This is a genomic window from Moellerella wisconsensis, assembly GCF_022592395.1.
GTDB lineage: Bacteria > Pseudomonadota > Gammaproteobacteria > Enterobacterales > Enterobacteriaceae > Moellerella > Moellerella wisconsensis.
Genome location: NZ_CP093242.1, coordinates 1,441,785 through 1,499,455 on the forward strand (window position 1 = coordinate 1,441,785; position 57,671 = coordinate 1,499,455).

The 57,671-nt window shown below is 38.6% G+C and carries 45 protein-coding genes and 6 tRNA genes (2 of these 51 cut by a window edge); 32 read left to right on the forward strand and 19 right to left on the reverse strand.

The genetic code is table 11. From position 1 onward, the window contains the following. Positions 1-1,946 carry the 5' portion of a choline transporter gene (locus MNY66_RS06455; RefSeq protein WP_047256623.1) on the reverse strand. The gene continues 97 nt to the left of window position 1, outside the view, so 1,946 of the gene's 2,043 nt are visible here — the first part of the coding sequence; the start codon lies at positions 1,944-1,946; the stop codon falls past the left edge of the window. A gap of 210 nt (positions 1,947-2,156) precedes the next feature. On the opposite strand from MNY66_RS06455, the gene betI reads away from it, so the two are divergent. The 8 genes from betI to MNY66_RS06495 all read left to right on the forward strand — a co-directional run bounded on the left by betI (position 2,157) and on the right by MNY66_RS06495 (position 11,481). Further along, entirely contained in the window at positions 2,157-2,753 is a 597-nt protein-coding gene (gene betI / locus MNY66_RS06460; protein WP_047256624.1) for a transcriptional regulator BetI, read from the forward strand. A gap of 10 nt (positions 2,754-2,763) precedes the next feature. Beyond that, a complete protein-coding gene (gene betB, locus MNY66_RS06465; protein ID WP_241501735.1) occupies positions 2,764-4,242 on the forward strand; it encodes a betaine-aldehyde dehydrogenase in 1,479 nt (492 codons plus the stop codon). 42 nt (positions 4,243-4,284) lie between these two features. Beyond that, positions 4,285-5,934 carry a choline dehydrogenase gene (gene betA / locus MNY66_RS06470; RefSeq protein WP_047256626.1) on the forward strand — a complete coding sequence of 550 codons (1,650 nt, stop codon included), beginning with the start codon at positions 4,285-4,287 and terminating at the stop codon, positions 5,932-5,934. A 381-nt stretch (positions 5,935-6,315) separates the two neighbouring features. Beyond that, on the forward strand, positions 6,316-6,762 hold the full coding sequence (locus MNY66_RS06475; RefSeq protein ID WP_047256627.1) for a DUF6122 family protein: 447 nt from the start codon (positions 6,316-6,318) through the stop codon (positions 6,760-6,762). A gap of 383 nt (positions 6,763-7,145) precedes the next feature. Then, the gene (locus MNY66_RS06480) at positions 7,146-8,048 is read left to right on the forward strand and encodes an SAM hydrolase/SAM-dependent halogenase family protein (protein ID WP_047256628.1); all 903 of its coding nucleotides are present in this window, start codon (positions 7,146-7,148) and stop codon (positions 8,046-8,048) included. Between the two features lie 243 nt (positions 8,049-8,291). After that, on the forward strand, positions 8,292-9,764 hold the full coding sequence (locus MNY66_RS06485; protein WP_047256629.1) for a DASS family sodium-coupled anion symporter: 1,473 nt from the start codon (positions 8,292-8,294) through the stop codon (positions 9,762-9,764). 349 nt (positions 9,765-10,113) lie between these two features. Continuing rightward, positions 10,114-10,983 (forward strand): DMT family transporter, encoded by an 870-nt coding sequence (locus MNY66_RS06490; protein ID WP_047256630.1) that lies wholly within the window; start codon positions 10,114-10,116, stop codon positions 10,981-10,983. A gap of 177 nt (positions 10,984-11,160) precedes the next feature. Further along, positions 11,161-11,481: a hypothetical protein gene (locus tag MNY66_RS06495; RefSeq protein ID WP_047256631.1), complete on the forward strand. Its 321-nt coding sequence runs from the start codon at positions 11,161-11,163 to the stop codon at positions 11,479-11,481. 141 nt (positions 11,482-11,622) lie between these two features. Here MNY66_RS06495 and MNY66_RS06500 read toward each other — a convergent pair whose 3' ends face one another. After that, complete coding sequence (locus tag MNY66_RS06500; protein ID WP_047256632.1) at positions 11,623-12,714, reverse strand: NADH:flavin oxidoreductase/NADH oxidase; 1,092 nt, start codon at positions 12,712-12,714, stop codon at positions 11,623-11,625. Positions 12,715-13,424: 710 nt separating this feature from the next. Between MNY66_RS06500 and MNY66_RS06505 the strand changes: the two genes are divergently transcribed. After that, positions 13,425-14,738 (forward strand): CitMHS family transporter, encoded by a 1,314-nt coding sequence (locus MNY66_RS06505; protein ID WP_047257372.1) that lies wholly within the window; start codon positions 13,425-13,427, stop codon positions 14,736-14,738. A 127-nt stretch (positions 14,739-14,865) separates the two neighbouring features. On the opposite strand, the gene MNY66_RS06510 is transcribed toward MNY66_RS06505, so the two are convergent. From MNY66_RS06510 to citC, 8 genes are all read right to left on the reverse strand, one after another. After that, complete coding sequence (locus tag MNY66_RS06510) at positions 14,866-15,924, reverse strand: 4-oxalomesaconate tautomerase (RefSeq protein ID WP_047257371.1); 1,059 nt, start codon at positions 15,922-15,924, stop codon at positions 14,866-14,868. Between the two features lie 214 nt (positions 15,925-16,138). Next, positions 16,139-17,572, reverse strand: coding sequence for an anion permease (locus tag MNY66_RS06515; protein WP_047257370.1), 1,434 nt, complete (start codon positions 17,570-17,572; stop codon positions 16,139-16,141). 274 nt (positions 17,573-17,846) lie between these two features. Next, positions 17,847-18,746, reverse strand: coding sequence for a triphosphoribosyl-dephospho-CoA synthase CitG (gene citG, locus MNY66_RS06520; protein ID WP_241501736.1), 900 nt, complete (start codon positions 18,744-18,746; stop codon positions 17,847-17,849). Then, positions 18,727-19,272 carry a citrate lyase holo-[acyl-carrier protein] synthase gene (gene citX, locus MNY66_RS06525; protein WP_047257368.1) on the reverse strand — a complete coding sequence of 182 codons (546 nt, stop codon included), beginning with the start codon at positions 19,270-19,272 and terminating at the stop codon, positions 18,727-18,729. The genes citG and citX overlap by 20 nt, the downstream gene beginning before the upstream one ends. A gap of 3 nt (positions 19,273-19,275) precedes the next feature. Continuing rightward, on the reverse strand, positions 19,276-20,793 hold the full coding sequence (gene citF / locus MNY66_RS06530) for a citrate lyase subunit alpha (protein WP_241501737.1): 1,518 nt from the start codon (positions 20,791-20,793) through the stop codon (positions 19,276-19,278). Between the two features lie 9 nt (positions 20,794-20,802). After that, entirely contained in the window at positions 20,803-21,699 is an 897-nt protein-coding gene (gene citE, locus MNY66_RS06535) for a citrate (pro-3S)-lyase subunit beta (protein WP_047257366.1), read from the reverse strand. Beyond that, positions 21,696-21,995 (reverse strand): citrate lyase acyl carrier protein, encoded by a 300-nt coding sequence (citD, locus tag MNY66_RS06540; protein ID WP_241501738.1) that lies wholly within the window; start codon positions 21,993-21,995, stop codon positions 21,696-21,698. Before citD ends, citE begins: the two co-directional genes overlap by 4 nt. Then, positions 21,992-23,068 (reverse strand): [citrate (pro-3S)-lyase] ligase, encoded by a 1,077-nt coding sequence (gene citC / locus MNY66_RS06545; RefSeq protein WP_241501739.1) that lies wholly within the window; start codon positions 23,066-23,068, stop codon positions 21,992-21,994. The genes citD and citC overlap by 4 nt, the downstream gene beginning before the upstream one ends. Before the next feature lie 439 nt (positions 23,069-23,507). On the opposite strand from citC, the gene dpiB reads away from it, so the two are divergent. Next, positions 23,508-25,151, forward strand: a complete 1,644-nt coding sequence (dpiB, locus tag MNY66_RS06550) for a sensor histidine kinase DpiB (RefSeq protein WP_047257363.1) — start codon at positions 23,508-23,510, stop codon at positions 25,149-25,151. Then, the gene (gene dpiA, locus MNY66_RS06555; RefSeq protein WP_047257362.1) at positions 25,138-25,827 is read left to right on the forward strand and encodes a two-component response regulator DpiA; all 690 of its coding nucleotides are present in this window, start codon (positions 25,138-25,140) and stop codon (positions 25,825-25,827) included. The genes dpiB and dpiA overlap by 14 nt, the downstream gene beginning before the upstream one ends. Before the next feature lie 110 nt (positions 25,828-25,937). On the opposite strand, the gene MNY66_RS06560 is transcribed toward dpiA, so the two are convergent. Further along, positions 25,938-26,873, reverse strand: a complete 936-nt coding sequence (locus MNY66_RS06560; RefSeq protein ID WP_241501740.1) for an SEL1-like repeat protein — start codon at positions 26,871-26,873, stop codon at positions 25,938-25,940. A 1,414-nt stretch (positions 26,874-28,287) separates the two neighbouring features. On the opposite strand from MNY66_RS06560, the gene dtpA reads away from it, so the two are divergent. Continuing rightward, on the forward strand, positions 28,288-29,754 hold the full coding sequence (gene dtpA, locus MNY66_RS06565) for a dipeptide/tripeptide permease DtpA (protein WP_047257156.1): 1,467 nt from the start codon (positions 28,288-28,290) through the stop codon (positions 29,752-29,754). A gap of 152 nt (positions 29,755-29,906) precedes the next feature. On the opposite strand, the gene MNY66_RS06570 is transcribed toward dtpA, so the two are convergent. The 3 genes from MNY66_RS06570 to MNY66_RS06580 form a co-directional block, all read right to left on the reverse strand. Further along, positions 29,907-30,692, reverse strand: a complete 786-nt coding sequence (locus MNY66_RS06570) for a glucose-1-dehydrogenase (protein WP_241501741.1) — start codon at positions 30,690-30,692, stop codon at positions 29,907-29,909. 415 nt (positions 30,693-31,107) lie between these two features. After that, positions 31,108-32,091: a class II fructose-bisphosphatase gene (gene glpX, locus MNY66_RS06575; protein ID WP_241501742.1), complete on the reverse strand. Its 984-nt coding sequence runs from the start codon at positions 32,089-32,091 to the stop codon at positions 31,108-31,110. A 245-nt stretch (positions 32,092-32,336) separates the two neighbouring features. Next, positions 32,337-33,260 carry an AEC family transporter gene (locus tag MNY66_RS06580; RefSeq protein WP_337252091.1) on the reverse strand — a complete coding sequence of 308 codons (924 nt, stop codon included), beginning with the start codon at positions 33,258-33,260 and terminating at the stop codon, positions 32,337-32,339. 675 nt (positions 33,261-33,935) lie between these two features. Here MNY66_RS06580 and MNY66_RS06585 point away from each other — a divergent pair. The 14 genes from MNY66_RS06585 (at position 33,936) to MNY66_RS06650 (ending at position 44,589) form a co-directional block, all read left to right on the forward strand. After that, positions 33,936-36,683: a DUF2339 domain-containing protein gene (locus MNY66_RS06585; RefSeq protein WP_241501744.1), complete on the forward strand. Its 2,748-nt coding sequence runs from the start codon at positions 33,936-33,938 to the stop codon at positions 36,681-36,683. Continuing rightward, complete coding sequence (locus tag MNY66_RS06590) at positions 36,670-38,193, forward strand: DUF3999 family protein (RefSeq protein ID WP_241501745.1); 1,524 nt, start codon at positions 36,670-36,672, stop codon at positions 38,191-38,193. Before MNY66_RS06585 ends, MNY66_RS06590 begins: the two co-directional genes overlap by 14 nt. Positions 38,194-38,281: 88 nt before the next feature. Then, positions 38,282-38,887 carry a nitroreductase family protein gene (locus MNY66_RS06595; RefSeq protein WP_241501746.1) on the forward strand — a complete coding sequence of 202 codons (606 nt, stop codon included), beginning with the start codon at positions 38,282-38,284 and terminating at the stop codon, positions 38,885-38,887. A 197-nt stretch (positions 38,888-39,084) separates the two neighbouring features. Further along, positions 39,085-39,351 (forward strand): hypothetical protein, encoded by a 267-nt coding sequence (locus MNY66_RS06600; protein ID WP_047257150.1) that lies wholly within the window; start codon positions 39,085-39,087, stop codon positions 39,349-39,351. A 302-nt stretch (positions 39,352-39,653) separates the two neighbouring features. After that, positions 39,654-40,079 (forward strand): phosphate-starvation-inducible protein PsiE, encoded by a 426-nt coding sequence (gene psiE, locus MNY66_RS06605; RefSeq protein ID WP_047257149.1) that lies wholly within the window; start codon positions 39,654-39,656, stop codon positions 40,077-40,079. A gap of 434 nt (positions 40,080-40,513) precedes the next feature. Next, positions 40,514-41,182, forward strand: a complete 669-nt coding sequence (locus MNY66_RS06610; RefSeq protein WP_047257148.1) for a LuxR C-terminal-related transcriptional regulator — start codon at positions 40,514-40,516, stop codon at positions 41,180-41,182. Next, on the forward strand, positions 41,166-42,998 hold the full coding sequence (uvrC, locus tag MNY66_RS06615) for an excinuclease ABC subunit UvrC (protein ID WP_241501747.1): 1,833 nt from the start codon (positions 41,166-41,168) through the stop codon (positions 42,996-42,998). Before MNY66_RS06610 ends, uvrC begins: the two co-directional genes overlap by 17 nt. Positions 42,999-43,055: 57 nt before the next feature. After that, positions 43,056-43,604, forward strand: a complete 549-nt coding sequence (gene pgsA, locus MNY66_RS06620; RefSeq protein ID WP_047257146.1) for a CDP-diacylglycerol--glycerol-3-phosphate 3-phosphatidyltransferase — start codon at positions 43,056-43,058, stop codon at positions 43,602-43,604. 147 nt (positions 43,605-43,751) lie between these two features. Then, a tRNA-Gly gene (locus MNY66_RS06625) sits at positions 43,752-43,827 on the forward strand. 33 nt (positions 43,828-43,860) lie between these two features. Beyond that, positions 43,861-43,934, forward strand: a tRNA-Cys gene (locus MNY66_RS06630). A gap of 8 nt (positions 43,935-43,942) precedes the next feature. Continuing rightward, positions 43,943-44,029 (forward strand) — tRNA-Leu (locus MNY66_RS06635). A gap of 281 nt (positions 44,030-44,310) precedes the next feature. Further along, a tRNA-Gly gene (locus MNY66_RS06640) sits at positions 44,311-44,386 on the forward strand. 34 nt (positions 44,387-44,420) lie between these two features. Next, positions 44,421-44,494 (forward strand) — tRNA-Cys (locus MNY66_RS06645). A gap of 8 nt (positions 44,495-44,502) precedes the next feature. Continuing rightward, a tRNA-Leu gene (locus MNY66_RS06650) sits at positions 44,503-44,589 on the forward strand. A gap of 176 nt (positions 44,590-44,765) precedes the next feature. Here the strand turns inward: MNY66_RS06650 and dbpA are convergent. Beyond that, the gene (gene dbpA / locus MNY66_RS06655) at positions 44,766-46,139 is read right to left on the reverse strand and encodes an ATP-dependent RNA helicase DbpA (RefSeq protein WP_047257157.1); all 1,374 of its coding nucleotides are present in this window, start codon (positions 46,137-46,139) and stop codon (positions 44,766-44,768) included. A gap of 248 nt (positions 46,140-46,387) precedes the next feature. Between dbpA and MNY66_RS06660 the strand changes: the two genes are divergently transcribed. Next, positions 46,388-46,789, forward strand: a complete 402-nt coding sequence (locus MNY66_RS06660; RefSeq protein WP_047257145.1) for a DUF4354 family protein — start codon at positions 46,388-46,390, stop codon at positions 46,787-46,789. A 165-nt stretch (positions 46,790-46,954) separates the two neighbouring features. On the opposite strand, the gene MNY66_RS06665 is transcribed toward MNY66_RS06660, so the two are convergent. Further along, positions 46,955-47,521, reverse strand: coding sequence for a cytochrome b/b6 domain-containing protein (locus MNY66_RS06665; RefSeq protein ID WP_241501748.1), 567 nt, complete (start codon positions 47,519-47,521; stop codon positions 46,955-46,957). Positions 47,522-48,367: 846 nt separating this feature from the next. Between MNY66_RS06665 and MNY66_RS06670 the strand changes: the two genes are divergently transcribed. Both MNY66_RS06670 and MNY66_RS06675 read left to right on the forward strand, forming a co-directional pair. Further along, positions 48,368-48,700, forward strand: a complete 333-nt coding sequence (locus MNY66_RS06670) for a hypothetical protein (RefSeq protein ID WP_047257376.1) — start codon at positions 48,368-48,370, stop codon at positions 48,698-48,700. A gap of 176 nt (positions 48,701-48,876) precedes the next feature. Beyond that, positions 48,877-49,020, forward strand: a complete 144-nt coding sequence (locus tag MNY66_RS06675; RefSeq protein ID WP_047257377.1) for a hypothetical protein — start codon at positions 48,877-48,879, stop codon at positions 49,018-49,020. 862 nt (positions 49,021-49,882) lie between these two features. On the opposite strand, the gene MNY66_RS06680 is transcribed toward MNY66_RS06675, so the two are convergent. From MNY66_RS06680 to MNY66_RS06690, 3 genes are all read right to left on the reverse strand, one after another. Further along, complete coding sequence (locus MNY66_RS06680; protein WP_047254728.1) at positions 49,883-50,434, reverse strand: YfbU family protein; 552 nt, start codon at positions 50,432-50,434, stop codon at positions 49,883-49,885. A 281-nt stretch (positions 50,435-50,715) separates the two neighbouring features. After that, on the reverse strand, positions 50,716-51,954 hold the full coding sequence (locus tag MNY66_RS06685; protein WP_241501749.1) for an ArsB/NhaD family transporter: 1,239 nt from the start codon (positions 51,952-51,954) through the stop codon (positions 50,716-50,718). 374 nt (positions 51,955-52,328) lie between these two features. Continuing rightward, the gene (locus MNY66_RS06690; protein WP_241501750.1) at positions 52,329-53,282 is read right to left on the reverse strand and encodes a sugar-binding transcriptional regulator; all 954 of its coding nucleotides are present in this window, start codon (positions 53,280-53,282) and stop codon (positions 52,329-52,331) included. A gap of 177 nt (positions 53,283-53,459) precedes the next feature. Here MNY66_RS06690 and dalD point away from each other — a divergent pair, with 177 nt between their 5' ends. The 3 genes from dalD to MNY66_RS06705 form a co-directional block, all read left to right on the forward strand. Beyond that, positions 53,460-54,878: a D-arabinitol 4-dehydrogenase gene (gene dalD / locus MNY66_RS06695; RefSeq protein WP_241501751.1), complete on the forward strand. Its 1,419-nt coding sequence runs from the start codon at positions 53,460-53,462 to the stop codon at positions 54,876-54,878. 10 nt (positions 54,879-54,888) lie between these two features. Further along, complete coding sequence (gene xylB, locus MNY66_RS06700) at positions 54,889-56,358, forward strand: xylulokinase (protein ID WP_047254724.1); 1,470 nt, start codon at positions 54,889-54,891, stop codon at positions 56,356-56,358. A 409-nt stretch (positions 56,359-56,767) separates the two neighbouring features. After that, positions 56,768-57,671, forward strand: the 5' portion of a protein-coding gene (locus MNY66_RS06705) for an MFS transporter (RefSeq protein WP_241501752.1). It continues 377 nt past the right edge of the window; the window shows 904 of its 1,281 coding nt (coding positions 1-904); it begins with the start codon at positions 56,768-56,770; the stop codon falls past the right edge of the window.

Sequence of the window (57,671 nt, forward strand, 5' to 3'; positions counted from 1 at the left end):
ATCACTTGCTCTTTTGTATAGTCCATCAAATCATTACCTTGTGTGCCTTCCATTAAGAAAGTCTCTAACCGGTAATAATGCGATTTACCGGAGCGTGCGCGATAAGTGAAACCGGGCACAGAATAGTGCTGTGGCCAGATTTGATAGACAAAGTTTTGCTCTTCTCCTAAAGAGACAATTAGCTCTAGGCGATAAAGTCTTTCGCCGTTTTCTGCTGGTAATTCAGAGAATTGTACATCCGCACCGCGCAGTGACAACTCTTTAGCAACGTCTTGCATTGCTGGGCGACAGACTAAATCTAGCATCCGTTGGGTATATTTTGTACCGGGGAAATTCATCACTCGGCTAATGCGCTGTTTCCAATTCAGCGTACCATTGCCATACGTTGGCGTAGGGGCGGTGGTATTTAGCGAGCTTACACGGCGGAAATCTTCGACCCGTAGCGATTTATACAATCCGGCCATCACGAAGAAAATCACGAAACTGAACGGTAAGCCCATAATCACGGTGGTATTTTGTAACGCAGAAATACCGTCGGTCATCAGCATACCGAGCGTCAGAATACCAATCGCTAGCGACCAGAAAATTCTTAGCCAATTAGGGGCTTCGCTATTAATATCACTCAGCTCCGAAGTGAAGTTACCCAAGACTAGAGAACCCGAGTCGGCGGAGGTTACATAGAATAATAAGCCGGTAATAGTGGCGACTGAGGCACTTAATCCAAAGCCGGGATACAGCTCTAACAATGAATAGAATCCACGTTCAGGATAGGCTAATACGGTTTCTGCAAGTTCTTTGTTACCGTGCATAATTTCATATAGCGCACTGTTACCAAATATGGATAACCATAACAGGGTAAAAACGAACGGAATAATTAAGGTACCCATCACAAATTGACGAATAGTCCGTCCGCGCGAAATGCGCGCTAAAAATAGCCCAACAAACGGTGACCAAGCGACCCACCATGCCCAGAAAAACAGCGTCCAGCTATTCATCCATTCGGTTGGTCTGTCAAAGGCAAAGCTGTTTAATGTCATCCCCATAAAGCGATTAGTATAATCGCCGACATTCTGCACTAATCCATTGAGTAAAAACTCAGTATCGCCGACATATAAAACAAAGATGATTAATCCTAAGGCGAGCAATACATTCACTTCGGACAGAACACGGATCCCTTTGTTAACGCCTGACGTTACCGAAATAATCGCCATGATCACCGATAACAAAATTAAACCACTTTGTACGGCTAATCCTTCAGGAAAGTCGAATAAGACTTTTAGCCCATAATTGAGCTGTACTACGCCGATACCTAAAGTGGTGGCGATACCGAAAATAGTTCCGATAACTGCTGCAATATCAACGGTATGCCCTATAGGGCCATAAATACGCTGTCCAAAAATAGGATACAAAGCAGAACGAATAGTTAAGGGTAAATTATAACGATAACTAAAGTAACCAAGTGCGATGCCCATGAGTGCGTACATAGACCAGCCCGTCAGGCCATAGTGGAAGAGTGTCCACACCATCGCCTGACGAGCTGCTTCTACGGTTTCACCTTCGCCTGTGGGCGGCAGCATATATTGAGTAACTGGTTCTGCTACAGAGAAAAACATTAAATCTATGCCAATCCCAGCAGCAAACAACATCGCCGCCCAGCTGATCATACTGAATTCGGGTTTTGATTGCTCGGGGCCCAATTTGATATTACCGAAACGTGATGTCGCGATAAAGATAACAAAAACAATATATAAGGTTGCAGCGAGCAGATAGTACCAGCCAAATGTTTTTGATACCCAGCCCAGTGTCTTAACGATCCATACATTTGCTGTATCTGTAGCCAATATTGTAAATAATGCGAACAAAAGGATCAGTCCGGCAGAAGTAAAAAACACCACGCAATTTAATTTATCCTTTTGTGGTTTTTTTGAACTGTTCTGTGTGTTCATTTTGCAGTTCCTGAATTTGTTGGTAAAAGAATGAAAAGATAAAAAATTCAATTAACTTATTGAATATTAATCAAAACATTTAAATTTCCAGATGCAAAACAGCCTATCTTTGTAAACCATTTGTAATAAAAGATATGTAATATTGATTGAACATTCAATAAAAAAAAAGTTTAATGGAGTAAGACAAAATGATTTTTCGGGTTAAAAAGCATGCCAAAAGTTGGAATTCAGTCGATTCGTAAACAGCAATTAATCCAGGCAACTTTAGAAGTTATTAATGAAGTCGGTATGCAGGAAGCCAGTATTGCGTTGATTGCGCGTAAAGCTGGCGTATCCAATGGCATTATTAGCCATTACTTCAAGGATAAGAACGGCTTACTTGAAGCCAGTATGCGGTATATCCAGTATCAATTAGGTTTTGCTGTTGCTATCCGCTTACGTTTGCTGGAAGACAGTTCGCCAGCGATGCGATTAAGGGCGATTGTCGCGGCTAACTTTGATCCTAGCCAAACCAGTGGTCCAGCGGTGAAAACTTGGTTAGCGTTTTGGGCCAGCAGTATGCATCAGCCCAATCTTTATCGTTTACAACAAGTGAATGATAGGCGGCTTTACTCGAATTTATGCGCTGAATTTGCGCGTGTGATGGACAAACCCCACGCCAGACAGGCTGCCAAAGGATTAGCTGCACTTATCGATGGCTTATGGCTACGGAGTGCATTGAACAAAAAACCGTTTCAGCCGGATGAGGCGATAACTATCGCTAATCATTATATCGACACGCAATTGGCTAAATACGGCAAGTCTTAAAGGAGAAATAATGCAGGTTACTGAATTAAAAAAACTTTATATCCATGGTGCTTATGTTGATAGTATCTGTCCGGAACATAACACATTTGAAGCGATTAACCCTGCCAATGGTCAGGTAATTGCGACTCTGCAATCCGCTGCGCCTGAAGATGTTGAACATGCGGTGGAAAGTGCGCACAGTGGGCAAAAAGTTTGGGCGGCGATGAGCGCGATGGAACGCTCGCGTATTTTGCGCCGTGCGGTTGATATTCTACGCCAACGTAATGAAGAACTAGCCCAATTAGAAACATTAGATACTGGGAAAGCAATTTCTGAAACTGAAGCGGTTGATATTGTTACTGGCGCTGATGTGCTGGAATATTATGCTGGCTTGATCCCGATGCTCGAAGGCCAGCAGATCCCGTTAGGGGAAAACACCTTGGCTTATACCCGTCGTGAACCTTTAGGCGTGGTAGCTGGTATTGGCGCATGGAATTATCCTATTCAGATAGCTTTATGGAAATCGGCTCCGGCATTAGCCGCGGGAAATGCGATGATCTTTAAGCCCAGTGAAGTCACCTCGTTGACGGCACTTAAGTTAGCTGAAATTTATACCGAGGCAGGAGTTCCTGATGGCGTATTTAATGTTTTAACAGGGACCGGCGCTCAAGTGGGACAATGGCTAACTGAGCATCCTAATATCGCCAAAGTGTCATTTACCGGGGGGGTTGTTACCGGTAAAAAAGTGATGGCAAGTGCATCTGCTTCTAGCTTAAAAGATGTCACTATGGAACTGGGCGGTAAATCGCCGCTGATTATTTTTGAGGACGCTGATCTCGATAAAGCCGCAGATATCGCCATGATGGCTAATTTTTATAGCTCAGGACAGGTATGCACCAATGGTACTCGGGTATTTATTCCTGACGCATTAAAATCGCGTTTTGAACAAAAAATCATTGAGCGTGTACAGCGTATTCGTATAGGCGAGCCGACGGATCCAGAGACTAATTTTGGTCCATTAGTCAGCTTTCAACATATGGAACGTGTGCTGCAATATATTGATAGCGGTAAACAGCAGGGCGCAAAATTGCTGTGCGGTGGTCATCGTTTAACAGAAGGCGCATTGGCGCATGGAGCGTATGTTGCACCGACTGTTTTTACTGATTGCACCGATGAGATGAAAATTACCCAAGAAGAAATTTTTGGCCCTGTGATGAGTATTTTAAGCTATCAAAGTGAATCAGAAGTAATCAGCCGCGCAAATAATACGTTGTATGGTTTAGCCGCAGGAATTGTAACTCCAGATTTAGCCCAAGCCCATCGTGTTATCCATCAATTGGAGGCTGGAATTTGTTGGATTAATACTTGGGGGGGATCACCCGCTGAAGTTCCGGTGGGTGGATATAAACACTCCGGTGTTGGCCGCGAAAATGGCATTGTCACTTTACAAAATTATACCCAAATAAAATCTATCCAAGTTGAATTAGGAGATTTTGAATCGGTTTTTTAAATTATCTATTAACTCATAATGACTGAAACAGAGGAGATAACAATGGACTATGATTACATTATTATCGGTGCTGGTTCAGCCGGTAACGTTCTTGCTACCCGCTTGACAGAAGATCCTAATGTTACTGTGCTGCTACTGGAAGCGGGAGGCCCGGATTATCGTGTTGATTTCCGGACTCAAATGCCTGCGGCTTTAGCTTACCCTTTGCAGGGAACACGATATAACTGGGCTTATGAAACAGATCCTGAGCCTCATATGAACAACCGTCGTATGGAGTGTGGGCGAGGAAAAGGTCTCGGAGGTTCCTCATTAATCAATGGCATGTGTTATATCCGCGGTAATGCCATGGATTTTGACAATTGGGCGAAAACGCCGGGCCTTGAAGATTGGCGCTATGCCGAATGTTTACCTTATTTCCGCAAAGCAGAAACCCGTGATATTGGCCCTAACGACTATCATGGCGGCGAAGGTCCCGTGAGTGTGACCACACCAAAAAATGGCAATAATGTATTATTTCATGCCATGGTTGAGGCCGGAGTTCAAGCCGGTTATCCGCAAACGGATGATCTTAATGGCTATCAACAAGAAGGCTTTGGTCCGATGGACAGAACGGTAACCCCGAAAGGTCGCCGTGCTAGCACTGCCAGAGGATATCTTGATCAAGCGCGTAAACGCAGTAATTTAACCATAGTTACTCACGCTACCACTGATATTATTGAATTTGAAGGCAAAACAGCCAAAGGCGTGCGTTATTTTATTGGTGAAAGTAATACACCAGTGCAGGCTCAAGCGAGAAAAGAAGTGTTGCTATGTGCGGGAGCGATTGCCTCGCCACAAATATTACAACGTTCAGGTATTGGTCCGCAGCAAGTATTGCAACAATTTAATATTCCTGAGGTACAGGTATTACCGGGAGTCGGGCAGAATTTACAAGATCATCTGGAAATGTATCTCCAGTATGAATGTAAACAGCCCGTATCTTTGTATCCAGCATTAAAATGGTACAATCAGCCGATGATTGGCGCTGAATGGTTATTCAAAGGCACGGGCATTGGTGCGAGCAATCAATTTGAAGCCGGGGGATTTATTCGCTCTAGCGATAAATTTGATTGGCCAAATATTCAGTTCCACTTTTTGCCTGTAGCGGTGAACTATAATGGCAGTAATGCAATTAATCAGCATAGTTTTCAAGCACATGTTGGTTCAATGCGTTCGCCTAGTCGCGGTCGTGTAACTTTAAAATCACGCGACCCACGTCAACATCCGAGTATTTTGTTCAATTACATGTCGACGGAGCAAGATTGGGAAGAGTTCAGAGCGGCTATTCGTATTACTCGTGAAATTATGTCACAACCGGCGCTGGATGCGTATCGCGGTGAAGAAATTAAGCCGGGTAAACATATTCAGAGCGATGAAGAATTGGATGCCTTTGTCCGAGAATGTGCGGAAACCGCCTTCCATCCGTGTGGTAGTTGTAAAATGGGCACTGACGAAATGGCGGTTGTTGATGGTTCTGGTAAGGTTTATGGTGTTGAAAACCTCCGGGTTGTTGACGCATCAATTATGCCACAAATTATAACCGGTAATTTAAATGCCACGACAATTATGATCGCTGAAAAAATGGCCGATAAAATTCGTGGTCATCAACCATTAGCCGCCAGTACGGCGGACTATTTTGTGGCTAATTCATGATAGGTTGTAACGCTAGCTAATCGTATTAGTATTGATGTGGTTTGATAACTGGGCATAATAATGCTGTTTGATAATTTTGCTAGCGTTAACTGAATGCCTCATAAAAGACTGCAAGTTACCTGTGTTATTCTGATGCAAAAGAGTATCATTTTTGAGTAGCTTGCAGTTCTTCTTCTGTCTATTTAACCTATCAACTTCGGCTCCTATCTATCATCTCTCTCGTATTTTGTCATTTTCCATTATGCTTTTAATCGCGCGAAGAGTTATCTCTCAAGTTTTATTTCTCAGATAATAATGAATTTCGATGTTATTTAATATTTTACGTTATAATCATATTCAATAAAGGCACAAAACTATTCACCAGTTAGAGATTTTATCGCGATGTCTGAGTTGATTAAAAATATTGAATTTATTAAAAATATTGAATTGATTGGAAATTTTGAGTTAATTAGAAATATAGTCCATTACAGTTTCCATTTTTTGGTTCCTCTATTATTAGCCTATTTATTTTGGGGGAAGCATTGGAAAATGGCAGCATTTTTAATGATAGCGACTATAGCAATAGATTTAGACCATTTATTAGCTACGCCGATTTTTGATCCCAATCGTTGTAGTATTGGCTTTCACCCACTCCATACTCTTTGGGCAGCTAGCGTTTATGGATTATTATTAGTTATTCCTTCATGGAAAATAAGAGCGATAGCCGTAGGATGCTTATTCCATCTATTGACTGATTCTCTAGATTGTTATTTAGGCCATATTCAGGCCGAGATAATACATTCTGAGGTGGTGAAAATATATTTTCCATTCTCTATAACGGCTGATTAATAGATTTCATTTAGGCTACGCAGTAATTTTTAATTGGAATAATTATTCTTCAAAATCATCGAGTAATTTAATTCTATTGATTTTATCATTAGAATTTATTATTTAATAATTGAGTTTGCTATCTCCAGCCTAATTATCTATTTCTTACACTATTTAAAGATTTTTTTTTGCGAGTTATTTCACATTTTCAAATATAGAGCCGTTCAGATATGGATAGTTTTTTAAAAATAATAACGGATTAATTGTTTTAATTTGACTAATAAATATAAATTAACTTACATTTAAAAAATAGTATATCGTCATTAATTAATGCATACTAATAGAATAATATCACTATTTGATTGTAAATAATCATGTTTAAACTATATTCGAGGTTAGTTTATATGAAAAAAAGATTACTTTCGCTAGTTATCCTTGGCTCGTTATTCTCTTTTTCCTCGATGGCTAATCATGCTTTAGTATTACAGAGCGATTTTGGTCTCGGTGATGGCGCAGTATCTGCAATGCAAGGGGTAGCGTTTACCGTTGATGATCAGATTCAATTATTCAATTTAACCCATGACATTCCCGCGTATGATGTTTGGCAGGCCGCTTATCGATTATATCAAACCGCAGAGTACTGGCCAGCAGGAACTGTATTTGTTAGCGTTGTTGACCCCGGAGTTGGAACAGAGCGTAAATCAGTCGTATTGAAAACAAAAAATAAGCAATATTTTGTTTCTCCAGATAATGGAACTTTGACTCTAGTAGCGGAAAAATTCGGCATTGCTGAAGTCAGAGAAATTAATGAAGTGACGAATAGATTAAAGAACTCCAACCAATCTTATACCTTTCATGGCCGAGATGTTTACGCTTATGTCGGTGCTAAATTAGCCTCCGGATTAATGCGTTTCGATGATGTGGGACCGAAACTACCTCAAGAAATAACTTCCATTCCTTATCAAACAGCAGAAATAACGGGTGAACAGCAGATTAATGGTAATATTCCTATATTGGATATACGCTATGGCAATATTTGGACGAATATTCCTGCTGATATGCTGAAGAAAGCCAATATTAATAAACATGACAAATTATGCATCACAATATTTGAGCATAAAGCGATCAAGTACCAAGGTAAGGCACCTTTTGTGTCAACCTTTGGTGATGTAAATAAGGGAAAACCATTAGTGTATATTAATAGCTTAATGAATGTTTCTGTCGCTTTGAATATGATGAATTTTGCGGAAAAATACCAAATATCTTCAGGGGGAGACTGGAGTATTAATTTTAAAGCTTGTAATTAACGGTTATTTATAATAGTCATATCCCTACGAATATTCGTTTATAGATATATTAATTATTATTTATAGATAAACCGATCAAAATACAGATACTACAATTTACATTTAATTAACAATGGGTGGGTTGATAATTTTTTTATTACTTAGTGATAACGATCAAAGTATATTTTTCATAAGATAATAACATAATAACTGAATTTTTATTCTTATAACTAATAATAATCTCTGACCTCTACGGATATCCTGATGAATAAACTCACGCCGTTAAAAGTTATTCCAAGTCTTATCTCGCTAGCTATTACCTTAATTATTTGGTTTGTTATTCCTGTCCCCGAAGGTGTTACGCCAGAAGCTTGGCACTTATTAGCATTATTCGTCGGTACTATTGCTGCAATTATTGGTAAAGCAATGCCAATAGGTGCAGTATCTATTGTTGCATTAGCATTAGTCGCCGTTACTGGAGTTACCAATCCTACTTCGACCAAAGGCGCAATTACTGATGCTCTGAGTGGCTTTTCTAATGACTTAATTTGGCTAATTGGTATTTCTATTATGGTATCAATGAGTTTAAATAAAACCGGATTAGGGGCGAGAATAGGGTACTATTTTATTTCTCTATTTGGTAAACACACTTTAGGTATCGCTTATTCTCTGGCGATAGCTGAAACTGTACTTGCACCGGTAACACCAAGTAATACTGCAAGAGGCGGCGGGATTATCCATCCTATTATGCGTTCTATTTCAGATAGTTTTGGTTCAAAAGCTGATGATGGAACCACCAAGAAAATTGGCCGTTATTTGTCCTTGGTGAATTATAATATTAATCCAATTACCTCGGCGATGTTTATTACAGCCACGGCACCAAATCCATTAATTGTCAGTCTGATTGCTGCGGGTACTGTATCTGCATTTGAATTAACTTGGAGTATGTGGGCAATTGCTGCATTTGTTCCGGCGTTAGTTTCTTTAATTGTGATGCCGTTGGTTATTTATTTTATTTATCCACCAGAAATAAAAGTCACTCCGAATGCCCCTAATTTTGCTAAACAACGTTTACAAGAATTAGGCTCAATCTCGTTACCTGAATTTATAACGCTTGGCGTTTTTGCACTGTTACTGATGATGTGGGCCGGTGTACCAGCCATGATCTTTGGTAATACCTTTGCAATTAATCCGACCACTGCGGCATTTATTGGTTTGGCCATTTTATTATCGACCGGCGTATTAAGCTGGGATGATGTATTAAAAAATAAAGGCGCTTGGGATACCGTCGTGTGGTTTGCTGCATTAGTAATGATGGCGACGTATTTGGGCAAACTTGGATTAATAAAATGGTTATCAATGACTGTCGGTGGCTCGATTGAACAAATGGGCATGAGCTGGGTCGGCGGAATGCTGATATTAGTGCTTGTGTATGTTTATTCCCATTATTTTTTCGCCAGTACTACAGCACATATTACTGCCATGTTTGCTGCGTTCTTTGCCGCTGGACTAGCCTTAGGTGTACCACCAATGTTACTCGGTTTAACGTTAGCGTTCTCTTCTTCGTTGATGATGTCACTGACACATTATGGTACTGGTACCGCACCGATTATTTTTGGCTCGGGTTATGCCACACTAGGCGAATGGTGGAAAGCAGGATTTATCATGAGCGTTGTTAATTTAATTATTTGGATCACTTTAGGTAGTATGTGGTGGAAATACTTGGGTTATTGGTGATTGATTTAGCATTAATATAAGATTTTACAGGCTATTTGGCTTATTTTAGTGAATAGCCTGTTTTTTATTGAGGCATATTTGCTATTAACATTTGCAATTAATTTAATAAAATTTCACTATTAAAATCCTATTTTATTTCTGGAATTTTAATTACTCTCTGTCAAAATGGTTTTTTTTTATGTCTATAATGCTCGTAATATATGCCAATGCAGTGACATAACGATGAAATTTAATTCGACTCGGTTTAATATTAATTATATTAGCGCGAATTAAATTATCATTGGTTTAATACACAAACGATCTATTATAGATAATAATATAGCGTTTCAGTTAGCAGGCAGGAGAAAAAATGCAACCACAGCGTAAAGCCGAGTTATTTTTGGTTTTGACCACATTTATCGCAGCTTGGGGATGGATTTTTTCTCGTGAAGCGGTGCAGGGAATGCCTATCTTTGGCTTCTTAGGGACTCGTTTTTTGCTTGCAGCAATTATTTTATTACCTTTTTGCGGCGGTAAAAAGAACCGTTTTCCTCTTCGTCAGCTGCCCAAGGTTATTATGACAGGAGGCTGGATGGCCCTAAATTTAGTGCTGTGGATTTATGCAGTCGCTACCACCGATTCAATCGGTGAAGGGGCTTTTATTATGAGTTTATCAATGTTGTTTGTTCCATTAATTGCTTGGGTTATTTTGAAAATTAGGCCCGCCCGTTATTTTTGGCAAGCTTTACCGGTAGCAATTATGGGGCTAGCATGCTTGACTTTATTTAAAGCACAGGTTGAATTTAAATCTAGCCAATTATGGTTTTTAGCTGCGGCGTTAGCACAAGCAATCTATTTTTGTTACACCAGTCTATATGCACGTAGTATTCCGATATTTCCACTTACAGCTATTCAATTAACCTGCACTGGTACGATTGGATTAATATTATCTGTCTTGTTCGAAAATTGGACGGCTGAATTCTCGTCAGTAACGTTATTATGGTTTTTAGCCAGTGTGGTTATTGCAACCTGCCTACGTTTTGTCTTACAGTTAATTGGACAAAAAAGTACCACAACGGCAAATGCCGCTATTATTATGATTTTAGAACCGGTAATGACGGTATTTGTTGCCGCTTTTTGGTATGGCGAAAGGATGCCATTAATTCAAATCATTGGTTGTATTCTTATTTTGATGGCTTTATTTTATTATCGCTGGCGTTCATTCAACTCGGCCGGATAAAATAAAATAGAATGAAAAATTTAAGTTAAATTGAGTAAATGCACCAGATTTTTTTTAAATTAGGCGTTATTATATAATCTATATATTCTTTATCTGGCCGCTTAGTCTAAAAATGAAAAGTCCAAAATGAATTTTTAATATGATTGAGCGATTAAAAACAGAATGGTAAGGTTTAACATGAAAAAAATCGTATTAGTATTAGGAATTGCCAGCGTTATGACATTACTGGCTGGCTGCTCTGATGATAAAGCCGAAATTGAACAGTACAAAGCTACTTTTATTGATAGTTGTATCAAAGCTTCTGGCGATCCTGATGGTGAAACTAAAGCTGCTGTGAGTGCAATTTGTGGCTGTGCTTATGATAAAACTATCGAAAAATACGGTATTAAAGAATTTAAACGTATTGACGAAGAATTAACTAAAACCGGCAAAGCAAGCAGTGGTTTTGAACAAGATATGCTTGGCTTCGTTCAGCAGTGTACTATTTCTACTCGTTAAGATAGTAACAGCAAAATAGTTGATTTGAAATTTATAAACCCGCCTCGTAAGTTAAATATTACAGGCGGGTTTATGGTAGTTATTAGCTAAATATTAACCAAATAAATTTTGCTGTTATTAACTAAATAAATTTTGCTGTTATTAACTAAATAAATTTTTATATAGATGCGGTGCACAGCGTAAATATTGCGGTGCAGGGTGAATTGTAGCCCCTAATTTCGCCGCCGCATGCCATGGCCATCTCGGGTTGTAGAGAATACCTCGCGCCAGTGCGATAAAGTCCGCTTGTTCGGTAGCGATAATTGCTTCTGCTTGTTCTGGCTCAGTAATTAATCCTACGGCAATCACCGGAATATCCGTTGTCTCGCGGATCGCTTGTGCTAAAGGAACTTGATAATTAGGCCCTACAGGGATCTGCTGCTTTTCTGATAATCCACCTGAAGAAACATGAATATAATCACAGCCTAATTCTTCAAGCCGTTCAGTTAGCTCAATAGATTCGGCTAAACTCCATCCGCCGTCTACCCAATCGGTGGCTGAAATTCGTACTCCAATCACTGTCTTTTCTGCAACGGCGGCACGTACAGCAGTAAACGTTTCAATTAATAGTCGCAGGCGATATTCAAAGTTACCGCCATATTGGTCTTGGCGTTGATTCGATAGCGGAGATAGGAATTGATGCAACAAATAGCCATGTGCTGCATGCAACTCAATAACCTCGAATCCTGCGGATTCTGCTCGGAGAGCCGCATCGACAAATTGTTGTTTAATCTGCTGAATAGCTTCTTGAGTTAAAGCTTCAGGCTTTGGGTAATCGCCAAATGCAATGGCAGAAGGCGCTACCGTTCTCCAACCTCGTGGCTGCTGCTCATCGATTCCATGTCCACCAAGCCAAGGTACCTCAGTTGAGGCTTTTCTGCCTGCATGGGCAATTTGAATACCTAACTTGGCTGAAGAATAGCTGCGGATATCTGAGACTATTTTTTTCAATTCAGTGGCTTGTTGGTCATCCCACAGCCCAAGATCGTGATCAGAAATCCGACCAATAGGGCTGACTGCTGCAGCTTCAAAAATAACCAGCGATGCGCCTGAAAGTGCTAAATTTGCATAGTGGTGGGCATGCCAACTATTGGCCAAACCATTATCGGCTGCATATTGACACATGGGGGCAACAACGATGCGGTTATCCAGTGAATATTGACCTAATCGGCTCGGGGAAAATAATTTACTCATCTAGCCCTTCCTTATCGTTATTAAATGGTATGTACTTTGATAAGTATAGACGGGCAAATTATAAATTGTTGTGCGATTTATGTGGCAAGAGATCAAATAATCAGTCAATTCGTAATGTGATTTTTTAATGGCAGGTTATATTCCATACGTAATTTAATGAGGTCGATAAAGAGAGTAAAAATTATTTGAGACTAACCTAAAAAGATGAGCTGTTAATTACAGGTTAAAAAAATAATTAAAATTTAAAATAAAATGATAATTAAAAAATATATAGTTAATATTATTCAGTTGTTTTTTTTAGATAATTTAAATTTCCTATTATTGGTTTAAATATATATTAATGGTTTTTATGTTGTTAATGGATAATAAAACCAGTATTTTATTTATTATTATAGTTATTTTTTTATTGAAATGTGTACTAGCCGGCAAAAATTAAAAAATTACCTTGCATAACATAAGATTGATTTATATAAGGTTCAGACTATATAGTCATATTAAACAATGAAAAGCAGATGTTTTTAGTGAACGATTAAATAAGGGTTATATTTAACCACTGCAAGTTTTATTTAAATGCAAATAGGATTTATTCATTGTAGATATTTATTGAAAATAATATTTGGCTTTAATTTGGCGAGGCTAGACTTATGGTTTCATGCTGAAATTAAAATTTTCTATGATACAGAAGTAATTATATTGAGAAGGAAATAACCTTGCTAACGATAATCGGTATTTTAATTATTGTCTCGATAGTCACATTGCTTATGATGGGGAAAATGAGCCCGATTATAGCAATGTCTTGTATTCCTTTTATTGGTGCTCTGATTGCAGGTTATTCAATATCTGAAATATCAGTTTTTTTTGAGAGTGGAATAAATAAGGTTTCAAAAGTTGCAGCTATGTTTTTGTTTGCAATTCTATTCTTCAGTTTGATGAAAGATTTGCATATTTTTGACCCGCTAATCCGTGCGATGGTTAAAATGACACGAGGTAATGTAATTATTGTGTGTATTATGACCACGTTAATTGCAGCGGCAGTCCACCTTGACGGTTCTGGTGCGGCGACATTTTTGATTATTATTCCTGCATTATTACCGCTTTATCGCCAGTTAGGCATGAGTCCTTATTTAATGCTGTTGCTGATGAGTGCCAGTATGGGGGTGATGAATATGGTGCCATGGGGCGGGCCTCTTGGGCGAGCATCGGCAGTCACGGGCATTGATGCATCGACGTTATGGCAAGGATTGATCCCTGTACAAATTGCCGGTGTAGCGGGAGCCGCAGTATTTGCGATTTTTATGGGAATGCGCGAAAAACGTCGTATTGCCGCAGCACAATTACAGGGCACTACGCCGTATAAATTGGATTCTCTGCTAGAAGATGAAGATGATCTGGCGACCCAAAGTGAGATCCAAAAACCAGTAAGACCGATTTTTAATGGTTTACTGATTGTGGGGTCAGTTATTTGTTTAGCATTAGGATTATTATCTGCGCCTTATGTTTTTATGATTGCTTTGTCTTTGGCATTATTGGTGAACTTTCCTAATCCGAAAGATCAGATGAAAATTATTTCTAAACATGCACCGCAGGCGTTAGGTATGGTGGCGATTATTTTAGCTGCGGGGGCCTTCTTGGGAATACTCGGTGATGGTGGCATGCTACGCGCTATTGCTGAAGATTTAACCGCTATATTACCGACCCATTGGGTGTCTAAATTACATATTTTTGTTGGGATGTTAGGCGTTCCACTCGATATCTTTACCAGTACTGACGCGTATTACTTTGCGCTATTACCAATTATTCAGCAAATTACCGAAACGGCAGGTATTGATCCTTCTTCGGTAGTATATGCGATGGCGATCGGTAACAATGCCGGAACATTTGTTAGCCCATTTTCTCCGGCGGCTTGGTTAGCCATGGGATTAGCGGGTACCGATATGGGGCGTCATTTACGTTACTCTTTCGGTTGGATATGGTTATTCAGCTTCTTTACCTTAGGGGTTGGGGCATTGTTAGGTCTGTATTAAACAATTGTTTATTTCTTTAATTTGGCCTGAGATCTTCAGGCCATTTTTCGTTGTTTATCAGAAAGTATCGAATAGTTAGCCAGATCTAATTTTTGATAAGGCTGATCTAATTTTCGATAAATAGTGGCTAGGGAATAAAAACCTCACCGGCAAACAGTTTTCTGGCTGTTCTAATAATTGAGGCTTGTAATCCTTGCGGAAAATCGCCTTGTAAGTTTAATGTAACCTCAAAATCGCCACTGATATGCTCAATGGTGATATGCAGCAGGTCGTGGTTCTTCGCTAAAAATGGCTGCAAAACGCTATTAGGTAACATTACTCCTGCTGCGATAGCTATCGCACCAGTGACCGCAAGCGCTCCGTGGCATTTATGCGGCATAAAGTAACGGGCATTAATTGTACCGCCATGTCTTGCCGGTGAGATCAAAATCGGTTTAGGGATCACTTTATGGCTGACATCTCCTAATCCCATAGCTTGTCCGGCTTGGCATCTAATCGCTTCTAATTTTTGCATAAATACCTTATCAGACTCTAATTCTTGAGCGCTTTCATAACCGGTTTTGTTCAATTGCTGTGCCGCGATAATTACGACCGGAGTCGCCATATCCAAGCAGGTGGTCTCAATACCGCCATCAAAAATATCAATATTATTACCGGTGGGTAAAAACTTTCCCGTTTTAGCGCCACAGGCGTCTAAGAAGGTGAGAGCGATAGGCGCAGAGGTGCCCGGTACACTGGCAATCGAGGTTTCACCTTGGTAAGTAACTTGCCTATTGGGGGTTTGTACGGTCGCGTTAATCAATGTTTGGGTATTTACATTTCTGATCCGTACTGTGGTTGTGGCACCCGTTATGGGTATAAGGCCTTTTTCTAATGCAAATGGAGCTACAGCACACAAGATATTACCGCAGTTGGGCGCAGTATCGACAATTTTTTCGGTAATTGACACTTGGGCAAATAAATAATCGATATCGGCCTCAGGATGTGTTGAGCGACTTATAATTGCGACTTTACTGGTTTGAGGGCTGCTGCCGCCAATACCGTCAATTTGCAGATCATGACCAGAACCCATTAGCGCTAAAATTTCTTTATCGCGTTGTTCAATGTGTTGTGGTAAATCATCAGCCAGTAGAAAAACGCCTTTAGATGTGCCGCCACGCATTAATACACAGGGTATTTTTTTCATCAGTATTGCTCTTTTTATTTGGGCTTCTTAGCTGGAATAATTCATGTTGCAGAACAGAAGTCGATCCCGAAATTTGCAGCGTGAAGTATGGCAACCAAGAATAATAAAGTTAAAAAAAGGGACTCAATCTCACAATAGAGTCCCTTTTTTGATCTATGGCTAGGTAATGATTATTCCGCCATTATTGTTTTTTGATAAATTAAACATAGCGGTATTAGATTAGACCCATATTGATGAGGATCTCCCACCAACCGAGACCAATGGTCATGTGAACCAGTAAACTTAAGAACGCAATAATTCCACCAATAATCCACCATGAACGAATATCGTTGTAGCCTGCACCGAAGATGATAGGGGCTGCAGCGCCTCCGTAATGGGTTAAGCTACCGCCATAGGCGTTAGAGAACAGTAGGCCAAGTGCTAATAGCATTGGAGGTGCGCCGGCAACCATACCGACGGTCGCGAACACCGGTACCATAGCTGCAACGTAAGCGCCGCCCGAAGCAAATAGATAGCGAATTGCTACGCTGATGAACATAATGACGAAGAAGGCCAACATGGTTTGGTCACCAAAGGATAAGTGCTGCCCCATGACATCGGCTAACCATTTGAAGAATCCTGCTTTGGTGAGGACGCCAGACATCCCGATGATCCCGCCGTACCAGATAAGCGTATTCCAGCCGCCCTTATTTTTTAATACGTCATCCCAGGTAACTACCCCGAGAATTAAAGCCAGTGCCATAACACATAATGCGACAGATGAAGCATCAACCCCGAAATTACCGGCAAATATCCAGCCTAAAAGTGCCAGAATAAAGATAACGCCAAGCAGTTTTTCTCTGAGGCTCATCGGACCTAATTCTTTTAAGCCTTGTGCGGCTATCTCCTTATTGTTGACCTTTTTTAGCTCTGGTGGGTAAAGTTTATAAATAATCAACGGAGTTAAAATTAACATGATCAGCCCAGGAACTGCTGCCGCTAATGCCCATCCACCCCAGCTTAAATGGATCCCCATAATGTCCGACATCATGGCTAATGCTAAGGCATTTGGCGCCATTGCAGTAAGGAACATATAGCTAGTGGTTTTGGTCACCATATAAACGTTAATTAATAGATAATGCCCAGCTTTGCGCGGACTTTTAACTGGATCAGAGCCTAATGCGACCGCCACACTATTAATGATAGGGAATACAATTCCGCCAGCACGTGCAGTATTTGATGGCGTTGCAGGTGCAATAATTAAATCAAGAATTGCCGTAACATAACCCAGCCCTAAGGTGGTGCCACCCAGTTTGCCAATTAAAATATATGACAGTCGTTTCCCTAAACCAGTAATTACAAAGGCTGCACTTAGCGTGAAGGCTGCAAAGACTAACCAAGTTGTGCCTGAAGCATATCCGCCTAAAACTGCCGAGACTTTAATATCTTTAGTGCCGGTAATACCAATAACCACGGCACTAGCTGCAATAGTAGCAATTAAAATTACCGGCTCAGAATAGGGTTTTAATACCAACCCAACAATGGCTGCAAGATATAATCCAAATAATAACCACGCTATATGAGGTAACCCCGAGGGCGTGGGTATGAGGGCAATAATAATGGGAATAGCTATTAATAATAATAGCTTCCACATTTTACTCTTGTTCATAGGCCAATTTCCTTTAATAGAAAACTAAACTTGATTAATATTATATATAATAAATATTAATATTATGGATTTGTTAATATCCGTATTTAATTAAAATAGATATAAGTTATAATTTGGTTAAATCAATATCGAGCAAAAATAAATTCAATTGCATCTCAAATGTTTATTCAAGGATTTATTTGAATTCTTTATTTCAATGCTTAATTTAAATAATTTCATTTTCAATAAAACATATTGATGATTTAAATAAAATGATATTGGGAGTTAATTAATATCAATTCTGTAACTTAACTCCGGAATAAGGTAGTCGAGCCAAAAACCAGGTAAGGATTAGCAAGTCGGCGCTTCCTCCCGGGCTGAAATTTCTATTAATACAGTGCTTATCAAAGGTACTTATTTTATGAAAATCTGCCTCGCTGGTTAATCCCCCAGCAGAAAGTAAGGTGAGCGCAGTTTTTTTAATCCAAGAAAGTCCCTGCATACCTCCGCGATTCACAATATTGGTATCGTCATTATGTGCCATGAGTAGGATCAGTGTTTCTAATAATGCAACTGACTGTGTTTTTCCTTCTGATAATTGCTGCAAATAGTGCGGCAGCGCTAATTGAGTGACTAAGGGATAACCTCTTTCAGCCTCGCCACGCGCACCGGTTAAACCATATTCTTGATATAAACGCTGCCCAGCGGTAGGAGAAATGTCACTTTTTTTGAGTTCGTGAGTAATTCCCTGACAAAATTCAGCCACTAACTGATGGATAGCAAATGGTGAGACTATTGATTTTAGTGCGATTAATCGACCTACAGCAGTGAGCACTAATCCGAGCGAAAAAATGGTTCCTTTATGGGTGTTTACCCCCGAGGTTGCTTGATACATCGATTTTTCACACGCCAAACCAATCGGTCTGATTAATGATAAAATTTGCTGGCTAGGGCACTGAGCAGTGGTAGCCCCTGCAGTTAAAAAAGCCGGAAAATGCTGAGCGATAGCCTGAGCACTGCGATGAAAATCTAACAGCGACATATCTTTATGTGCACCGCTATTAAATTGATCGACTAAACCCGGTTTAGGTGTCAAATTGACTTCTGCTAACATCGCTTGCCAGCCGAGTTGACTAAAATAATTCACCGTTTCTGCGCTTAGCAATCCAGCTTGATTAATGGTTGATTGACGCATTAGCCAATACCTCAATTTGATTAAGAATTTCAGACAATGAGTGGGTCCGTTGGCGAGCACAGACTTTTGCTGGTTGGTCACAGACTAAACAGCGTCTTTCAGTTACCCCTAATTGCTGGCGAGAAAGTAGCTGTCCTTGGGCAGTGAAAACATCAAAATCCCATAATCGACCTACTGCAAACTGTTGCTCTGCTTCGATCATCCGTTGTTTAACTTCTTTTGCGGGAGCATTGACAGCAACCAAGCATTCAGGGCCACTGGTTAATGCCAGTGATTGCTGAGCGATGATCACCCACTGCCGTTCACTAACAACTTGTTTTAGCGCGCATAATCCCTGATTGAAGATATCCCTGACCCGTTGATTATCTTTAACTGGACCGGGGATAACGACAGTAAACGAAATCAGAGTTACCTGATGGCTCTGTAACCAAGTTTGCTGACGAGCTTGACGGGCATCACGACTTGCCAGCAATTCAGATAGTGTTATTGCAAATTGTTGTGGTGAGTTAGGCAGTGGGTGAAACATGGTTTACTCCTTCACTTGATGAACAACATCAATGATAGAGCCGTCTCTATAGCGCACGACAGCAACTACATTATCCGTAAATTCAATCGGATCCGGTTTTCCGGTTAGTAATTCTGCGCGTTCTCGTAGAGACTGAATTGACACGATTTGAATACCCGCGGATTCTAATTGCTGTTTCAATTCTGGACGAGCCGGATTGACGGCGATGCCGTGATCGGTCACCAGAATATCGATGCTAGAGCCGGGAGTAACACAGGTAATGACTTCGTCGACTAATGTCGGAATACGCCCACGAACCAGTGGTGCGACAATAATCGATAATTTTGAGGCCACCGCGGTATCACTGTGACCACCCGATGCGCCACGGATCACACCATCAGACCCGGTAAGTACGTTGACGTTAAATTGTGTATCGATTTCTAAAGCGCTAAGCACCACGATATCTAAACGATCAACGGAGGCACCTTTTGAATCAAAACAAGCGTATTGGTTGGCACTAATTTCAATATGATTTGGATTGCGAGCTAAGGATTCAGCCGCTGCACGGTCAAAACTCTGTACATCAAGTAATTTACGAATGTAGCCTTTTTCATGCAGATCAACGATGGTTGATGTAATTCCACCTAAGGCAAAATCAGCATGAATATTATGGCGGCGCATTTTCTCTTCAAGGAACCGAGTCACTGCTAATGAGGCGCCACCGGTACCGGTTTGTAGAGAGAAACCCTCTTTAAATAAACCTGATTTTTCAATCACATCAGCGGCACGACGTGCGATTAATAATTCGCGCGGATTTGAAGTCATACGAGTAGCATCAGCCCCGATTTTATCGGCATCCCCGACGCGCTTAATCTGTACGATATAATCCACTTCATCTTGTTTCAAACTGGCAGGATTATGTGGATAAGGCTTTAATTCTTCGGTCAACATAATCACGCTATTCGCCGTTTCTGCATCCACTTTGGCGTAGCCTAATGAACCACAGCAAGCATTGCCGCTATACCCATTGGCATTACCGAACTCATCGCAAGAAGGCACACCGAGGAAAGCCACATCGATAGATAATTCACCGCTATGAATTAAATTAGCGCGACCACCATGAGAATGAATTTGTACTGGTTCTTTCAGTAACCCGCGTGAAATTTCTTCGGCTAGCGTGCCACGCAGCCCAGAGGTATAAATTTTGCTAATCACCCCATGGCGGATATGTTCTACCAGCGGTGAGTGGCAAGAGCTAAGCGAGCTAGAGGCGAGGGTCAGATTACGGAATCCCATATCTGCAATAATTTTTAAAACTTGATTGACCACTAAGTCACCACCGCGAAATGCGTGATGAAATGAAATAGTCATTCCGTCTTTAAGGCCTGAGCGGCGAATAGCCTCTTCGAGATCGGTACACAGTTTACGGTTTCTTGGTTTTTGAGTTTGTTGTTGAACTTTACCAATATCATTAAACAGACGCGACGCATCATCATGAGCAAATGCGGATACGCGGGCCTGACGTTGAGTTTGTTGTGTCATAATTCTACCTTACTCTTCCCGGAGTCCTGATAATGCAGCGCGAGAAAGAACCAAACGCGCACGTTCGATGACTGGGCCATCAACCATTTTGCCGTTGAGAGAAACGACACCGCGGCCTTCACGCTCAGAAGCTTCAGCTGCATCGACAACACGTTGGGCATAATCGACTTCTTTCTGGGTCGGCGCGTACAGATTGTGTAATAACTCAATTTGGCGTGGATTGATTAGTGATTTACCATCAAAGCCCAATTGCTTGATATGAGATGCTTCTTTGAGAAAGCCTTCTTCATTATTGGCATCAGAGTAGACGGTATCAAAAGCTTGAATACCGGCAGAACGTGCAGCTTGCAATATGGCACAGCGTGCATATAACAGCTCAACACCTTCGGGAGAACGCTCAGTACGTAAATTGCGTACATAGTCTTCTGCGCCTAATGCAATCCCCATCAACCGTGGTGATGAGTGAGCAATATTAACGGCTTGCGTAATTCCCATTGGCGATTCTATAGCAGCGAGTAGGCCGGTGCTGCCCGGTTCACGGCCACATTCATTCTCAATACGTAAAATTTCGCTTTCAATATCAATCACATCTTGTGCATTATCGGTTTTTGGCAAACGAACAATGTCTGCACCGCCACGGACGACAGCTTCCAGATCAGCCACACCATAAGCGGAATCGAGAGCATTAACGCGAACAACGGTTTCAATATCCTGATATAGCGGATGACGCAATGTATGATAAACTAAACGACGAGCGGTATCTTTTTCGCGCAGTGTCACCGAGTCTTCAAGGTCAAACATCAGTGCATCGGCTTTATAGATGAACGAATTACTAAGCATGGCCGCGTTAGAACCTGGGACGAATAACATGCTTCTGCGGGTACGTTTTTTTCTTTCAGGGCTCATTTTTGACCCTCCCACGGCAGATAATCAATATCACAAGCACGTGCTATCAAGGCTTCGATTCGGGCTTTTAATACGCAATCTAATGCGCCTTTATCATCGACGATGATCTGGGCTCCGCAGATGCCATGTTGTTCTAGAATCTCTAACACGGTTTTACGAATAGCGGCGCCAAATTGTTTTTCAACGCTGCTGGTGATTTGCAGATCGAGTTCCTCAGGATCATCCAGCGGTTCGATGCGTACCATCACATCACTGGATTCAAGAGTGCCGGCAACCGCGGCGTGGAGTATTTTCATAATTCACCTGTGACTAAAGTGGAATTTTCGGAGCAGCTCGGTGCCGATACTGGGCGAGAAGCTACCAGCTTCTGTAAATACTGATAAGTAGCTTCAGGAACAATAGGCTTGATTGCCGCAAGATCTTTTTTAGCGAGCAGTCTACGAACTTGCGATGCTGAAATTGCAGTGCCGTTGTAAACCATTCGCTGAAGTTCAACCAGCTCGATAGCAGGGAAAGGCATCTCTTTAGTTTCTAACCAGTAGCGCATATCTTCGTTATATTGATGAGTGACGGCGCAAAATGGTTCGGTGCCAACAAAGCGATGGGTGATCCCTAGCGCGGGCGCGATATATTGACGAAAGATTTTGATATCAATTTCGGTATAGCAGTGATCGATTACCGCTTGTTCTTTAATAAAGTAACAAGGGAAGGTTGCCCGAGAAATAATATATTCGGAACCTTTATGTATAATTAAATTGGGGATATCTTGGGTGCTGGCTTCGATCAAGTTTAAGCGATCAGCATACGGAAAGCGTGAGGTATCTTCTTTAACTACAAACAAATGCAGCCAGTCACACTGTTTCGCCGCTTGTTGGATTAGATAACGGTGTCCCAAGGTAAATGGATTGGCATTCATCACTATAGAGCCAATTTTAGTGCCTGGTTTACGCTGTGCGCTTAAGCTTTTAATATAGCGTTTAATATAACAGCAGCTATTTTCCATTAAAACCATAATACCGGGTACAATAGTTAGCGTGTGAAAACCACATTGTTTAAATAAAATTTCGTTTTCGGTTTTAGTATAAATAAATAGATGCGTTATATTATTTTCATAAGCTAGGTTAATAAGTTCAGTCGCCAGTTTTAATGCCAGACCTTCGCCTCGGACATCATCACTAATTGCAACGCATTTAATAATATTTTTTGCCAATCCACCGCACGCAATTAATTTATCATTTTTGGTGACGGTAATAAAAACATCAACACTGGAATCTATATCTAAATTATTTTCTTGTAAAAACTTACTGATTTCAATGATTTTTCTGTTCTCGTGACGCTTCACCTGATGGAAGGCAATTTGTTCGAACATATAGGTTATCCTGCATCTCATTTAGAGATGTATGCTAAATGTTGCTAATGTTAAAGTTAATTAAATAAGATTATTCAAATAATAAATGTTTAGAATGTAAATATGCTTATTTAATTATCTTTGCTAATTACTAATTATAGTAGGTAGTTAATGGCAAAATATATTTGACCTATTTCAAGTTTTGAACTTTGTTTTGTATTTATTTAATGGTTTTTATTAACTTAATTAAATTATATGTATTTTATTGGTTGGTTTTTAATAGTTTAATTATTATTATGTATGCAATACATAATAGGTTAACAAAATGTTATTGTTAACATTAATGAAATTTGTCGCATTTTTTATGGTTGATTATATTGATTATCACTCAGTGAGCTTATTATGTGTTATCACTGGATAAATGTATAATCAGTCATTACAAACATATATTAGGATTACGATGAAAATTTTGGACAATAAAATATTCGCCCATCAGATCCGCTCTATATCGTTTCCGATCCGTGTGTTTATCTTATTACTGTTGGCTTCTGTCGTGCTGATAGCGGTGCTAGGTAAATATTTTACTGACAGTTTTCAGAATAATTTAATCAATAATGTCCGTACGCTCGCTATGAATCAGGCAAAAATCATTGCTTCAATGGACAGTATTGTGAGCGCGGTTGAAAATAAAGATACACACCGCTTACAAACTATTGCTGATAAATTAAACTCCCGTTCTGATTTTGATTATATTGTGATTGGAGATGAAAACTCGATTCGACTTTATCACCCCAATAGTGAAAAAATTGGGTTTATGATGCAGTGGAATAAGCCAGGCGCAATGGCACGAGGTGAAAGCTATTTCATTGACGGCGAGGGCTCTATCGGCGGGGCGATACGTGCAAAAACGCCTATTTTTGACGCCAATAATAAGGTCATTGGGGTTGTTTCAATTGGTTATTTAACTAAAACGATCAATGTGTCACGGGCAGAGTTTTTAGTGCAAACCGCCGGTGCGTTTTTGGCTATTTTAGTGATTTTATTGTTTCTTTCTTGGGGTTTCTCTCGGCATATTCGGCGTCAAATGTTGGGAATGGAACCGCAACAAATCGTACAGGTCGTGATGCTACAAAAAGCAATTTTTGATGCGGTTTTTGAAGGTATTATTGCTATCGATTGTGATGGTAATATTATCGCAATTAATCATAATGCGCGCCAAATGTTAGCGATTATTGAGCCAGAAAAAAGCTTAATTGGACGGCATATTTCCAGTGTAATCACTCCGGTTACTTTTTTCCTCTCTGACACCTCCGAGGTTAAGTATGACCAGCTCTCAACTTTCAATGGATTGAATGTGATCTCCAGTCGTATTGCGATTATGGATGGGAAGCAGCAGATGGGATCAGTAGTAAGCTTTCGAAGTCAAAATGACATTGAATCTTTAAATACCCAATTAACTCAAGTTAAACAATATGTTGAAAATTTACGCACCTTACGGCACGAACACCTTAATTGGATGTCTACGTTAGGCGGTTTAATCCAAATGGGTGAATACCAGCAAGCACTGGCAATGATCAAAGGCGAATCGGCCTCGCAACAGCAGCTTATTGACTCGTTGCGAGGTAAGTTTGCGGATAAACAAGTGGCTGGATTATTGTTTGGAAAATATCATCGCGCTAAAGAGCTAGGTTTAAAACTGGAGTTTATTGAAGGGTGTCAACTGAGTGAAATTCCAGCTAAGCTGACGAGTACAGAATTTTGTGCCATATTAGGTAATCTGTTAAATAATGCATTTGAAGCAAGTCTGAAAAATCCGCAAGGAAATAAGCAGATTGAGTTATATTTATCGGACGAAGGGAAAGAGATTGTGATAGAAGTAGCTGACCAAGGATGTGGGTTCCCTGAAGAAGGGCGCGACAACTATTTTGAAAGAGGAATAACGACAAAAACACAATCACCAGAAGGACATGGTATAGGGTTATATTTGATTGCCTCGTATGTGAAACGATGTCAGGGAGCAATGATTATCGAAGATAATAGCCCCTGCGGCACACTTTTTTCAATTTTCATTCCAAAAGTGAAGATACCAAATGATAAAGATTAAAATCCTCATTGTGGAAGATGAAATGCTGCTAGCAGAAATGCATGGCGAATTTATCAAAAACTATCCAGCATGCGACAAAGTTTGGGTGGCAGGTGATTTAGCTCAAGCGAGAAAAATGATTGACGTGTTAAAGCCCGATCTGATTCTGCTTGATAACTATTTACCTGATGGTAAAGGCATTGATCTGGTGCATGAGCTTATTCAAGAGCGGGTGGATACCAGCATTATTTTTACTACGGCAGCCAGTGATATGGAAACAGTCTCTGAGGCGATTAGATTGGGAGTGTTTGATTATTTAGTCAAACCGATAGCCTATGAACGGTTAGGGCAAACGCTTGATCGATTTATTCAACGCAGATCAGTGCTGCAAGCGAATGATAAAACAAGCCAAAGTCAAATTGATGATATGTTCAATACCTATGCGCGAGGCGAAGCAAAAGAAGAGTTGCCTGTGGGGATTGATTCACTCACGCTTGATAAAGTGCTGGGATTATTTCAACATTCTGAAGCGGAGCATACAGCTGAAAGTATCGCTAAAGAATTAAAACTTAGCCGCACGACCGCCCGTCGCTATCTAGAATATTGCTCAGGTCAACATAAGATTGAAGCAGAAATTGAATATGGCAGGGTAGGCCGCCCACAACGGGTATATCGCGCGGTTAAAAAACAACCGTAGTTCATTTGTTAACCTTACATTGTCGAGCTAACAGAACTGTATAGTGTCGAATTGAAAATAATTTTTCATAAAACACCAATGAACAGTTGGCTCGACAGTAACATAGCTGATTAATGCTGGGAGATGATTAATACTTTCTTTTTTGCGCGCTCATAACCTTGTTGAGCCGCCGCTTTATACCAGCTAAGTGCGTGCTTATCGTTTTGTGCAAACCCAATCCCATATTGATAACAGGCTCCTGTGGCATATTGCGCCTCAGGATTACCTTGTAGTGCGGCTTGTTGATACCAATAGCAGGCTTGATTATTGTCTTTTTTGACGCCATCTCCACGGGTATAAAGCAAGGCAAGATTAAATTGTGCAGAAATCTCACCTTGTTTTGCTGCCTTAGTTAACCAATTTTTGGCCTGTACTGGATTAGCAGTTACGCCTCGCCCCTGTAAATACAGCATACCTAAACTATATTCTGCTTGGGCTAATCCTTGCTGTGCCGCTAGGGTAAAATAGTTATAAGCCTGCGTATAATCAATGGGCTGATATTTCCCAGTTGCTAATTGATAACCCAGAATATATTGCGCTTGTGCATTGCTATCTTCGGCTAATTGCTTATATAACTGTTGAGCATGCTGTGGGTCGGCTCGAACAGCAATGCCTTGTTCATACCAATAGGCGAGAGTTAACTGTGCCGGATGATAATTTTGTTGCGCAGATTTGTTTAGCCACTGTAGTGCTTGTTGGGGATCAGCGGCTAATACTGTAGGTACCCCATGTAGGAAATAATCAGCCATATTGAGTTGACCGAGCGGATCTCCCGATTGGGCGGCTATCTGCATCCAATAGACTTGCTGTTGTGGATTTTTTTCACTGCCATTACCGTTTTGATACAGTAGTGCTAAATTAATCTGAGCTTTACTAAAGCCTTGTTGTGCTGCGAGTAAATACCAGTGTAACGCGTTTTTGAATTGTCGTTGCGCTTGGTAGGAGATTGCAAGATTAAATTGGGCTTCTGCTGTACCTTGTTCTGCTTGAGCTAGCAACTCGGACATTTCATGCTCAGAAAGCTGATTGATCTCGGATGATACAAAAGGAGAGGCGGTAGCTACTGCAGTGAGTAGACTAAAAATAATCATTATACTGGCAGTAAAATATTTCACAGCAGGCCTTATTATATTTTTCTTTAAATTTCAATTAGATAAATGAGGATTTATTATTAACTCTCGTAAAGCAGAGTTTAAATATAACGTAATTATAAAAAATCACGAAAAAAAGATGAACTTTGTTAGATAAGCCAAGTCATATATAACAATGAATATGATTTTTTGCTGCTGCAAGAATGCATATTTTTACCCTCATCTTTCATTTCTTTACATAAAGTAATGCGATAATGCAGCTATGAGATGATGATTTTGATGTTCTAACGTTGAAATCCGTTTCAAACGTAGTAACAAAAATCCTTGAGTAGAATGCATTATACCCGGTTTGTTTTAAACCGGGTTTTTTTTGTCTCTTTTTTAGATTTAGGTTAATTTTCGATCACTGAAAATTAACTTATTGGCCTTCGTTATTGTGTTAAATACTAGATTAAAAACTATCCATTTTAGCCAGTAATTAGCATAACTGAAGTTTTTACTTTCTAGATTAAATAGGTAATTTTAATTTTATGTGTGATCAAATAATCATAGAATAATAAATCACTAACAGTTATTTGATTATTCGTGCTGAAATTAACTTTTATAAAATATATCCTCTAAAATATTAACAATAAAATATTAATATAGTAATGATTATATTTTGTGCTAATTAGTGTGATCGCTATAAAATCGGATAGATATAAGGTTAAATTAACGCCAATAACTCAATCCCCATGTAACTGTAGAAGTGAGGTTTATCACAATAATAAGCTGCATAGTGATGAATTAATACTAGCTAAATCTTTATTTTTGGTGCATAAATAGCGTATATTGCTGCGATGATTTGTGCATATTAGCCGAAAGTCAGGCTATGTGTGATGAATAAAAAATCATTTATTGCTTTAACTCATTGAATTTACTATCCATGATTTATAAGTGTTAATTCTATGTCCAATGTCATCAAATTCATAGTTTGCCTATAGCGCAAGTAGATGGACATTTTTGAATTCTGATGGGCATATAAAAATATTTATATTTTAAGACGACAATCAGAGCTTAAATAATGAGCAGGAAATAAGTACTGTAATTATCTGATAATAATCTTTTCTTGGTTTTAATTCTTGAGATATATCCAGAATATAACAGTATCAGGCCAGCGGCAGAGGGTATCATTCAGTTAGGAGAATAGGGTAGCTGAGTGTGTAGCCAATAAGCCTGAACTGATGTTGATGGGTATAATAATAATGCAGAGAGTACAAACTGAGAGTATAAGCCGAGAGTACAGAAGTACTCCTTTTAATTTATGTACAGGTTGTAATAGAGGTCACTTGTGTCAACGAATAAAAATAACGACGATGTGAGTTTGAATGCATTCAAACAGCCAAAATCGTTCTACCTAATTTTCTCTATCGAGCTATGGGAACGTTTTGGTTTCTATGGTCTACAAGGTATCTTAGCAATATATCTAACCCAAGTGTTAGGTATGTCAGAGACCCAATCCTTTACCTTATTTGCTGCATTTACTGCGCTAGTGTATGGATTTGTCGCGATTGGTGGCTGGTTAGGCGATAAAGTCCTCGGAACCAAACGTGTCATTGTGCTGGGAACACTGGTACTGATAGTTGGTTATGCCTTAGTGGCATATTCTGGTCACGATGTAGAATTAGTCTATATTGGATTGGCGACGATAGCCGTGGGTAATGGTTTATTTAAAGCCAATCCATCATCTTTGCTTTCAACATGTTACGACAAAAATGATCCACGTCTCGACGGTGCATTTACCATGTACTATATGTCGATTAATATTGGTTCATTATTCTCAATGATAGCAACACCATGGTTAGCCAAACACTATGGTTGGGATGTCGCATTCTCCCTCAGTGTAGTTGGTTTAGTGATCACCCTAATTAACTTTTTCATTTGTAAACATTGGGTGAAAGAACATGGTTCTAAACCTGACTTTGAGCCATTAGTCATTTCAAAATTGATTGCATCAATTATTGGTGTGATTGCATTAGTGGCTTTATCTACTTGGTTACTGCATAACATGGGCGTTGCGCGTGCAGCATTAGGGATTATCTCTCTGGGTATCTTTATCATTTTTGCCAAAGAGACCTTTGCACTGACGGGCGCAGCACGCCGTAAAATGATAGTAGCTTTTATTTTGATGATGCAGGCCGTGGTATTCTTTGTTCTATACAGCCAGATGCCAACTTCACTAAATTTCTTTGCTATTCATAACGTTGAACATGAAATTTTTGGTATTACGGTTGAACCTGCGCAGTATCAAGCCCTGAACCCCCTATGGATTATGTTGGCGAGTCCAATTTTAGCCGCTTTATATAATAAGCTGGGTGACCATTTACCTATGCCTCACAAATTTGCCATCGGAATGCTGTTGTGCTCCGGAGCTTTCTTAGTGTTGCCATTAGGCGCTAAATTTGCCACCGATGCTGGGATTGTTTCTGTCGGTTGGTTAGTTGTTTGTTATGCGCTACAAAGTATTGGCGAATTGATGATCTCTGGCTTAGGTCTGGCGATGGTGGCACAGTTAGTTCCTCAGCGTTTGATGGGCTTTATCATGGGGTCATGGTTCCTTACTAGCTCTGCGGCAGCATTTATTGCTGGATATGTGGCTTCACTGACTGCAGCACCCGAAGGTCAAATTGCCGACCCTATTGCTTCTTTGAATGTCTATAGCGATGTATTCTTAAATATTGGTATTGTAACCGGTGTTATCGCAATTATAATGGTAATAACGGCACCTATGTTGAACAGAATGACATTAGATCGCTAGTTTTTAATCTGCCTGATTGAGTGAACGGCTGAGTGCAGTCGTTAAGTGAAAAGGTATAAAAAGAAAGGCCACCGTCGATTATTCGCGCTGGCCTTTTTGATTGATGTATTCTAACGCATGATACAGATAATGAATCGGCTAAAAATGAAGGTTTAGCCTTCACCACCTTGGAACGACGGGTATAAAGTCATTCCGCCGTCAATAAATAACGTAATTCCAGTCACATAAGAGGCTTGAGAAGAGGCTAGCCATGCTGCCGCTGCTGCTACTTCCTCTGGCTGACCAATGTTACCCATTGGGATCATTTTCTCTAATGCTGCTCTTTTTTGTTCATCCTGTAACTTTTCATGATTAATCGGCGTTTCAATTGCCCCAGGACCGATACTGTTTACTCGAATACCATAAGGCGCATATTCTAATGCTAAGCTTTTAGTCAGCATTCGCACGCCACCTTTACTGGCGGCATAACTGACAAATGTCGGCCAAGGAATAATTTCATGGACTGATGACATATTAATAATAGAGCCCTTGATATTATGCTTAATAAAGTAATTGATCGCCGCTTTAGCCGTAAGGAAAAAACTCGTCAAATTAACGCTAATAACTTGCTCCCATTGCGCTAAATCAACTTCATGAGTGGGTTTTTGAAATTCAATTCCGGCGTTATTGACCAATAAATCCAACCGACCAAAACTATCTATCGCGGTTTCAATCACCTGATTAGCATGTAGTTCATCGCTAATATCACCTTGATAAATAACTGCTTTACCACCAGATTGTTCTACAATATTAGCTACTTTTTGAGCATCATCTTTGTTTGAATGGTAGTTGATTACCACACTCATACCTTCTTGGCCCAACCGTTCAGCGACGGCAGCACCAATACCGGATGATCCGCCAGTAATAATGGCTACTTTTCCATGTAAATCTTGATACATAAATGGTCTCCCTATAGAAATATCAGCCAGAATAATGCGATAAAAATAATAATTACTTGTTAAATATTAGCTCAGAAATTATTAGTTTGCGTATAAATGGAACTATTTTTTCCAAAAAAGAATTGATTTAACCTTAAATGTTTAAAAATTAGGCTGGGAGGGAGTGAAAATCGGTGCTATCGATTACAGATTATTTACTTATAAAAAACGTGAGTAGATGTTTAAGTGACACGGTCACTTTACGGATTAAAAGAATTAACTCGTTTAGTTAGGTCTACTGATCTGATTATTGAATTAAAAAGTTAATTATCTGATTTTTAATTTTTTTCGACTGAATTAGTGAACTTTTCGTATATTATAAGAAACGAACCGCTGGCAATGGGAGATCACCAGCGTAGGGGGAATTATTGTTTGATTATTGATAATAATGATTTTTAATCAATTTTAAAGATTTATTGTGTCCATTAATTAATAATGTTTCTGTCGTTTTGACATACAAGTCATTATAAATTCCTGCCATTGGTGATGCCGGGGTAATCGCGGTAGCCGCAAACATTATATTTTGGCTTCTCACGACGTTATCTAAGGTGAGAATTTGCCCGACTTCGGCGCCCATTTGTTGACAGCGGGCACGTTCTTGCTCTGCAATTTTTTGATTTTCTAAACTATTACCTTTAGCTTGATCACGGGTAATTAAACGACTATGCATATCACCGCCTAAGGCTTTGGCGATAACCGCGCTAATTACGCCTTCAGGAGCGCCACCGATACCGTACATCATGTCAATATTGTGTTGCGGCAAAATAGCTAACAATGAGGCTAAAACATCGCCATCAGGCATAGTTATAACATTAACCCCTTGACTACGAAGTCGATGGATAATGTGCTGATGACGAGGCTTATCTAAAATAGAGATAGATAATTGTTCGATGGGTTTATTGAGCGCAGAAGAAAGCAACTTAATATTAGTTTCTAGAGGATTATCTAAGCTGACCACACCTTTAGCTTGTTGGCCTACAACTAGCTTCTCCATATACATATCAGGAGCTTGCAACAGAGAGCCAGCTTCAGCAGCTGCGAGTACAGCGATTGCATTTGATTCATTGCAAGCGACCATACGAGTACCATCAATCGGATCTACGGCAATATCTAACGATGAGTTACTTTGTTGGCGTCCAACAGTTTCACCGATATATAGCATCGGGGCATCGTCAATTTCGCCTTCACCAATAACGATTTTACCCTGAAAATCTATTTCATTAAGACGATTTCTCATCGCCTCAACCGCAGCTAAATCTGCTGCATTTTTATCTTGTTTACCAACCCAATCATAGGCTGCTATTGCAGCAACTTCAGTAACGGAAGCGATTGCATGAGCAAGTTCATCGCTAATTTTCATGATTAACTAGTTCTCGAGTGAAGAAATGGAAGGAAATAATAGGGATATGATACTTTTTTTAGTCAATGGGTTGCAAACTTAACTGTGGAGAAAATGAGAAAAATAGGGGACAAAGTATCCAGCTAGGTAAGATTATTATTTTAAATCAATTCAGCTCAGTCGTGGTATCTTGATGGTTAAGATATTTTAGGCAACACCGGCATAATGATATTTGTATGACGCTGTTGCCCGATAGATAGTTTACCTTACATCATTTCGACAATTGAAATACCGACAATAATCGATACTAACGCAAACAAGGTACTTAACAGCACGGTTGCTGCTGCGGTATCGGTATAGGCTTTATTGGTGATCGCTAATGCAGGTACGGCGGTAGCTGTAGGGAGTACACCGATAAGAAATGCGGCTTTAAGTAAATCACTTTCCAGTCCCAGTGCCATACCTGTAGCTAAAATTAATGCAGGCTGAATAATATTTTTGATCCCCACATTAAAGATAATTTCGCGGTTGATGACTAGCTTGATGCCAGAAAGTAATAACCCTAAGAAGAATAGAGCGACACCACCGGCAGTTTTTCCTAATTCATTGACGGAGTTCTGTACGACTTCGGGTAGTTTTACCCCGGTGATGGCTAAAATAGCTCCAAGAATAGGTAAAAAAACCAAAGGTTGAGAAACAGCATGGAGTAATGAACTTGAAATACTTTTACCTTGTTTATTGCCACTTATCATTAGCAAAGTAAATGGAATAATAATCACTGTATAGATAAGGTTACCAAGTACCATGGCGATTAGCCCAGAAGAACCTACAGTGGCTAATAATACCGGTGGACCACAATAGGCCATATCCGGAAAGGATACTGAAAGCGCTTGCATAGCAGCATCTTTTTTATCGTGTTTAAAACAAGTTTTTCCGAGGATAAAACCTATAGCATAAGAGATGATTAGGCCGGCAGCCAATGCCAGTAAATAATCAATATTGAGGATCACTGAAGGCGAAGCCGTTGCAGCGGCTAAAAACAGTGCAAAAGGTAAAGCTATTTTGACCACAAAATCAGCAAAGGCTTGGGAATATTCTCTTTTTATGAAACCGTATTTCCCGGAAAAATAACCAACGGCTAAGCCTAGAATAATGGGGCCTAAGGCGGCCAAAATTGTCTGGAATAAAATCATGTTCTACCTCACGAGGTAAGTCTAAATATATTAATATTATTCAAATATCAGTTAATAAAACCCTATTTTGATGTGTTCATTATAAAGCCATCAAAATTAAACATTAGCATGTAAACGCAATAAACTATTTATTATTTCCATTATTAGATTATGGTAAACGATAAAGGTTTTTATAATTATAATATATTAACTATACACATTATTTATTTATAAAACAGAGTTGGGATTTACTTTTGAGATATTAATATAAATGAAAGATTTTTAGTTCGAATAAGATGTTTTTTTAGAATAATTAGATTTTAAATAGTATGATTTACGATTTATTTGGCTTAAAATTTCGTGAGAAATGGCTAATTTACCTTACGTAAGTATTGCTTGGTGAGAGTGATTGTCATTAACGCTTATCCCAAACTGAAATAATCAGGGGTTGGCTGAGATGTTGGCATTAAGATTGATTAATGCAATAGCAAATACACTAATGGCGCGTATTTACTATTCGTTTTATACTTGTTATAGCGAATGATTATTTGATTATAGGACACTTATGTGGCAAAAGTGTAAAAGTGTTTTAAACCCAGATTGATGTTATCGCTATTAACTACTGATCAGCCTATTAGTTTATGGCTATGACGAGGAAACCTTCCCGTCCCTACATTTGAGAGATAACCCAGAGTGGATGAACTGTTATTTATCGGATTGTTGATTGTTAGTCTGCTGATTATTTCCCCTATATTGGCATTAATTGCGATGGGACGTACTAAGCGGATACAGCAAGAATTAGCACTTCAAAAGCAAAAGATTCAGCAACTTGAACTGCGATTATCTTCAGCGCCACCTATTTCATCGTCGTCACCGTCACCGATGCTTTCATCTACGGTTATTGCTTCGCAGACTCATGGTCAACAAAAGCAATTATCGCCGACAAATGTGCAGATAAAAGCGACCCCGAGCGCAAAAAGTGAAATAGAGGCAGCGGAGACGCCTTCCTTGAAGACTCAAGGAATGATTGATATCCCTTCTTTTACAACGCAGGAACTACAGCCTAAGGCTAATAATTCCCCTGAAGTTGTCACTGTAGTTAGCCATTTTATTTCGTGGTTATTTAAAGGCAATCCATTAGCTAAAATTGGTATTTTATTGTTGTTTTTGGGATTAGCCTATTTATTAAAATTCAGTATCGAAAAAGAGTTAATTTCTCCACAAATTAGGTTAATTTTTGCGGCGGTTGTCTGCATTATATTATTGGGGTTAGGGATTGGATTAAAAAAGAAACAATTATTGTACGCGCTCATTTTGCAGGGCGGGGCGATAGGTGGTTTATATATTACCGTGTTTGCTGCTAGTAAACTGTATTTGATGCTGCCTTATATGGCAGCTTTAATATTGATGGTATTAATTTGCGCAGCTAGTGTAACTTTAGCTATTTTACAACGAGCAGTAAGCTTGGCGATGTTAGCATCTATTGGGGGCTATGCTGCGCCTATCTTACTATCTACTGGCGGTGGGAGCCATATTGTATTGTTTTCTTATTACCTTATGTTATCTCTTGGAATATTGGTGATAAGTTATTGGCAGTCTTGGCGGCCATTAAACCTGATAGGGTTTATATTTACTTATGGCACCGCATTGATGTGGGGTATGGAATACTATCAGCCCGAATATTATCTTTCTTGCCAGCTATTATTAATCGCCAACTTAATAATCTTTAGTTTATTGACTCAGTTATTCGCTAATAAAAACCGTCAACATCAACAGATGTTGGTTGATAATGTTTTATTATTTGGTCCACCGATAATTAGTTTTATGTTGCAGTATGTATTAGTTGAGCCTTTTTACCTTGGCGCTGCATTTTCAGCACTAATTTTTGCAGCAATATATTTATTCATCGGCTACATATCGCATAAACGTTATTATTTTTTAGGCAGAAACTTAGCGTTGGGATACATTACTTTAGGAATGGCATTTATAACATTAGCCATCCCCCTCGCGGTTTCTTATGAATGGACCTCCATTGTCTGGGCGGTGGAAGGTTTGGCTATTCTGTGGTTTGGTTTTCAGCAAAATAGTAGAAATGTGATTATTGCTGGTAGCTTGTTGATTTTTGTTAGTGGTATGACATTACTCGGTGGACTGGGCTTCACAACATGGAGTCGAGGCAGTGTTTATATGGTACCAGTATTGATTATATGCTGTACTTTTGCCGGTGTGTTATTCCGTTATTATCGTCAAGAAAAACCATTAACTAAAGTTATTAGCCAGCTATTTTTATGGCTTAGTTTATGTGCATGGGCTAATTGGCTATTCGATATCGCCGATATTTTATCTTGGAGCATAGAATCAGAAAGCTTCACTATTATGGCAGTAGTTGTTCTATCTGCTTGGTTTTGGCGTGTAGTAGGAATGAAAACCCAATGGACAAGTTTGCTTTATTGCCAATTATTATTATGGCTGGTGGGATATTATTATCTTTTCTTAGATTTCATCAATAATCAAGAACCCTTAGGTAAGGCTGAAAGTTCACTGATTTGGCCAGTATTATTGGGTAGCTTGATTCTATTTATTGTTAATTCTTATCAAAAAGTTCCTCGCTGGTTCTATGCGACTATGCATATTGCTACATATTGGCTGATTCTGTGTTTCTTGGCAGTTGAAATATCTTGGTTCATTTCATTATTGCCTTGGGGGATGACGGAATGGGGCTACTTTATTTATATTATGGCAATGGTAGCTATTATATTAATACTTTATTGGCTGCAAGGTAGTTGTATTAATCCTATGGTTTTACATAAGAAATTATATTGGTTAGCTACATTGCCACTCATTGTATTAATGATTGGCTGTTCATTAGCTGGAAACTTGCTTGATGGAAAGTTAACATTTTGGATTTATATTCCATTACTTAATCCATTAGATGAGGCAGGACTATTTAGCATCGTGGCATTAATTTGTGCTACGCGTTGTATTCGACGATTAAAAAATCTGTCAAGTAAGACCCGTAAGATCCTAGTTAATGGTTTAAATTTAGCCATTATTACCTTAAGTGTTTGTTGGTTTAATGGTGTTTTATTACGGGGGCTGGTGGATTATCTTGATTTATATTGGTCTCTCACTAGTATTTTAGACTCGCGATTTATTCAGACAACATTATCGATAGTTTGGACTCTAGTTGCGTTAATTATCATGATTATGGCTCACAATAAACAGCAACGAATCAATTGGTTTGCAGGTGCAATTATCCTTGGTGCGGTAATTGCTAAACTATTTTTAATTGATATAACTAATGAAGATGGACTAATCAAAGCGGTAACATTTATTGTGGTTGCTGTATTAATTTTAGTTGTGGGTTATTTTTCTCCGTTACCACCGAGAAATCAAATTTCAACATTAGAAACCGGAGAGCTATCCGATGCCAAAAAGTAGGATTATGTTTTCCGCACTGATTCGGCTATTGATGTCATTATCGATGATGTTTACTTTATCTGCTGTTGCCGATGAAACTAACGCCACTTCGCGGATGGTATATGATTTTTATCAAGGCGCTGAATTAACTACGCCAAAGATACCGATAAGCAATTCATCGATAAATAATTCATCGATAAATAAGCCATTGGTAACCCAATATACTGACGCTTTTTATTGGTTACAGTTACCAGAGCAGGCCTATTTAAATTCGGCATATCCAGACAGTTTACAAGATATTAGTGTGTTCAATAGCGCAGGTGAGGAGATCCCATTTTCACTATTTAAACATAGCACTGAAAATTCGGTACAAACACCGATAAAATTTATGCTGTATCCGGTACAAACTCAATTTATTACAAATAACAGTGTGACTGATAATAAGCCACAACTAGAGATTAATACTGAGAACGGTATCTGGCTGAAAGTTTCGGGGGCAATGATTGAACCGCATGCAGATGTGAATAATCAAGCCTATTTATTAGTGGCTCAAGATGAGAAAGAATTAGCCACACCATTAGACCAATTAATTATCAATTGGTCTTCGATAACTGATAATTGGCAAGCAAAAGCAACGGTGTACAGCAGTAGCGATAAAAAAAATTGGACACAGTTGGCAAATAATGTGCCATTAATGGAGTTAACCTCAGTTGATGGTAAGTTAATTAGCCGCAATATTGTACTGAATAAACAGGTTCAATCAGCCTATTGGTTACTAGTTATCGATACCGATAAATCACAATCAGCGCCAAAAATTACGTCTGTGAACGGTATTGCTCAGCATAAAAATGTACAAGCGCGACAACAAGTATTTAAGTTTAAACAAACTAATGAAGGTGAAACGCGCAATGAAGTTACTTATCGTTTACCCACAGAACAGTTGATTAGCTCGCTAAAAATTACATTACAGCAAAAAAATCAGGTATTACCGATAAAAATTGATTATCAATCGCATGCCGATGGTCCGTGGATCCACTTAGGGAATTATGTGGTTTATTCATTAGAGGGTCATGATCTGCAGAAATATAGCTTACCGATTACCGTGAATAATTTAATAATCCGTAAAATGCGTATAACAGCGCTTAGAGGTGGTTGGGGGGAACATCCCCCGTATGTTTCTGGCACGCGTGATGGAATGAATATTATTTTTAATGCACAAGGAGTTGCGCCTTATTTATTAGTCTGGGGAAATATTAATGCTCAAAATGGCAGTTTGTCATTAACCGAGTTATTAGCGAGTTCGTTGACGCCCCAGCAGGTGATGGCACAATTTAATCAAATTGAAGCGGATAAAAATATTATTGAGCTGGGGGGGGCAGATCGATTGAAGAATAAAAATAATTTAGCCAATGATACGAAATGGCAACATTATATTCTGTGGAGCATTTTGTGCCTTGGTATACTCATTCTAGGATTTTTTTGTTGGCGATTACTGATTGATTTTAAAAGGCAATCACCGAGTGGTGACTAATTGAGCAGTTCAGATTGAACGGATAACTGTCATTATTGTCGATAGTAAGTCAGGTTAATTTTGCCATTTATTAGCAAGGAGTTTAGCGATGAACGTGATAGAAGCTATCAAACAACGTAGAGCAACTAAACAATTCGATAGTAAATTTATATTGAGTTCAGACCAAAAAAAGCAATTAATTGAGTTAGTATTAGAAAATGCGCCCAGTGCCTTTAACTTACAACACTGGCGTCCGGTGTTAGTTGAAGACCCAGCATTAAGAGCGAAGATACGTGAAATTGCCTGGGATCAACCACAAGTGACTGATGCCTCTATGTTGATTGTATTGTGTGCTGAAGTGACTAGTTGGCAAACCAAACCACAGCGTGTCTGGGAAGGGGCAACAGAGCAAGTTAAATCATTAATGACTGCTGCAATTGATCAATATTACCGTGATCGCCCTCAAGTTCAGCGTGATGAAATTATGCGAAGTGCCGGTATTTTTGCCCAAACATTAATGCTAGCAGCGAAAGGCCAAGGGTTAGATAGCTGTCCAATGGATGGTTTTGATTTTGATGCGATGGCTAAATTAATCAAGCTACCTGAAAATCATGAAGTTTGTCTGATGATTGCTGTGGGTAAAGCCAATACTGAGCCATATCCACGAACAGGAAAATTTGATTTTTCCGATGTTGTGAAAGTCGATCATTTTTAATTATTTGATTGATTAGCTTCAACGTGGTTTAAACCAAGGAGGTACGGTGATATTTTTATCGGCCTTCTTGTTTATATACTGTTTATCTTACTGATAACTTTACATGAAAATCGCAAATTCTTACGCTTAACTGTCACTCCATTGCAGTTTTAGGTGTTAAATGAACAATAACTTAACTGTTTATTTGGAGTATAAATATGGTAAATGATTTTTGGACTAAATCTGTCTTTGGCTTACTGATAGCGATCAGCCTTGCATTTAGTACTGCGGTAGCTTCTGCTAGCAATTTATCTTCACCAGTTGTTTATCAAGTATCCCATATTGTACATTCTCAAACACCACACTCTGATGCAGATATTGAATCTATTCGTGAGAATAATGAATTTAATCGAATTTTAATTTGCGATGTTGATCTAGATAAACGTTTTTGTAGTAAACAGATAAAAATAAAGTCAAAAAGTTGAATATCACCTTAATATTTTGTAGCTAAATGATTTCTGACATGATTTTTCATTGATTGAAAGCGTATAGTTTTGGTATTAGGTAATGGCCAATGCTTTTAATGCCTGGCCTGAGGTAATATAGAATTTGAGGTAACATAATTTAAGATAGCTTTAAGGTGGTTTAAGATAGTTTTAAGGTTCGATGCGATAAAAATAGGCCCACTGAAGCTGATATATGGAAATGAGGCTTGGAATTTGGCTTAAAATATAGCATTAAAATTTAGCTTAAAAATAATGTGGTTTAAATTGTAGTGCAGGAATAGATGAAGATGAAAGATATCAACTATATAGAAAAGATGGCCTCGCTACTACAGTGGGTTCTTAATTTGGGATTGATCTGTCTTGCGACAGTGCTAGTGTTCTTTTTAGTTAAAGAAACCTATATTTTATCATCATTAATGTTTGGTGATATATTAAACGAAGTTCAGGAGACAACATCCTATCAACTGCTCGAAAGTATTGTCACATACTTTTTATATTTTGAGTTTATTGCCCTGATTATCAAGTATTTTACATCAGGTTATCATTTCCCATTACGTTATTTTATCTATATAGGAATAACTGCAATAATTCGTCTAATTATTGTTGATCATAGCGACCCAAAGACGACACTGCTTCACGCGGGTGCCATTCTAGTTTTGGTTATTGCACTTTACTTAGCCAATACGGAAAAATTAAAACGCGCCTAGTGGGTGATGTTATTCAAGTGGCTGTTAAATGGTCTATTTAGGCATGATGTAGCTAAAACAGATAAATATGATAAAAATAGCTATTCGTAAGGATAGCTATTTATATTTGGTTCAAAATAAACATTAATTTGAATATCAAATATAAATTAATTCATTTGAATGATAATTAAATAAATCAAAAGCTATAAACTTTCTAATCTATCTTTTAATGCTGTAATGAAACGCTTATTGTATGATTAAGCTTGTTTGATACTTAATTATTCAATATTTATTTCTATTTATAGTGTGTATCGCTGCTGATTAATAATGCTAGCTTAATGAATCAGTCATTTTATTAGCATGACAAATAAGATATTTGATTATCTGATGATCAGGTTCATTTTAGACTGATTATTAAAGATATAAAAAATATTAACCAAGAAGAAGGATATTCTTTGATTAATATACTCATTATTGAAGATAATAATATTATCTTACATGGATTACAGTCTATTTTCACGAAGAGCTCACGCCTCAAAGCTTTGGAAGCGGTACCTATGGTGAGCCAGGCTATCATCTGGTGCCGACATCATAATACGGATGTTATTTTAATGAATGCAAATCAGTGTCATTTTATCTCTTTGGATAAAATACAAACCTTGATGCGTTTACAACCAGATGCAGTAATTTTGTTACACTCGGCACATGATAATTATGCTTGTTTATTGAAATCATTAGAAATTGGGGTTCATGGCATACTCAGTATCGGTGCCACCGTGGACGATATTATTGATGCAGTAAAAGTGGTAAATACGCGGCAAAAATTTTTATCGCCAGATATAGCACAGAAATTAGCGTTACACCGTGCTAGTTATGCTGAGCAATGCGACTTATATGCGATACTTTCACGGCGAGAAATGGAGATTATGCACCTGATTGCAGGGGGGGCTGCGGTTGCTGTTATCGCGGAACGTTTGCAAATTAGTCCTAAAACAGTTAATTCTTATCGTTATAGAATGTTTAGTAAACTAAATATCCGTAGTGATGTAGAATTAACTCATATAGCAATAAGCTATGGATTAATAGCGATAGAGCGGGTTTATCAGAGTGGCGGATCAATTTAATTCACATGCATTTTTACAAACAGTTACTAGCCAACCAGGGGTTTATCGGATGTACGATACCTCAGGGACGGTTATTTATGTCGGAAAAGCTAAAGATCTGAAAAAAAGATTATCAAGCTATTTTCGCAGCAATGTTGCGAGTAAAAAAACTGAACAACTAGTTAAAAACATTGCACAAATTGATGTTACGGTTACCCATACTGAAACCGAAGCACTGCTACTTGAACATAACTATATTAAGCTTTATCAGCCCCGTTATAATGTATTATTGCGTGATGATAAATCCTATCCTTATATTTTTCTCAGCAGCGAACGGCATCCTCGATTATCGATGCATCGAGGAGCAAAACATAAAAAAGGTGAATATTTTGGTCCTTTCCCAAACTCATATGCGGTGAGGGAAACGTTAGCATTAATGCAAAAATTATTCCCAATTCGCCAATGTACGGATAGTGTCTACCGTAATCGTTCACGGCCTTGTCTGCAGTATCAAATTGGTCGATGTTTAGGGCCTTGTGTTTCTGAACTGATTAGTGATGAAGAATATGCACGCCAAGTAAATTACGTGCGATTATTTTTATCTGGTAAAGATAAACAAGTATTGTCCGGATTAATTACTCGTATGGAAGAAGCCAGCAAAGCTTTACGCTTTGAAGAAGCAGCCCGTTATCGTGATAAAATTCAGGCTGTTAGAGCGGTAACTGAACAACAATATGTTTCAGGCGGTGAAGATGACTTGGATGTAATTAGTGTTGCATTTGATGCTGGAATGGCTTGCGTACATGTATTGTTTATTCGCCAAGGAAAAGTATTGGGGAGTCGCAGTTATTACCCTAAAATACCTAGCGGTACATTATTAAATGAGGTTGTTCAGACATTCTTAGGACAATTCTATTTGCAAGGCAGTGAAAATAGAACATTACCGAGCGAGGTATTACTCGATTTCTCATTGCCTGATAAAGAATTACTGGCTAATTCATTATCAGATATTGCAGGTCGTAAAATTAATATCCAGACCCATCCTAGAGGTGCTCGGGCGCGCTACTTGAAATTAGCTAGAACCAATGCGACTATCGCTTTAACCACTAAATTAGCACAGCAATCAACAATTCATCAGCGCCTCAGTGCATTATCGACGGTGATTGGAATTGAACATATTCAGCGTATGGAGTGCTTTGATATTTCACATACGATGGGTGACCAGACAGTGGCTTCATGTGTGGTTTTTGATGAAAATGGTCCAGTAAAATCAGAATATAGGCGCTATAATATTACAGGGATCACTGGTGGAGATGACTATGCGGCGATGCACCAAGTACTGACGCGTCGTTATGGTAAGCATCTCGATGAAGATAAAATCCCCGATATAATTTTTATTGATGGAGGTAAAGGACAGCTTGCTCAAGCAAAAGATGTTTTTTCATCATTAGAAGTTGATTGGAATAAAAATCACCCTTTATTAATTGGTGTAGCTAAAGGTAGTGATCGTAAAGCAGGATTAGAAACATTATTTTTTAAACCTGAAGGAGAGGGGATTTCGTTACCTCCCGATTCACCGGCATTGCATGTCATTCAGCATATTCGTGATGAATCACATAATCATGCGATTACTGGACATCGCCAGCGAAGAGCAAAAGTTAAAAATACCAGTTCATTAGAATCAATTGAAGGTATTGGACCTAAAAGGCGGCAAATGCTGCTAAAATATATGGGGGGTTTGCAACCCTTACGTAATGCAAGTGTAGAGGAGATCGCAAAAGTGCCCTCGATCTCATACGCACTAGCAGAAAAGATTTATAATGCATTGAAACAGTAGGTGTCTTAAGGCACCATATTAAGAAAATTTATTCTGGCCAAAAAGTTAGCGAGCATTATGCAACTAAATATCCCAACTCTGTTAACGCTATTTCGCGTAGCCTTAATTCCATTCTTTGTTTTGGCTTTCTATCTCCCATATACATGGGCACCCTTTGCTTGTGCATTTATCTTTGTCATTGCGGCTATCACCGACTGGTTTGATGGTTTTTTGGCGAGGCTCTGGAAGCAGACGACTAAGTTTGGAGCATTCCTAGATCCGGTTGCGGATAAAGTGATGGTGGCTGTCGCATTAGTCTTGGTGACAGAACATTACAATGTTTGGTGGGTTACTTTGCCGGCGGCCACCATGATAGCGCGTGAAATCATTATCTCATCGCTAAGAGAATGGATGGCTGAGATAGGTAAACGAAGCAGCGTAGCGGTATCCTGGATAGGGAAATTTAAAACTACGGCACAAATGATGTCATTAGTCGGGTTATTATGGCGGCCAAATATGGAAGTTGAGATAGCGGCAATTGTTCTTTTATATATCGCGGCAATTTTAACTTTTTGGTCAATGTTTCAATATTTACAGGCTGCATGGTCTGATTTGAATGAAGCGTGATCGAAATGATTGAAAAATCGCCGAACGAACTGAATATTAAATAATTGTGTTGACTAGAAATGTGAAATCAGTAAAATGCAACGCATCGAACGACGCAACGGTTTATTAAAATAAATAAGTAAATCAGCGAGTTTAATAAGTTTGAAAGCGGGAATAGCTCAGTTGGTAGAGCACGACCTTGCCAAGGTCGGGGTCGCGAGTTCGAATCTCGTTTCCCGCTCCAATCTCAGATTGCTAAAGTAATGAGATTAGGTAAGGCGCGTTGGCAGAGTGGCCATGCAGCGGATTGCAAATCCGTGAACCTCGGTTCGACTCCGGGACGCGCCTCCAAGAATTTAGCCCAGGTGGTGAAATCGGTAGACACAAGGGATTTAAAATCCCTCGGCTGTAAGGCTGTGCGGGTTCAAGTCCCGCTCTGGGCACCAAAATTAGAAAATGGACCTACAATAAGGTCCATTTTTCTTTTATCACCGGATGGCTTTAACTGAATAATTAAAGTTAAACAATATAGCGGTGATAAAAAAATAAATAAATTTTCTAGTATATTTATAAAATTATCAGGATTATTTTCTCAGCGTTCGTAACATACGAAGGAAAAATTAAAACTGGTGATAATAAACATTAATTATGTTGACTAGAAGTGTAAGATGCGTAAAATACAACGCAATGATTTATAAAATAAATAAGTCAATAAAATAGTTTTAAAGCGGGAATAGCTCAGTTGGTAGAGCACGACCTTGCCAAGGTCGGGGTCGCGAGTTCGAATCTCGTTTCCCGCTCCAATCTCAACTATAACTACAGTTTGAGATTAAGGACGGCGCGTTGGCAGAGTGGCCATGCAGCGGATTGCAAATCCGTGAACCTCGGTTCGACTCCGGGACGCGCCTCCAAGAATTTAGCCCAGGTGGTGAAATCGGTAGACACAAGGGATTTAAAATCCCTCGGCTGTAAGGCTGTGCGGGTTCAAGTCCCGCTCTGGGCACCATATAAAATTTAACTGATAAATCAGTTAATTAGAAAAAGAAAAAGCGACCTTAATGGTCGCTTTTTTTATGACTAAAATTTCATTATTTAGAATAAGATACTGGTGTATATCAGTGGAATAATTCTATTTTCCTCCCGCAATGATGCGGAAGGAAAATGGAGGATAATAAAAGAGGATTATTTTAATAATCTAACTTTGACCGTTTTGCCTTTAATTTTGCCTTGTTGTAATTGTTTTAAAGCATGTTTTACCACAGATTGTTTCACCGCAACATATGCATGTACAGGGTGAATGACAATCTTACCAATATCAGCACCCTCTAAGCCCATATCACCGGTTAAGGCACCGAGAATATCGCCGGGACGAATTTTGGCTTTCTTACCACCATCGATACATAATGTGGCCATTTCAGCTTCGAGAGGAGTAATTTGTAATCCTCCCGGAACAGCTTGCCAATTGAGTTTTATTTGGAGCATTTCTTCTAATGCATTTGCACGTTGAGCTTCTTCAGGCGCACATAGGTTAATAGCCAAGCCACTTTCTCCCGCGCGAGCAGTGCGTCCTATGCGATGGACGTGAACTTCAGGATCCCAAGATAATTCATAGTTAATTACCATTTCTAATGCTTTGATATCTAATCCACGAGAAGCTACATCTGTCGCGACTAAAACCCGGCTGCTGCCGTTCGAGAAGCGCACTAAGGTTTGGTCACGATCACGCTGTTCCATATCACCATGCAGTGCAAGTACACTCTGGTTACTGTCGGATAAAGCTTCAAAGACATCTTGGCAATCTTTTTTGGTATTACAAAATACTACGCACGAAGCTGGCTGCTCACGGCTCAATAGCTTTTGTAACAAATCAATTTTACTTTTGCGAGACACTTCATAGAATTGCTGCTCGACAGCAGGGAGCTCATCAACGGAATTAATTTCAATTGTTAATGGTTGGTTTTGAATTCTCTGGCTAATAGCAGCAATAGCTTCTGGCCATGTGGCCGAAAATAGTAGGGTTTGACGTTGAGTAGGCATGCAAGTAATAACTTCGTCAATTGCATCGACAAAGCCCATATCGAGCATACGGTCGGCTTCATCTAACACTAGCGTTTGTAAAGCATCAAGATCAACAGTTTGTTTTTTAAGATGATCTAATAATCGACCTGGCGTAGCGACAATAATATGTGCGGGATGCAGTAGAGAATCACGTTGAATACTAAAAGGTGTACCACCACACAGAGTTAATACCTTGATATTCGGCAGATAGCGAGCAAGGCGACGTAACTCATTTGCTACCTGATCAGCTAGTTCACGGGTAGGGCATAGGATCAGCGATTGAGTTTTAAACTGTTTGGCATCAATACCCTGAAGTAGGCCGAGACCAAAAGCTGCTGTTTTACCGCTGCCTGTTTTGGCTTGCGCACGGACATCTTTCCCTGCGAGGATCGCCGGTAATGCCGCGGCTTGTATTGGGGTCATCGTCAAATAACCCAGCTCGTTTAAGTTGGTAAGTTGTTCCGCAGGAAGCGCGTTAAGTTCAGCAAATGAGGTCACAATGAAAATTCCGAATAAATAAAACACATAATAGCCAGCAATGATACTATCACTTCTCTGTTATGTCGTGAGGAACTTGCATCCGAGCGATAAAAGTGAGTAGTAAAATAAATAGAGAGTGATTAGTTATGCCCCTAATCAAAAACGCGTGCTATTGTTTATTAAAAGAATTGTTATTGTGATAAATAAAAAGGATTGTGGCTTATAAAATAAGCACTATTTAATATACTATTGATAGTAGGATTAGAATGAAAAAAACACTCGGAACTTTATGTTTATTGTCTCTTTCATACGGTGGGCAAGCCACGACGCTAAATATTGAAAAAAACAGCTTATCAGTAGAAACTTTCTCTTCAAAAAATGGCACTTTAGTGATTAACGGCCAAGCATTGTATGAACGTAAATTAGCGATAACGGTAGTTAATCGCGGTGAAAGTAAAGTTGAGTTGACAGGGCTTAGCGGTTGTTATAAAGCCTTTGATAAGCAAGGAAAGCGTTATGTAGCTCGAACAACTCAATTAGACTTATTAGGTTCAGTTGAAAAAAATGCAGCTAAATGGGGTGAAATATCGATTGTAGGTAAAGATGATAGCGTCTATAAGGCAATTTTTGTTGAATGGTCGAGCGATAAATCATCATGTGATCGTTAAATAAATTTAGAAATTATAGAATGATATTATTTTCTAATTTAATCATTAAAATGAAATTTTTATTATATGTTTTATATTAAAATAATTAAATTACCTAATAATCGTATCGAAGGAATATCGTTTTTTGAGATTAAAACGATATTCTAATCTCGATTTTTTTAGATATTAATGATATTTATACCATAATATAAAATGTAACAATCCCATACTACCATGACCAATGATATATATTTCAATCAAACCAGTCAGCGTTTTATGAATATTTTTGGCTTCATCAGCTAAAGGAGAATTTTGTAACCACAAGAACAGCCAAATTAATCCAGAACTAACGACCAAAAATAATGCCCCTAGTCCTAAACCTTGCACTGAAGTGGCTATGCCATTAGCTGAGCTTTCTGGTAATTTTAAATGACTAAGTAATTTAATATCTTTTTTTATTTGGGATAAGTCACCAAATAGATAAGGAAAAAAATAGTGAATTCCTTTATTTTTCATGCAGTTAATAATAAAATAGAGAACTAAAAAAAATAGGCTTATCCCAAGAATAATATGTAGCCAAGTACAATAAAATTGATAGCCTTGATCTACAATCACACCAGTTTTAGCTATTTCCATCCAGTTACTAATAACAATTTGAGTGATAACTAATAATAAAATGAGTAAATGGATAACGCGTATTTTTCGAGTCTGATAGATACCAAAAAACTTCCAGATTGAATTTAGAAGATTCAATTTGTACACCTAATAAATAAAAGGTTATTGATAGTATATGTTTATATGAGTAGAACGCATAAAGCAAGATAAATAAATATACTAATTTAGATATTCATAAAAAGAATCAAATATATAATTTTTCAGTATATCAATTATATATTTAATCTAATAGTTATTTATATTTATACTTCATTAGTATTAAGGCCAAAGTTTGCATTAAGCCAAATTGAATCAGGCTGTAATATGCAGATTTAAAGTTTCGTATTGTTTATAAAATAGATTATAAAATAATTTTTTTATAAAAAAAAGACCAGCTCAAATATCGGCTGGTCTAAATAATAAATTGGAAGCAATGTGAGTAATGTCGCTATGAATACTTGACTTAAATGGTCAGGTATCCATGGCTAGAAGAATACTCGTTGTTATTTGGGATATCAACCTTTAGTTTCTTAAGGTTAGCTAGGGAATATTATAATATTTTCATTTAATTCAATGGATTAAATAAATTTTTATAAAATTGATTTATTTACCAGATGATTTTCAGCCTTTTTTCATGTTGTTGTCTTACTTTGTAAAAGAGAGGGCATCAAGGCGAAAAACCACTAAAATCATTTTGATTTTTGAAAAAGATTACTTTGAGTAAATTTGACATCATTTTAAATGTCTTTTGTTGTTGCGTTTGTTAACGATTGGTAATAACTTATCACTAATTGTTTATAAAAGATTAAAACTAGTGGCGTTAGCTTATTGTTTTATCAATACAAGTATAATGGCTGGATAAATACCAAGGATACAACAGAAGGAGTAATTTTATCTGTCGCCGTTAATTGCATAACACAGACTAATAAAAGTAGGTTTAACATGATGAAAAATATTATTTTTTGTTGTTTATCTATAGGGATCAGTTGTAGTGCTTTATCTGCTGAAGATACTACTGATGTTAGTTTTGATCATTTATCATTAAAAGCAGTGATTGCAATTGCGCATGATGACTGTAAAACAGAACAAGTTTCCTGTACTAAAAAATTAAAACAAGCTATTGATTTATCAAGAATGATTTCCTCCTCTACTATTAATAATGTTTGTCTCTCGAGTGATTACGGATCTGTTGAATTACAAGAACTCTGCGATGATTCAGGCGTCAAATTAAATGTGGCTCATCGGCAGATGCTGGATATTCACGATATGCTAGAATAGCGGGCATATTGCATCAATAAATTTTTATCCTCTATCTTTAAGGGGGTTATTGGTTTTTTGAAGGGTTACACGCGAATGAAGATAATAGGTAAATCTAAGTAAATCAGATGGTTCTGTGATAGTAAAATGAAGATTCTATGGCAAATTATATTTTTTAGTCATGGAATTTAGTTATTATGAAAACAGAAGTTATTGTTATTCGGTTAACCAAACAAGAACGAGCAGCATTAGAGGCCAAGAAAACAACTCCATTGTTAGCTGATTGGATTAAAACATTAGCTTTTGACGCGCCAGATAGAGAACAAGAAGAATCTGATTAATTGATATCTAATACCCCTACAGCCAATTAGTGATGGATAGTAAGAGTACCTTTTGAGTATTTTGATGATTATTCATGCTTGCATATTGGTTATCATGATAGATAAAAAAAGCGCCTAAAAATACAGGCGCTAAAGAAGGGATTTTTCTGTGAGCTATCAATATAGTTGATCAAAACTATATCAAGACTAAACAGCTATATATGTCATGCTTTATGCATAGATATTTATTTTTATTACATATAATAAAATTAATAGGTGATATTTATATATTTTATTATTATAACATAAAAAAGCCCTCCAATTAGGAAGGGCTTTGAGAAACATAACATTAAAACAGTATTCACCTGTTTGTAAACCATACCAGAAAATTTTATTTATTTAATGATACATATCAATTCATTTATTAATGAAGTTAATAAATGAATTGTTTTTCATGCTACGAGATGTTGGGATCACAGGTTGATCATCATGATGCGATTAGTTGGTTGATTTGTTGAAATATTTTGATTTTTCAAGTGTAAAAATAATCGATTCATTGGTATTATCCATATTAGATTTTGGTTATATTTTAGCTTTAATTGGATGATGGTTTTTTTATGAGAAATATTTTATCTAAATAAATAATTTTATTTTAATAATTATATTGCTTAGAGTAAATTAATATTTATTGTGAGGTTTTAAAAGGTGGATTTAATTTTTTCGTCTTATTCTGTTGAGGGTAAATAATAAAATTAATAATTTTATTCCATGAGGTGATTATATTTTTTTAATTTAATAATAGTGATTATTTATATTATTTAACCAACCAAGTTACTAGAAAGGTAGTTACCAGTAACTTGGAATAGGGGATAAATTTTAAGAGTTAATGGCTTTCATAACGGATGGAGAAAATACGAATTAAATCCTCTACACTGAGTTTTTCTGCCATATGACGAGTATTAAATAAAGGAATATAGACAGTTAACATCTTTTGGTAAGTAGGTAACATTAAAGCATGTGAATCGCTATCTAACCCAGTTATTTCGATGAATCGTTTGCTTTTTTTGAGCATGTTCGCAATGCTAAAATAATCAGCTTCTAAGTTAGCGTCAAAACCACAAAATTGCAGATCCTTTTCTCGACCAAAAGGTTGTAACTTTTCACTTAATCGTTGTTTATCTGCGGCTGACAGTTTGTCATAGCTAGATTTTATGGTTCGATACATGGCTAATATTTGAAAGACTAAGGCAACTTTATTGTCATCAATATCAGGTTGGTTGATTAATGAGGCATAGTTTTCTTCAATCACCCAACTATTACCTGAACGAATGGCATCTTCAATAAGTTGCGGATTAAAGCTGCCTTGGATATTTGACTGCTTATAGATGTCACATAGCATGAGTATTTGTAGTTTTTCTATCGGCGTTAGCTTCATTTTTACCTCACTTTTTAACTTGATTACATCTAATAGCTAATTACCGTTCAATTGCTATTATTACGCTGTATTTCCTAGTGTACTCTCTTTCTGCGCTAGTCAAAAATTAGCGTTATTAGGCCAGTTCTCCGTAGAGTTTTAGCAATTGATTAACCTAATAACACTATTTTTCAAAGTCGTTATTTTATAGGTGAACTCTCGTGTTTTATCTTGGTAAAATTTTCATAGAGAATTAATATCTATAATCCGTGAAAATTAATCAATAACTTGAATTTGGCTGACTAGCCAGTAAATATTATCCATCCCGCGGCCATTGCCATACAGATAGCGGCGACAATTCCACCGGATTTAGCAAATTCCATAAAGGAAATTTTAACCCCATAAACAGCAGCTTGTTCAACCACTATAATTCCCGCTAAACTGCCAAAGACAAATAAATTACTTGAAAACCCGGAGCCAAGCACCAGTGCTGCCCCGAGCGCTTCGGCATTCCCATCTGGCGCTAAAAAGGGCACCAATAACATAACTGCCGGATTATTTCCCACGATGCTACTGAGTACGCCAGTAGTAAAGAATAATATTAAAGGATTATTAAGATCTACCCCAGCATGGTGTAGGTCATTTAACAGGGATTGGGGAAGGCCAGTTGCAGAGAATGCAGCATTAACAACAAATAATCCCATGATAAGTAATAATAAATTACCATCAACTAATTTTAACATATCACTAGAGGCAATTGAGCGATTAAGCAATAAAAATCCAGCGGCAGTAAGTGCAATTAATTCGCGGGGAATATCACTGACCACGAATGCGACAATGACAATAGCGGTTATGATACCTGCTTTACTCGTTTCCCAGAGATTTAACGGTGTTTTTTCTTGATTATTGAGGCTTGGCAATGCGCTGTCGGCTGAAGATAAATACCAGCGTTTACGATAAATAATACTTAATACAGCCCAAATAATCGGTAATGAGACTAATGCAGGAAGGGCTGAAACTTGTAATAGCCCGACAAATGATAAATCTAATCCCTGCGCTGCAATCATATTTTGCGGACTACCAATGAGCGAACCGGCTGCACCATTATTTGCAGCAAAGCAAAAGCCGAGTAAAAAAGGAATAGGATTTAGCCCGCGTGACAAAGTGATAGAGACCAACAGCGGTGTCATTGCAACTACCACCACATCGTTTGTCAAGAGTGCAGATAATAGGCCACCAACAGCAATCAATACTGCCAGTAGTATCGGTGCACTGACTTTAAGGTTCGCTACTCGGTGAGCTGTCCAATCGTAAAAACCAGAAACCACAAAAGAGGCGGAAACTACCATTAAGCCAAATAACATACCAATAGTGCGATAGTCGATAGCTGCCCAAGATTGTTGTGCGGTTATACTGCCTGCGGCCATCATGGCTAATGCACCAATGACAGCTGCGCCCGTACGATCGACTTTAAAGCCGGGGAGTTTGCCAAATCCCATCGCGATATAGACGACTAAAAAAACAAGTATAGTAAGTTCCATAAAATGATTATCTAAAGTGGTTAGTTAGTAAGAATAAAGTTCAGCTCATAAATAGATGAATCACATGAGCCGTAAATAAATAATAAAGTGAAATATAGTGGGTTAATAAATGAAATTGTTAACTCTAGGCTAACAGTCCCCTATTAATAGATGGTTCTATCTTAATAAATAATTGGGATATATCGATTAATCCAACGTTACTGTAACGTTGAGTCATGGATGAATCAAGTTAATGTTAGACAAGCATATTAAGTTTAAATGATTACCAATTTTAGTCGTCATGACAGGATTGAATATTATCCCAATTAATTCTTATCATGAGCTAATTGGGATCTAGAAAATAGTGACACTAATACAGAATCTACCAATAATAATTAGTTTTTATCTGCTAATAATTTTCTTACGGTATGTTCATCAGTCACTAAACCTGTTATCCATCGTCCAGTTAATGCGGCTTTGATGGCTAAGTATTTATTATCACCACCAGCAAATGCAATAATAGAGCGAGAGGTATTTTCTATTAATGGAATGCTGGTTAATGTTTCATCTAATTCGGTTTGACATCGTGTACCGTCGGCACAAATAAAGTGCCCGAGTAATTCGGCGACTGCGCCTTGTTTTTTTATTTTTTCGACTTGTTCATCGGTAATAAATCCTTCTGAGTTTAAAGGACAACCTAAATTAACTTCACCAATCCCAATAAATGTCACATCCGCATGTAATGCTTTGGTGGTTACATCTTGGTAAACGCGATGTTGGCACCACATTTGTTTATCGATCAAGCTATCGGCATATAATGGAGCAGGCAAAATAAAGTGTTTACATTGTAACTTTTCAGCTAACCATAAAGGGACATCATAGCGTGTTGCTGAGCTGTCTCTGGCAATGGCTCCTATTAACGAAACACATTGATGTGCCGGATGATTTAAACGGGGCAGAGCATCAATTACTGAGCGTAAAGTTTTACCCGATCCTACGCCGATGATGGTGGATTCTGCGTTAGCAACACACTGAGCCATGACTTCAGCACCAGCGACAGCAATCATGTTATTTACTGCATGGCTATCTAATTGTCCTGAAGGAACGATTTGACACAGTTGTAATTGATATTTTTGTTGTAATTGCTGAGCTAATTGTAAACATTCACTAATAGGATGGGTTATTTTGACATTGACCATTCCTTGTTCATTTGCCATAGAAATCAGTCTTTGCGCTACTTGACGAGATAATCCGAGCTCATGGGCTATCTCTTGCTGTGTTTTTCCAGCCACATAGTACATCCAAGCTGCCCGCGCCGCCTGTTCCTGTTTTTTTTCTTCTTTTTGCATTAGCCATTCCCCAATTATTTGAGCTTATTGTATTTGTGAGCAGATGCTATTTGAAAGGGCAAATGTTTATTTTGTGAGAAGCTTCGCAGTATTTATAGCATAAACCTAACTAAACTATAACAAACGGGCAGATGCCCCTTTAAAGGTCAAATGTTTAATTGGTTCTTAGGAGGCATTATGCCGCAGCAACATTCTGTTTGGATGCACATTGGTGCAGGTTCTTTTCATCGCGCTCATCAAGCTTGGTATTTGCATCGATTAATCGCTCAAGGTGATGATAGTTGGTCGATCGCGCTGGGAAATATTCGTAATGATGCCAATGAGTTATTAGAAAAATTAGCTGCTCAGCACGGTGAATATACGCTAGAAACCGTGTCACCTGAAGGCGAACGTCATTATGAAAAAATTACTTCAATCAAGAAAATCCTTCCGTGGGATGAAAATCTTAGTGCATTAATTGTGCAGGGTTGTCAGCCACAAACTCGGGTTCTATCGTTTACTGTTACCGAGGGGGGGTACTATTTGACGCCACAGCATGAATTGGATCTTCAACAGGCCGATATTCAAGCAGATTTAGCGGGCGCCAGCCGTACAATTTATGGTGCTCTGAGCCTCATTTTACGAGCGCGTTCACAGAATGAGGGTGAGCCTATTACATTATTGAATTGTGATAATTTGCGGCACAATGGTGAACGTTTTCGCCATGGGTTTCTCTCTTTCTTACAGGCCAAAGGGGATAATGCCCTGTATGAGTGGGTAAAAACACAAACTGTGTCACCGAATACGATGGTTGATCGGATTACTCCTCGTCCAACCGCTGATATTGCTGAACGTGTCAAACAGCACACCGGCTGGGATGATCAAGTACCAGTGATGGGAGAATCGTTTATTCAATGGGTTATTGAAGATGATTTCATTAATGGACGACCTAAACTAGAGCAGGTTGGAGTCGAAATGGTCAGTTCGGTATTGCCGTGGGAAGAGGCGAAAATCCGTATTTTAAATGCCAGCCATAGCTGTATTGCTTGGGCGGGAACATTAACCGGACTGAACTATATTGATGAAAGTACACATAAAGAGCCTATTCGTCAGATGGCTTGGAATTATGTTACTCAAGATGTTATCCCGGCGCTATCGCCAAGCCCATTAGATTTAGCGGCTTACCGTGATGTAGTATTAGAACGGTTTGGTAATCCGTATATTAAAGATACTAATCAACGTGTTGCTGCGGATGGCTTATCAAAAATTCCTGGATTTATTACTCCGACACTTATTGAGCGTTACGCGCAGGGTGATATTCCCGTAGCAACGGCTGTCTTACCCGCATTATTCTTTGTTTTCTTACGCTATTGGGCGGAGAAAAAGATCCCTTATGAGTATCAGGATGGGGTAATGGATCAGTCACATTATCAGTCATTTTTGAATCATGAAGGCGATTTAGCTACTTTCGTTGCAGATAAAACGTTATTTGGTGAATTAGCTCTATCAACGGATTTTTATCAATTGATGCAACAAACCGTGGCTAATATTGAGGCTTGGATAACGACACCAGACAGTAATTTACGCCAAAATAATTTGCCAAAAAACTGTTTATAGAGAGGCAAACATGTATCTCGGAATTGATATTGGAACCTCGGAGCTAAAAGCGCTAATTATTGATAATCAAGGTGAAATAGTAGCATCTAGCCATGTCACCTTGACGGTTCAGCGTCCTAAACCGCAATGGGCAGAACAAGCGCCTAATGCATGGTGGGATGCTACACATTCGGTGGTTGCAGCATTAAGGCAAAGTGCGCCAGAGGCATGGGCTGGGATTAAATCGATTGGCTTATCGGGGCAAATGCACGGTGCAGTATTATTAGATAGTCAAGGGAAGGTTCTCAGAAATTGTATTTTATGGAATGACACACGCAGTGCTGCAGAATGTGAATGGTTGCTAGCTCATCATCCGGAGTTTTTAACGATTAGCGGCAATCTTATTATGCCAGGGTTTACAGCGCCTAAATTACGCTGGGTGGCACAGCATGAGCCGGAAATATTCAATCAAATAGCCAAAGTATTATTACCTAAAGATTATCTGCGCTGGAAAATGAGCGGGGAATATATTAGCGATATGTCTGATTCATCCGGCACTTTATGGTTGGATGTGGCTAAGCGTGATTGGTCTGATGAGTTATTAGCAGCGACACAATTAACTCGCGAACAGATGCCTCGATTAGTCGAAGGCAGTGAAAAAAGTACCTGCTTAAATGCAGAGTTAGCGTCTCAATGGGGATTAAGTGCCGAGGTAATTATCGCTGGAGGTGGGGGGGATAATGCTGCGTCTGCCGTCGGTGTAGGGGCGATAAATCAAGATGATGCTTTTATTTCGCTCGGTACTTCTGGCGTTATTTTTGTGGTTAATAATCGCTTACAGACAGCGCCTGAACGTGGAGTGCATGCCTTTGCTCATGCTCTACCGCATCGTTGGCATCAAATGAGCGTAATGTTAAGCGCTGCTAGTTGTTTGCGTTGGCTGTGCAATTTATTGTCGATCACAGAAAATCAGTTAATGGAAGAAATTGCCGAATTATCGCAGCAAGATAAACAGCGAGCACCGGTTTTCTTGCCGTATTTATCTGGGGAAAGAACTCCACACAATGATGCTTATGCGATGGGATCATTTTTTGCTTTAAGACATGAAACGAACCGTGCATTGATGGGATATTCGGTAATTGAAGGTGTTGCGTTTGCGTTGGCGGATGGAATGGCTGTCTTATCCAACAGTGAAACGAATATTAAGCAGTGTAGTTTAACCGGTGGCGGTGCGCGTAGCCCGATCTGGGCCCAATTAATTGCAGATATTGTTAATATTCCTATTGTTACGCATCCAGCCAGTTCTTCTGGGGCATTAGGTGCGGCCAGGCTCGCATGGCTAGCGGTCGGCGGTGATGAACAACAAGTTTGTAAAAAACCGCCCATCAGTAATTCATATCAGCCACAAACTGCGAATCAAGCTTATTTACAGCAACGTTTAGCATTGTTTCGCTTGCTATATAAGCAACAGCTTGAGGCTCGGAAATTGTTGCCAGAATAATAACGAGGGCGATATCGATGAATAAAAGTGTAGCCTATTCACTATATCGCTCATATTGATATTTTTCATCGGTATTTTTTTTATTAAATATACAAATTCCTCGTATTTATTAAGGTTAATTATTTGTGATGAGCATGAGGTTTTTTGTTGCATTCTCAGACCTCGGTCACAAATATTTTAACGCTAATTGACACTAAATAATGAATTTGCACATACTGCTACATCGGTTGAGCAAAATAAGGTGCCGCATAGTTTATCAACAATACCAGTTAAAAATAAAAAATTGGGGCAGTTATTTAACCTTAACCTACCCCTAGTTAATTTAGAGTATTAAAAATTACCGATTACAAAACAAATAATTATTCAATCTTACCTTGTACTTTTACTACAAATAATGAGGAACGCTGCTATGACAGAAAAGCAGTATTGGTTAGGTTTACCTAAAAACTTATTTTGGGGATTCATCGCAATAGCTATTTTTATGAGTGGCGATGGATTTGAAATGGCTTTTTTATCTAAACATATTACGGATATTGGTTTTACACCAACCCAATCAGCGATGGTATTTACTGTATATGGCCTCGCAGCAGCAATAGCAGCATGGGCATCAGGTGTTGTTGCTGAGATTATTACACCGCAAAAAGCAATGTTAATTGGTTTTTTATTATGGATAGTCATGCATACTTTATTTATGGCTTTTGGCCTAGGCATGCATAATTATACTTTAATGTTATTATTCTATGGTATTCGTGGACTGGCTTACCCATTATTTATTTATTCATTTATGATGATGCTGGTACAAGTTATTCCACGAAGTCATTTAGCTGCTGCAACAGGATGGTTCTGGGCCATGTATTCTGTCGGTATAGGTGTTATCGGCAGTTATTTACCGAGTTTAACTATTCCTGCATTAGGTGAAATAGGAACGCTATGGATGGCAATTGGCTGGGTAGCTGTTGGCGGAATGATTGCTTATTTTAGTCTGCGAAATGTACCCGTTGATCGCTCAAAAGTTAATTTACCGCTAGAAGAAAAATTAACCGAACTTTCACGAGCGATCACGATTTTATTTACCAATCGCAATATTTTCATGGCTTCGATAATACGAATAATTAATACCATTTCTTTATTCGGGTTTGCAATTATTATGCCATTGTTATTTGTTGATCGTTTAGGATTTACAATTTCTGAGTGGCTGCAAATTTGGGCAGCATTCTTTTTTACTACTATTTTTACTAATATATTCTGGGGAATTGTAGGCGAACATATTGGTTGGATCCGTCAGGTAAGATGGTTTGGTTGTTTAGGTATGG

Coding starts and splice junctions, on each gene's coding strand:
- betI (WP_047256624.1), top strand. CDS start 2,157: ATGCCAAAAGTTGGAATTCAGTCGATTCGTAAACAGCAATTAATCCAG.
- betB (WP_241501735.1), top strand. CDS start 2,764: ATGCAGGTTACTGAATTAAAAAAACTTTATATCCATGGTGCTTATGTT.
- betA (WP_047256626.1), top strand. CDS start 4,285: ATGGACTATGATTACATTATTATCGGTGCTGGTTCAGCCGGTAACGTT.
- MNY66_RS06475 (WP_047256627.1), top strand. CDS start 6,316: ATGTCTGAGTTGATTAAAAATATTGAATTTATTAAAAATATTGAATTG.
- MNY66_RS06480 (WP_047256628.1), top strand. CDS start 7,146: ATGAAAAAAAGATTACTTTCGCTAGTTATCCTTGGCTCGTTATTCTCT.
- MNY66_RS06485 (WP_047256629.1), top strand. CDS start 8,292: ATGAATAAACTCACGCCGTTAAAAGTTATTCCAAGTCTTATCTCGCTA.
- MNY66_RS06490 (WP_047256630.1), top strand. CDS start 10,114: ATGCAACCACAGCGTAAAGCCGAGTTATTTTTGGTTTTGACCACATTT.
- MNY66_RS06495 (WP_047256631.1), top strand. CDS start 11,161: ATGAAAAAAATCGTATTAGTATTAGGAATTGCCAGCGTTATGACATTA.
- MNY66_RS06500 (WP_047256632.1), bottom strand. CDS start 12,714: ATGAGTAAATTATTTTCCCCGAGCCGATTAGGTCAATATTCACTGGAT.
- MNY66_RS06510 (WP_047257371.1), bottom strand. CDS start 15,924: ATGAAAAAAATACCCTGTGTATTAATGCGTGGCGGCACATCTAAAGGC.
- MNY66_RS06515 (WP_047257370.1), bottom strand. CDS start 17,572: ATGAACAAGAGTAAAATGTGGAAGCTATTATTATTAATAGCTATTCCC.
- citG (WP_241501736.1), bottom strand. CDS start 18,746: ATGCGTCAATCAACCATTAATCAAGCTGGATTGCTAAGCGCAGAAACG.
- citX (WP_047257368.1), bottom strand. CDS start 19,272: ATGTTTCACCCACTGCCTAACTCACCACAACAATTTGCAATAACACTA.
- citF (WP_241501737.1), bottom strand. CDS start 20,793: ATGACACAACAAACTCAACGTCAGGCCCGCGTATCCGCATTTGCTCAT.
- citE (WP_047257366.1), bottom strand. CDS start 21,699: ATGAGCCCTGAAAGAAAAAAACGTACCCGCAGAAGCATGTTATTCGTC.
- citD (WP_241501738.1), bottom strand. CDS start 21,995: ATGAAAATACTCCACGCCGCGGTTGCCGGCACTCTTGAATCCAGTGAT.
- citC (WP_241501739.1), bottom strand. CDS start 23,068: ATGTTCGAACAAATTGCCTTCCATCAGGTGAAGCGTCACGAGAACAGA.
- dpiB (WP_047257363.1), top strand. CDS start 23,508: ATGAAAATTTTGGACAATAAAATATTCGCCCATCAGATCCGCTCTATA.
- dpiA (WP_047257362.1), top strand. CDS start 25,138: ATGATAAAGATTAAAATCCTCATTGTGGAAGATGAAATGCTGCTAGCA.
- MNY66_RS06560 (WP_241501740.1), bottom strand. CDS start 26,873: ATGTCCGAGTTGCTAGCTCAAGCAGAACAAGGTACAGCAGAAGCCCAA.
- MNY66_RS06570 (WP_241501741.1), bottom strand. CDS start 30,692: ATGTATCAAGATTTACATGGAAAAGTAGCCATTATTACTGGCGGATCA.
- glpX (WP_241501742.1), bottom strand. CDS start 32,091: ATGAAAATTAGCGATGAACTTGCTCATGCAATCGCTTCCGTTACTGAA.
- MNY66_RS06590 (WP_241501745.1), top strand. CDS start 36,670: ATGCCAAAAAGTAGGATTATGTTTTCCGCACTGATTCGGCTATTGATG.
- MNY66_RS06595 (WP_241501746.1), top strand. CDS start 38,282: ATGAACGTGATAGAAGCTATCAAACAACGTAGAGCAACTAAACAATTC.
- MNY66_RS06600 (WP_047257150.1), top strand. CDS start 39,085: ATGGTAAATGATTTTTGGACTAAATCTGTCTTTGGCTTACTGATAGCG.
- psiE (WP_047257149.1), top strand. CDS start 39,654: ATGAAGATGAAAGATATCAACTATATAGAAAAGATGGCCTCGCTACTA.
- pgsA (WP_047257146.1), top strand. CDS start 43,056: ATGCAACTAAATATCCCAACTCTGTTAACGCTATTTCGCGTAGCCTTA.
- MNY66_RS06660 (WP_047257145.1), top strand. CDS start 46,388: ATGAAAAAAACACTCGGAACTTTATGTTTATTGTCTCTTTCATACGGT.
- MNY66_RS06670 (WP_047257376.1), top strand. CDS start 48,368: ATGAAAAATATTATTTTTTGTTGTTTATCTATAGGGATCAGTTGTAGT.
- MNY66_RS06675 (WP_047257377.1), top strand. CDS start 48,877: ATGAAAACAGAAGTTATTGTTATTCGGTTAACCAAACAAGAACGAGCA.
- MNY66_RS06680 (WP_047254728.1), bottom strand. CDS start 50,434: ATGAAGCTAACGCCGATAGAAAAACTACAAATACTCATGCTATGTGAC.
- MNY66_RS06685 (WP_241501749.1), bottom strand. CDS start 51,954: ATGGAACTTACTATACTTGTTTTTTTAGTCGTCTATATCGCGATGGGA.
- MNY66_RS06690 (WP_241501750.1), bottom strand. CDS start 53,282: ATGCAAAAAGAAGAAAAAAAACAGGAACAGGCGGCGCGGGCAGCTTGG.
- dalD (WP_241501751.1), top strand. CDS start 53,460: ATGCCGCAGCAACATTCTGTTTGGATGCACATTGGTGCAGGTTCTTTT.
- xylB (WP_047254724.1), top strand. CDS start 54,889: ATGTATCTCGGAATTGATATTGGAACCTCGGAGCTAAAAGCGCTAATT.